The sequence below is a fragment of the Mycobacterium sp. shizuoka-1 genome (assembly GCF_002723835.1).
GTDB lineage: Bacteria > Actinomycetota > Actinomycetes > Mycobacteriales > Mycobacteriaceae > Mycobacterium.
Genome location: NZ_BEWG01000067.1, coordinates 5486 through 62045 on the forward strand (window position 1 = coordinate 5486; position 56560 = coordinate 62045).

50 protein-coding genes and 2 pseudogenes (1 of these 52 only partly in view) are annotated in these 56560 nt (G+C 68.2%); 26 read left to right on the top strand and 26 right to left on the bottom strand.

Features of this window, described 5'->3' with window-relative positions:
* From MSZK_RS19365 to MSZK_RS19375, 3 genes and pseudogenes are all read right to left on the bottom strand, one after another.
* Nucleotides 1–1077 (bottom strand): annotated as a pseudogene (locus tag MSZK_RS19365) (zinc-binding dehydrogenase); the annotation flags it as partial.
* 21 nt (nt 1078–1098) lie between these two features.
* The gene (locus MSZK_RS19370) at nt 1099–1821 is read right to left on the bottom strand and encodes an SHOCT domain-containing protein (protein ID WP_099250300.1); all 723 of its coding nucleotides are present in this window, start codon (nt 1819–1821) and stop codon (nt 1099–1101) included.
* Between the two features lie 14 nt (nt 1822–1835).
* Nucleotides 1836–2510 (bottom strand): TetR/AcrR family transcriptional regulator, encoded by a 675-nt coding sequence (locus tag MSZK_RS19375; RefSeq protein ID WP_099250301.1) that lies wholly within the window; start codon nt 2508–2510, stop codon nt 1836–1838.
* A gap of 65 nt (nt 2511–2575) precedes the next feature.
* On the opposite strand from MSZK_RS19375, the gene MSZK_RS19380 reads away from it, so the two are divergent.
* From MSZK_RS19380 to MSZK_RS19390, 3 genes are read left to right on the top strand one after another with little or no spacing between them, the layout of a single operon-like run.
* Nucleotides 2576–3523: an SDR family oxidoreductase gene (locus tag MSZK_RS19380; protein ID WP_099250302.1), complete on the top strand. Its 948-nt coding sequence runs from the start codon at nt 2576–2578 to the stop codon at nt 3521–3523.
* Between the two features lie 44 nt (nt 3524–3567).
* A complete protein-coding gene (locus MSZK_RS19385) occupies nt 3568–3807 on the top strand; it encodes a DUF1049 domain-containing protein (RefSeq protein WP_099250303.1) in 240 nt (79 codons plus the stop codon).
* 1 nt (nt 3808) lies between these two features.
* Nucleotides 3809–4885: an SAM-dependent methyltransferase gene (locus MSZK_RS19390; protein WP_099250304.1), complete on the top strand. Its 1077-nt coding sequence runs from the start codon at nt 3809–3811 to the stop codon at nt 4883–4885.
* Here MSZK_RS19390 and MSZK_RS19395 read toward each other — a convergent pair.
* The 7 genes from MSZK_RS19395 to crtI all read right to left on the bottom strand — a co-directional run bounded on the left by MSZK_RS19395 (nt 4877) and on the right by crtI (nt 13538).
* Nucleotides 4877–6610, bottom strand: coding sequence for an Hsp70 family protein (locus tag MSZK_RS19395; RefSeq protein WP_099250415.1), 1734 nt, complete (start codon nt 6608–6610; stop codon nt 4877–4879). The two genes, MSZK_RS19390 and MSZK_RS19395, sit on opposite strands and share 9 nt — an antisense overlap.
* A 94-nt stretch (nt 6611–6704) precedes the next feature.
* Nucleotides 6705–7775: a dihydrodipicolinate reductase gene (locus MSZK_RS19400; RefSeq protein ID WP_099250305.1), complete on the bottom strand. Its 1071-nt coding sequence runs from the start codon at nt 7773–7775 to the stop codon at nt 6705–6707.
* Nucleotides 7776–7819: 44 nt separating this feature from the next.
* The gene (locus MSZK_RS19405; protein WP_371411364.1) at nt 7820–8800 is read right to left on the bottom strand and encodes a DUF5914 domain-containing protein; all 981 of its coding nucleotides are present in this window, start codon (nt 8798–8800) and stop codon (nt 7820–7822) included.
* Between the two features lie 14 nt (nt 8801–8814).
* Complete coding sequence (locus tag MSZK_RS19410) at nt 8815–10350, bottom strand: FAD-dependent oxidoreductase (protein ID WP_099250307.1); 1536 nt, start codon at nt 10348–10350, stop codon at nt 8815–8817.
* A complete protein-coding gene (locus MSZK_RS19415; protein ID WP_371411365.1) occupies nt 10347–11081 on the bottom strand; it encodes a class I SAM-dependent methyltransferase in 735 nt (244 codons plus the stop codon). The genes MSZK_RS19410 and MSZK_RS19415 overlap by 4 nt, the downstream gene beginning before the upstream one ends.
* A 7-nt stretch (nt 11082–11088) precedes the next feature.
* The gene (locus MSZK_RS19420) at nt 11089–12021 is read right to left on the bottom strand and encodes a phytoene/squalene synthase family protein (protein WP_099250309.1); all 933 of its coding nucleotides are present in this window, start codon (nt 12019–12021) and stop codon (nt 11089–11091) included.
* Nucleotides 12022–12023: 2 nt separating this feature from the next.
* Nucleotides 12024–13538 carry a phytoene desaturase family protein gene (gene crtI / locus MSZK_RS19425; protein WP_099250310.1) on the bottom strand — a complete coding sequence of 505 codons (1515 nt, stop codon included), beginning with the start codon at nt 13536–13538 and terminating at the stop codon, nt 12024–12026.
* 169 nt (nt 13539–13707) lie between these two features.
* Here crtI and MSZK_RS19430 point away from each other — a divergent pair, with 169 nt between their 5' ends.
* The 6 genes from MSZK_RS19430 to MSZK_RS19455 are packed head-to-tail and all read left to right on the top strand — an operon-like array spanning nt 13708 to nt 19855.
* Nucleotides 13708–15234, top strand: a complete 1527-nt coding sequence (locus MSZK_RS19430) for an ABC transporter substrate-binding protein (RefSeq protein ID WP_099250311.1) — start codon at nt 13708–13710, stop codon at nt 15232–15234.
* Nucleotides 15231–16175 (top strand): ABC transporter permease, encoded by a 945-nt coding sequence (locus tag MSZK_RS19435; RefSeq protein ID WP_099250312.1) that lies wholly within the window; start codon nt 15231–15233, stop codon nt 16173–16175. Before MSZK_RS19430 ends, MSZK_RS19435 begins: the two co-directional genes overlap by 4 nt.
* A complete protein-coding gene (locus MSZK_RS19440; RefSeq protein WP_099250313.1) occupies nt 16172–17029 on the top strand; it encodes an ABC transporter permease in 858 nt (285 codons plus the stop codon). The genes MSZK_RS19435 and MSZK_RS19440 overlap by 4 nt, the downstream gene beginning before the upstream one ends.
* Complete coding sequence (locus tag MSZK_RS19445; RefSeq protein WP_099250314.1) at nt 17026–18618, top strand: ABC transporter ATP-binding protein; 1593 nt, start codon at nt 17026–17028, stop codon at nt 18616–18618. Before MSZK_RS19440 ends, MSZK_RS19445 begins: the two co-directional genes overlap by 4 nt.
* A 31-nt stretch (nt 18619–18649) precedes the next feature.
* Nucleotides 18650–19081, top strand: a complete 432-nt coding sequence (locus MSZK_RS19450) for a hypothetical protein (protein ID WP_099250416.1) — start codon at nt 18650–18652, stop codon at nt 19079–19081.
* Nucleotides 19082–19114: 33 nt separating this feature from the next.
* Nucleotides 19115–19855 (top strand): SDR family NAD(P)-dependent oxidoreductase, encoded by a 741-nt coding sequence (locus tag MSZK_RS19455; protein WP_099250315.1) that lies wholly within the window; start codon nt 19115–19117, stop codon nt 19853–19855.
* Between the two features lie 6 nt (nt 19856–19861).
* Here the strand turns inward: MSZK_RS19455 and MSZK_RS19460 are convergent, their stop codons facing one another.
* Nucleotides 19862–20317 (bottom strand): SRPBCC family protein, encoded by a 456-nt coding sequence (locus MSZK_RS19460; RefSeq protein ID WP_099250316.1) that lies wholly within the window; start codon nt 20315–20317, stop codon nt 19862–19864.
* 6 nt (nt 20318–20323) lie between these two features.
* Complete coding sequence (locus MSZK_RS19465; protein ID WP_199203402.1) at nt 20324–20662, bottom strand: DUF732 domain-containing protein; 339 nt, start codon at nt 20660–20662, stop codon at nt 20324–20326.
* 310 nt (nt 20663–20972) lie between these two features.
* Here MSZK_RS19465 and MSZK_RS19470 point away from each other — a divergent pair, with 310 nt between their 5' ends.
* From MSZK_RS19470 to MSZK_RS19480, 3 genes are all read left to right on the top strand, one after another.
* Entirely contained in the window at nt 20973–21404 is a 432-nt protein-coding gene (locus tag MSZK_RS19470; protein ID WP_099250318.1) for an MmpS family protein, read from the top strand.
* On the top strand, nt 21401–24286 hold the full coding sequence (locus tag MSZK_RS19475; RefSeq protein ID WP_099250319.1) for an RND family transporter: 2886 nt from the start codon (nt 21401–21403) through the stop codon (nt 24284–24286). The genes MSZK_RS19470 and MSZK_RS19475 overlap by 4 nt, the downstream gene beginning before the upstream one ends.
* Before the next feature lie 118 nt (nt 24287–24404).
* Nucleotides 24405–24692 (top strand): hypothetical protein, encoded by a 288-nt coding sequence (locus tag MSZK_RS19480; RefSeq protein WP_099250320.1) that lies wholly within the window; start codon nt 24405–24407, stop codon nt 24690–24692.
* Nucleotides 24693–24694: 2 nt separating this feature from the next.
* Here the strand turns inward: MSZK_RS19480 and MSZK_RS19485 are convergent, their stop codons facing one another.
* A complete protein-coding gene (locus tag MSZK_RS19485; RefSeq protein WP_099250321.1) occupies nt 24695–25819 on the bottom strand; it encodes a phosphotransferase family protein in 1125 nt (374 codons plus the stop codon).
* Nucleotides 25820–25910: 91 nt separating this feature from the next.
* On the opposite strand from MSZK_RS19485, the gene MSZK_RS19490 reads away from it, so the two are divergent.
* Nucleotides 25911–26384: an SRPBCC family protein gene (locus tag MSZK_RS19490; protein WP_099250322.1), complete on the top strand. Its 474-nt coding sequence runs from the start codon at nt 25911–25913 to the stop codon at nt 26382–26384.
* Here MSZK_RS19490 and MSZK_RS19495 read toward each other — a convergent pair.
* Complete coding sequence (locus MSZK_RS19495) at nt 26368–26643, bottom strand: hypothetical protein (protein ID WP_099250323.1); 276 nt, start codon at nt 26641–26643, stop codon at nt 26368–26370. The genes MSZK_RS19490 and MSZK_RS19495 overlap by 17 nt on opposite strands.
* A 305-nt stretch (nt 26644–26948) precedes the next feature.
* Between MSZK_RS19495 and MSZK_RS19500 the strand changes: the two genes are divergently transcribed.
* Nucleotides 26949–28640 (top strand): DUF4185 domain-containing protein, encoded by a 1692-nt coding sequence (locus tag MSZK_RS19500; RefSeq protein WP_099250324.1) that lies wholly within the window; start codon nt 26949–26951, stop codon nt 28638–28640.
* A gap of 37 nt (nt 28641–28677) precedes the next feature.
* Entirely contained in the window at nt 28678–29406 is a 729-nt protein-coding gene (locus tag MSZK_RS19505) for a TVP38/TMEM64 family protein (RefSeq protein WP_099250325.1), read from the top strand.
* Here the strand turns inward: MSZK_RS19505 and MSZK_RS19510 are convergent.
* Together MSZK_RS19510 and MSZK_RS19515 are read right to left on the bottom strand one after the other, a co-directional pair.
* Nucleotides 29403–30548: a hypothetical protein gene (locus tag MSZK_RS19510; protein ID WP_142389963.1), complete on the bottom strand. Its 1146-nt coding sequence runs from the start codon at nt 30546–30548 to the stop codon at nt 29403–29405. The two genes, MSZK_RS19505 and MSZK_RS19510, sit on opposite strands and share 4 nt — an antisense overlap.
* Nucleotides 30549–30673: 125 nt before the next feature.
* The gene (locus tag MSZK_RS19515; RefSeq protein ID WP_099250327.1) at nt 30674–33502 is read right to left on the bottom strand and encodes a LuxR family transcriptional regulator; all 2829 of its coding nucleotides are present in this window, start codon (nt 33500–33502) and stop codon (nt 30674–30676) included.
* On the opposite strand from MSZK_RS19515, the gene MSZK_RS19520 reads away from it, so the two are divergent.
* Nucleotides 33447–33833, top strand: coding sequence for a DUF2237 family protein (locus MSZK_RS19520; RefSeq protein WP_099250417.1), 387 nt, complete (start codon nt 33447–33449; stop codon nt 33831–33833). The genes MSZK_RS19515 and MSZK_RS19520 overlap by 56 nt on opposite strands.
* A 1-nt stretch (nt 33834) precedes the next feature.
* On the opposite strand, the gene MSZK_RS19525 is transcribed toward MSZK_RS19520, so the two are convergent.
* The 3 genes from MSZK_RS19525 to MSZK_RS19535 are packed head-to-tail and all read right to left on the bottom strand — an operon-like array spanning nt 33835 to nt 37432.
* A complete protein-coding gene (locus MSZK_RS19525; RefSeq protein ID WP_099250328.1) occupies nt 33835–35082 on the bottom strand; it encodes an acyl-CoA dehydrogenase family protein in 1248 nt (415 codons plus the stop codon).
* A 17-nt stretch (nt 35083–35099) separates the two neighbouring features.
* On the bottom strand, nt 35100–36116 hold the full coding sequence (locus MSZK_RS19530) for an LLM class flavin-dependent oxidoreductase (protein ID WP_099250329.1): 1017 nt from the start codon (nt 36114–36116) through the stop codon (nt 35100–35102).
* On the bottom strand, nt 36113–37432 hold the full coding sequence (locus MSZK_RS19535; RefSeq protein ID WP_099250330.1) for a glutamine synthetase family protein: 1320 nt from the start codon (nt 37430–37432) through the stop codon (nt 36113–36115). The genes MSZK_RS19530 and MSZK_RS19535 overlap by 4 nt, the downstream gene beginning before the upstream one ends.
* Nucleotides 37433–37592: 160 nt before the next feature.
* Between MSZK_RS19535 and MSZK_RS19540 the strand changes: the two genes are divergently transcribed.
* The 4 genes from MSZK_RS19540 (at nt 37593) to MSZK_RS19555 (ending at nt 43259) form a co-directional block, all read left to right on the top strand.
* Nucleotides 37593–38441 carry an ABC transporter permease gene (locus MSZK_RS19540; RefSeq protein WP_099250331.1) on the top strand — a complete coding sequence of 283 codons (849 nt, stop codon included), beginning with the start codon at nt 37593–37595 and terminating at the stop codon, nt 38439–38441.
* Complete coding sequence (locus tag MSZK_RS19545; protein WP_099250332.1) at nt 38438–39472, top strand: ABC transporter substrate-binding protein; 1035 nt, start codon at nt 38438–38440, stop codon at nt 39470–39472. The genes MSZK_RS19540 and MSZK_RS19545 overlap by 4 nt, the downstream gene beginning before the upstream one ends.
* A complete protein-coding gene (locus MSZK_RS19550) occupies nt 39456–40274 on the top strand; it encodes an ABC transporter ATP-binding protein (protein WP_099250333.1) in 819 nt (272 codons plus the stop codon). The genes MSZK_RS19545 and MSZK_RS19550 overlap by 17 nt, the downstream gene beginning before the upstream one ends.
* A gap of 123 nt (nt 40275–40397) precedes the next feature.
* Nucleotides 40398–43259, top strand: a complete 2862-nt coding sequence (locus MSZK_RS19555; protein ID WP_099250334.1) for an RND family transporter — start codon at nt 40398–40400, stop codon at nt 43257–43259.
* A 24-nt stretch (nt 43260–43283) separates the two neighbouring features.
* Here the strand turns inward: MSZK_RS19555 and MSZK_RS19560 are convergent, their stop codons facing one another.
* The 3 genes from MSZK_RS19560 to MSZK_RS19570 are packed head-to-tail and all read right to left on the bottom strand — an operon-like array spanning nt 43284 to nt 44543.
* Entirely contained in the window at nt 43284–43667 is a 384-nt protein-coding gene (locus tag MSZK_RS19560; RefSeq protein WP_099250335.1) for a type II toxin-antitoxin system VapC family toxin, read from the bottom strand.
* Complete coding sequence (locus tag MSZK_RS19565) at nt 43664–43879, bottom strand: antitoxin (protein WP_099250336.1); 216 nt, start codon at nt 43877–43879, stop codon at nt 43664–43666. Before MSZK_RS19565 ends, MSZK_RS19560 begins: the two co-directional genes overlap by 4 nt.
* A 25-nt stretch (nt 43880–43904) precedes the next feature.
* Nucleotides 43905–44543, bottom strand: coding sequence for a TetR/AcrR family transcriptional regulator (locus MSZK_RS19570; RefSeq protein ID WP_099250337.1), 639 nt, complete (start codon nt 44541–44543; stop codon nt 43905–43907).
* Between the two features lie 84 nt (nt 44544–44627).
* On the opposite strand from MSZK_RS19570, the gene MSZK_RS19575 reads away from it, so the two are divergent.
* The 5 genes from MSZK_RS19575 (at nt 44628) to MSZK_RS19595 (ending at nt 51949) form a co-directional block, all read left to right on the top strand.
* Nucleotides 44628–45068, top strand: coding sequence for a nitroreductase family deazaflavin-dependent oxidoreductase (locus tag MSZK_RS19575; RefSeq protein WP_099250338.1), 441 nt, complete (start codon nt 44628–44630; stop codon nt 45066–45068).
* A gap of 215 nt (nt 45069–45283) precedes the next feature.
* Entirely contained in the window at nt 45284–46756 is a 1473-nt protein-coding gene (locus MSZK_RS19580) for a DUF3375 domain-containing protein (RefSeq protein WP_099250339.1), read from the top strand.
* Nucleotides 46753–47457, top strand: coding sequence for a DUF4194 domain-containing protein (locus MSZK_RS19585; RefSeq protein WP_099250340.1), 705 nt, complete (start codon nt 46753–46755; stop codon nt 47455–47457). Before MSZK_RS19580 ends, MSZK_RS19585 begins: the two co-directional genes overlap by 4 nt.
* The gene (locus MSZK_RS19590) at nt 47450–50821 is read left to right on the top strand and encodes an ATP-binding protein (protein ID WP_099250418.1); all 3372 of its coding nucleotides are present in this window, start codon (nt 47450–47452) and stop codon (nt 50819–50821) included. The genes MSZK_RS19585 and MSZK_RS19590 overlap by 8 nt, the downstream gene beginning before the upstream one ends.
* A 159-nt stretch (nt 50822–50980) precedes the next feature.
* Entirely contained in the window at nt 50981–51949 is a 969-nt protein-coding gene (locus MSZK_RS19595; RefSeq protein ID WP_099250341.1) for an acyl-ACP desaturase, read from the top strand.
* 13 nt (nt 51950–51962) lie between these two features.
* Here MSZK_RS19595 and MSZK_RS19600 read toward each other — a convergent pair whose 3' ends face one another.
* Both MSZK_RS19600 and MSZK_RS19605 read right to left on the bottom strand, forming a co-directional pair.
* On the bottom strand, nt 51963–53333 hold the full coding sequence (locus tag MSZK_RS19600; protein WP_099250342.1) for a PE-PPE domain-containing protein: 1371 nt from the start codon (nt 53331–53333) through the stop codon (nt 51963–51965).
* A gap of 144 nt (nt 53334–53477) precedes the next feature.
* Nucleotides 53478–54131 (bottom strand): hypothetical protein, encoded by a 654-nt coding sequence (locus MSZK_RS19605; protein WP_099250343.1) that lies wholly within the window; start codon nt 54129–54131, stop codon nt 53478–53480.
* 141 nt (nt 54132–54272) lie between these two features.
* Here MSZK_RS19605 and MSZK_RS19610 point away from each other — a divergent pair, with 141 nt between their 5' ends.
* The gene (locus tag MSZK_RS19610; RefSeq protein WP_233211403.1) at nt 54273–54536 is read left to right on the top strand and encodes a hypothetical protein; all 264 of its coding nucleotides are present in this window, start codon (nt 54273–54275) and stop codon (nt 54534–54536) included.
* On the opposite strand, the gene MSZK_RS19615 is transcribed toward MSZK_RS19610, so the two are convergent.
* Complete coding sequence (locus MSZK_RS19615) at nt 54533–55672, bottom strand: zinc-binding dehydrogenase (protein WP_099250344.1); 1140 nt, start codon at nt 55670–55672, stop codon at nt 54533–54535. The two genes, MSZK_RS19610 and MSZK_RS19615, sit on opposite strands and share 4 nt — an antisense overlap.
* A gap of 581 nt (nt 55673–56253) precedes the next feature.
* A pseudogene (locus MSZK_RS19620) lies at nt 56254–56560 on the bottom strand (AMP-binding protein) (its annotated part continues 26 nt past the right edge of the window); the annotation flags it as partial.

The following is a 56560-nucleotide window of genomic DNA, read 5'->3' on the forward strand; positions in this document are numbered from 1 at the left end:
GGCCACACCGTCGAGTCCGACCTTGCCGGTGATCAACGCCGAGGCGTCGAGCTTTCCGTCGGCCAGCATGTGTAACGTGTCGCGGAATTCCAATGGCGTGTAACAGAACACGAACCGCAGGTCGATCTCTTTGCCGATCGCCACGGCGGGGCGCAGCTGGTCGGATCCCATGCAGACGCCGACGACGATCACCCGCGAACTCAGCGGCGCCGCCGCGGCGATGGCGTCGATCATTCCCGGCACGCCCACGCACTCGAAGATGATCGGCCGCTTGGGCCCGGCGGCGCCGAGGGCGTCGACCGCGCGATAGATATGCGACCAGCCGGGCAGCTTGCGCAGCTTCTCCATCGAGCCGATCCCGAGTTCGGCGAGTCCGGAGAACTCGGTGACCGTGCCCTTGCCCGCCGCCTTGTCATAGGGCGAATCGACCGCAGGGTCGACCACGACATCGGCGCCGCAGCGGGCCGCCAGTGCGCGCCGCCCCGGCGAGAAATCGCTGGCCACAATGGTTCCCACCCCCAGCGCCTTGAGCTGGCAGATGACTCCCAGCCCCACCGGCCCGCAGCCGACCACGATCGCGGTGTCGCGTTTGCGGATATCGCTGCGCCGCACGGCGTGCAGCGCGACCGCCATCGGTTCGGTGAGCGCGGCGATGTCCATCGACAGGCCGTTGGGGACGGCGAACGTCAGCGCCCCCTGCACCAGCACCTGCTCGGCGTAGCCGCCCGGCGCCAACGGCGACAGCCCGGTCATCTACGGGCCGCCGGCCATCCGGACCATCGGCAGCGACACCACCCGGGTGCCGACCTTGAATTCCTTCGGGACCTTGCGGCCCAGCTCGGCGACCACACCCGAGAACTCGTGACCCATCACCGTCGGGGTGGCCGCCCGCATGCCGTCTTTGTAACCGACCTCGTCGAACACCTCGGCCAACTCGTCGGCGTGGTCCTTGGCGTGCAGGTCCGACCCGCAGATGCCGCAGCTGGTGACATCGAGCACCAACTGACCGTCACCGGGTACCGGCGCCGGCAGATCGACGACGGACAACGTGCCATTGGTAGCGCTGACGGCCTTCACGACGGGCCAGTGTAGACCCGCCTAGCCGTTGAGAATGCGGCGCTTCTCCGCGTCGAACTCGGCCTGTGTCAGGGCGCCGGAATCCCGAAGGGCAGCCAGTGTTTTCAACTGCTCGAGGCGCACACCCTGATCGGTCGGCGTGTACGGGTCGCTCGGCGGGTAGGACTGTGCCGGCGGGCTCTCCAGCAGCACCGAAGCCCGGGTGCCGCCACCGATCCTGCGGAAGAACAGCGACATGATCAGGTCCAGCAGCCCCAGACCGAACACCCCGGCAAACACCCAGTGCAGATAGTCGTAGTCGCTCTCCCGGCCGAACGACAGCCGCGGGTTGATGTACCCGTTGACCTGACCGTCGGTGCGGATCTGGTAGGTCCCCGCCGCGGGGACCTCCGCGGTCCAGATTCGGACGTGCATGTCGCTGTTGACCGTCGTTGCAGCGCCATGGTTTTCGGTCAGCACCGGATCGGCGACGCCAGGCGGCGGGACGATGCTCAGCTTCAGGGCCGGCAGAGGAAAGCCGCTGGACGGCGAGCCGGTCACCGCGGTGTGGAAACTGATCTGCGCGGTCCCGGCGGGCAGCTGCACCTGACCCGATCCCGGGATCGGCACCTCCCCGTAGGCGTCGAATTCGTCGAGCACGAAGGCGTTCAGCACCATCACGATCACGAAGCCGACGCCTCCGATGACCATCATGACGATTCCCGAGATCGTCAGGATGCGCGCGACGGACTTGGTGCCTGCCATGGGCAGACAGTGTGTCACGACGGCGTTTGCGCCGCGGCTCCAATCAGCCATGTCGTCAGCCCGGTCCGCAGCCCGTCGACAAAACGGTCATGCGGATCGGGAAAGCCGAGCTCGCCCATCACCTGCCGAACCGGCTCGGTGGGCACCGAGAACGGGTACATGCCCGCCACCAGGCTCAGCGCGCCCTCGCCGAAGAACGCCACGAATCGCTCGGGCAGCCAGGGCAGCTGGCGGCCGACCAGTTCGGACAGCGCCGCGATACTGCCCATCGCCCGGACCTTGAAGTCGCGGGCGAACTCCCCGGAGATGTTGCGCTCCAGCACCGCGGCCATCGCGCCGAGCAGCTCGCACATCAGCCGGCGTTCCACCAAGGTCTCGGTGAGGATGCCGGCAAGCCGAACCTCGCCCGCGAATGCGGGCTTTCGGCCCTCCGGCGGCCCGAGGCGGTGTTCCAGCTCGGCCAGCCAGTCCCGGCATTCCTCGTCGAGGACCTCCAGGAAGATCGCCTCCCTGGTGTCGAAATAGCGCAACACGTTCGACTTCGCCAAGCCGACCCGCTCGCTGATGTCGCGCAGCGTGACCCCGTCGACGCCGCTGTCGGCCAGCGCGCCGCGGGCGGCGGCCAGGATCGCCGAGCGCCGGGCGGCCAGCTGTTCGGGACGCCGGGCGCGCTGAAAGGACGAGGTCACGGCGTTCAATTTAGCAGACCAGTGTTCTCTTGTTATCAGACCGTTGTTCTGTTAACGTCGCCGACATGACTGATCTCGTCCTCTCCGTTCCAGACCTCTCCGGAAAACACGCCGTCGTCACCGGGGCCAACAGCGGCCTGGGCCTCGGCGTCACCAAGCGACTGTCCGCGGCCGGCGCCGACGTGGTCATGGCGATCCGCAACCGCGCCAAGGGCGAAGCGGCGATCGCCGAGATCCGCGCCGACGTACCCGACGCGAAGCTGACGCTCAAGGACCTCGACCTGTCGTCGCTGGCCACCGTCGCCGCCCTCGGCCAGGAGCTCAACTCCGAGGGCCGCCCGATCGACATCCTGGTCAACAACGCGGGAGTCATGCAGCCGCCGCAGCGCGAGACCACCTCCGACGGCTTCGAGCTCCAGTTCGGCAGCAACCACCTCGGGCACTTCGCCCTGACCGCCCACCTGTTGCCGCTGTTACGCGCCGCCGACCATCCGCGCGTGGTGTCGCTGAGCAGCCTGGCCGCCCGATTCGGCCGGATCAACGTCGACGACCCTAATTTCGAGCGCAACTACTCGGCCAACCTGTCCTACGGCCAGTCCAAGATCGCCACCCTGATGTTCGCGCTCGAACTCGACCGGCTGTCCCGCCGGCACGGCTGGGGCCTGCTCTCCAACGCCGCCCACCCCGGCCTGTGCAAGACCAACCTGCAGATCAGCGGGCCGTCGCACGGCCGCGAGAAGCCCACGGCGCTGGCCCGCTTCTACCAGTTCAGCTGGCGCTATCTGCCCTTCATGTGGCAGGAGGTCGACGCCGGGATCATTCCGGTGCTGTATGCCGCGGTCGACCCGAAAGCTCGCGGAGCGCAGTTCTACGGCCCGCGCGGCTTCCAGGAATTGGCCGGCGGCGGGGTCACCGAAGCCACCATCCCCGGCCGGGCCGCCGATCCCGAGGCGGGCCGGCAGCTGTGGCAGTTGTCCGAGCAGCTCACCGGTGTCAGTTATCCGACGAACTAGCCGATAGCGACTAGCGTCAACCTCCTGACAGAACGGAGGTCGCCATGTCCCCTGCCGAAGTCTCCCAGCCCGCCGGCGGCGCGGTACGCCGGTTCGCCCTGCGCTACTGGCTGGCCATCACCCTGGTGGTACTGGCGGGCGTGTTCATCGCCCAGAACCGCGACCGTCAGCGGGTGCACGTGCTGTGGATCACCGTCGAATCCCCGATGTGGCTGCTGTTGACCGCGATGCTCGCAGTCGGCGTCGTGGTCGGACTGTTGTTGCACCGCCGTCGCCGGAACTGACGTGCGCGAGTCCAGCATCGTGGTGCGTCCACAGCCGATGGACAGCGCCACCTACACCGCGTCGTCGCGACTGCAGGCCGCCGGATTGCGGCCCGCGATAAGCCTTTTCGAAGAAGCAGCCCGCACCGTGCCGATCCCCCGGGCGCCGCAGCCGATCGCCATCGCCGATTACGGGGCGGCGACGGGATACAACTCGCTGTTGCCGATCAGCGCGGCGATCGCGATCATCCGCAAGCGCACCCGCTCCGATCACGCCATCCTCGTCGCGCACACCGACGTGGCCGGCAACGACTTCAGCGCCCTGTTCAACACCCTGGCCGACGATCCGGACAGCTACCTGAAGAAGGATTCCACCACCTATGCCTCGGCGGTGGGCCGCTCGTTCTACCACCAGATCCTGCCCTCGGACAGCATCGCACTGGGCTGGAGTTCATGGGCGGTGCACTGGCTGAGCCGGGTCCCGATGCCGATCCCCGATCACGTGCAGATCTCCTACAGCACCGACCAGAACGCCCGCCGGGCCTACACCCGGCAAGCCGCCGTGGACTGGCACGAATTCGTCGCGTTCCGTGGCCGCGAACTGGCACCGGGCGGTCGCCTGGTGGTGCTGACCGTCGGCCTCGAACCCGACGGCGGCTCGGGATTCAAGGCCGCGTTCGACGCGATCGTGACGGCATTGGACCGGTTCGTCGGCGATGGTCTGATCACCGCCGACGAGGCGCACCGGATGTCGATCCCGTCAGTCGGCCGCGACGAGAAGGACTTTCGGGCGCCGTTTGCTCCGTCCGGGCGATTCGAGGGCCTGTCGATCGAGCATCTGGAACTCTTCGACGGCGAAGACCGGTTCTGGTCGCAGTTCCAGCACGACAAGGACGCGCAGGCCTTCGGCGCCAATTGGGCGGATTTCCTTGCAGCATCGGTGTTTCCGACACTGGCCGCCGAACTCGATCCGGACCGCCGCGCTCCCTTCGCCGACCAGCTGCAGGCCGCGGTCGCCGCGCACCTGGCGTCTACGCCGGCGCCGATGTCGATCCCGCTGGCCAAGGTGGTGCTGGCCAAGCAGCGCCGGTCAGCCTGACGGCGGCGGCACGATGATGTGCGCCAGACCCGGGATCGGCGGGATCGTCGGGATGGGCGGGATGTAGAACGGCGGCTGCACGGGCTGCGTCGGCGCCGGCGACGGCGTCACGGTCGCGGTCTCGGTGACCGGCGGTGGGGTGGACACCTCCGTGCTGACGACGGTCGTCGTCTGCGTCTCGGTGACCGGCGGCGGTGCGTCGGCGGTGACCGGCGGCGGCGGGGGCGCCTGCACGATCTGGGTCTGGGTCACCGGCGCGGGTGCCTGCACCACTGTCCGCGGCTGCGGGACCTGGGTGGCCTGCTGGACCGCCTGGTTCTGCACCGGTGCGGCGCTCGGCTCGGCGCTGGGCGCGGCGGGGGCAGGCGCGGCCTGCGGGGTGGAGCTGATGCTCGGCGTGGGCGTCACCGGGGCCACCGGGCTGTTGTCGGCACTGAGCGCCACCGCCGTTCCCGCGCCCGCCCCGACGATCACCAGCAACGCGGCGGCCACCACTGGCATCGGCCGGCGGTACCACGGCAACGCAGCCTCCCCGGAGCCCGCCAGGTCGGGGGGTGCCGGCTCGAAGTCCAGCACCGGGCGGGCGACGGGCTGCGCTGGCGGCTCGACGGCCGAGGCCAGCTCCGGCACATCGGGCGCCTCGGACCAGGCCAGCGCGGCAGCGGCGGCAGGCACCGCCGGTTCGATCGGCGCGGCGGGTACCACCGGAGCCGGTGCCAGAGCGGTCGCGCTGTCGTCGGCCGGCCCCCGCGCGGCCCGCAGCGCCGCGCCGATCGCGCCGATCAGGCCGGGGCGGCCGGTGGTGATCACCGGCACTCGCAGATGCTCGGACAGTGTCGTGGTGATCGCCGGGATCGCCGCGGCGCCCCCGATCGAGGCCACCGCGGCCAGGTCGGCGGGCCGCACACCGGCTCTCGCCATGGTGTCCTGCAGCACGCAGACGAACTCGGCCAAGGCCCGGGTCACCGCGGCGTCGAGCTCGGTGCGGGTCAGCCGGACATCCCCGCGGAATCCGGGCAGGTCGGCGGGCAGCGCGGTCACCGTGGCGGTCGACAGCCGCTCCTTGGCCGCCCGGCATTGGGCGCGCAACTGGGTCAGCGACCCGATCGCCGAGGTGCCCGTGACGTCCAGCGTCGCGCCGGCCGACAGCTCGGCGATCACATGGACCAGCAAACCCTGGTCCACCAGGTCACCGGAGAAGTCGAGGTGGCGCAGGGTCGGCGCGACCGGGGCGCCGGAGCCGCCGTCGATGAGCGTGAGTGACGTGCCGCTGCCCCCGAAATCGCACACGGCGATCACGCCGCGGGTCGGCAGGCCCGGGTTGGTGGTCAGGGCGGTCAGCGCGGCGGCGACGTCCGGGATCAGCGCCGGCTCCTCGGCCGACCACTCCGGGATCCGCCGAATCGCCCGGCGCAGCGCCTCGACGGCAGCCGGCCGCCAGTGCGCCGGGTAGGTGATGGCCACCGCCGGAGGCAGGGGCCGGCCTTCGGTGGCGGCGTAGGAGAGCGCCCGCAGCGCGTCGGCGAGCAGCATCTCCGCGTGGTGCACCGAGCCGTCGGCGGCCACGATGCCGACCGGATCGCCGACCCGGTCCACGACATCGCTGACCACCAGGCCTGGCAGCGTGACCACCGGCGCGCGGGTGACGGAGCGCTGCTCGGTCACCGCGGCCAGCGTGGTGGCACCGACGGACAGGCCGAGTGCCGGCTTCGTTGGGTCTGTCATGTCGTCCAATCCGGGTCCCGCGGCATGCACGGGTCCCCCCAGCGCCGATCTTCGGATTCACCAAAGATGTCGGTCCGGACGCACGACGTGTTACTCAGCGAATGGTGCCGCGGCCCGGGATCAAGGGCAGGTCCAGCGGGGTGACCCAGCCCGGGGGCAGGTCGTTGACGGCGGGGACGGCGTTGAGCGCGCGCAGCCCGGTCGACAGGCAGCCCGCGGTCGCCGCGTCGCGTCCGGAACCGTCGGTGAACCGGAAAGCAGTCTCCTGGAAGATGCTGGGAGTGCCCTGGATGTCGACGCGGTACACGTCGTCCTGGGTGCCCGAGGGCCAGTCCGGTGCGGCGTCCTGGCCGATCCGGTTGACGTGTTCCAGCTGAATCCGGGTTTCCCCCTGATACACGCCGTTGATGGTGAATCGCACCGCCGCGACGTGGCCGGCCGGGATCACGCCCTTGACGGTCTTCCGCTCGGTCGGGGTCACCCACTTGTCCCAGGTGGTGGTGATCTCGTCGAGCTCGATGCCGGCGGCGTAGGCGATCATCGGCACCGTCGCGCCCCAGGCGAACACCAGAATGTCGGAGTTCTCCAGCAGAGGCTTGAACTCGGGCTCGCGGCCGATGCCCATCTCGAACTCGTAGTCGCCCTCGTAGTTGGTGTAGTCCAGCAGCTCCGAGGCTCGGACCAGACGGACCTGCGAGGTCAGGCCCATCAGGGTCATCGGGAACAGGTCGTTGGCGAAGCCGGGATCGATTCCGGTGGTGAAGCACGACGCCTGGCCTGCCTCGCAGGCCGCGGTGATCGGGTCGATCCAGTTCGGCGGGTTCAGGTGCATCTTCGGCCACACCCACGGCGTCATCGCCGTCGAGCACACGTCGACACCGGCTCGCAGGAAACGGGAGATCAGGTCGATGTTGGCGTCGGCGTGCGCGGCGGTCGGTCCGTAGTGCACCAGCGCGTCCGGCTTCAGCGCGATCAGCGCATCGACGTCGTCGGTGGCGGCCAGGCCGATCTCGCCGATGTCGCAGATCGTCCCGACGTCGACGCCGACTTTCGCCGGGTTGCTGACGCCGACCCCGACCAGCTCGAACTCCGGATGCGCCAGCACTTCCGGAATCACCATCCGGCCCACAAAACCGGTTCCCCAGATCACGATTCGCTTCGCCATTGCTGCAGCCTAGGCGCGACACCGGCCCGGTCAGGGCGGATGTCTCAGTGCGTGGGCCCGCCCGCGCGCAGTGCGTAGCGGCGCTCGGCATAAGCCAGGTCGTCGCGCCAGAGCCGGGTCGCCGCCAGCCGCATCAGCGGGGTGATCGCCGGCGCCGCGCGCAGCGAGTAGCGGAACCCGGTGCGATCGGATTGCGCGACGACGGCTTCGATCACCGCGGTCTGCGGGCGGCCGTCGAGTCCAGGCCCGATCGGGGTGGCATGCGTCTCGACGACGCTGCCGGTCCCCTCGCCGTCGACGATCCGCATGACGATGGTCCGGGGTTCCGGGGCGGTGAATTCGGCGATCACCGGGACCCCGAGCCGGCCCATCCGGAACGTGACCGCCACCAGGAACCGGTCGGTGTCGTCGGCGGCGTCGACCGGCGGCGCACTGAGCACCTCGAGTTGAGTGAACGAATACGGGTGGAACCAGGCCCCATGCCAGGGGTCGAGCCGGTTGGCGATGACGTCGGAGGGTTCGCACACCCCGATCAACCGGGTCACCGCGGCCAGCCGCGCGCCGGTGGGCCGCGCCGGGATCACCGGGGCGTCGAGCGCCGGCTCGCCGCCGGCGCGGTCGAGCCGGACCCACACCAGCACGCCGTCGTCGAAGGCGGGCAAGGGCTTCCAGCCGAACTCCCGTTCGCCGGCCAGGCGCAGACCGTGCCAGGGGCAGATCAACGCGCCGCACGCCACCTTCCCGGTCGCCAGATCGGCGCCCAGGTGCGGACAGGCCGCCGGGCCGACGTGCAACCCGCGCTGCTCATCTCGCCACGCCACGATCTCGACACCGGCCACCCGGGTCCCGAACGGCCGGTCGACGCGAACATCGGTACTGGCGGCGAAGACATACCAGTTGCCGCTGGGCCGCCCCTGGGCGCGCCGCAGGGCCGAGTCGATGAGCGCGGGCTGGGCATCGTGATAAGTCGGGCGTTGACGCGCCCAGTCGACCTTCGGAATGACTTGCAGTGGAACCGATTTCATTCGCTCCCGGAACCTCATGACGCGCGCGTCTCCCGCTCTGCGAGCCAGCGCAGCACCGGTGAGCGGCCCTGCACCGGAACGGTGTGCAGGGTGTGTCCGGCGATCCCCCAGCCTGCCAGCAGCCGGTTGGCAGCCGTCCATCCGGTGGTCGCGGCCCGCTCCATCAAGGCCACCGGCAGGTCGATGCGAATACCGTCGCCGGCCAGCATCAGACCCGCGACCGGGGTGTCCACCGTCGGGCGCTCGGCGAACGAGCCGGGGTTGAACAACGGACAGTCCGCCCGGATCAGCATCGTCTCGGCCACGATGCCTGCCGCGGCCGTCTCCGGGTACAGCTGGTGCAGGCGGGCCAGCATGCGCTCGCGCAGCTCATCGCGCTCCGAGCCGTCCACCACCGAATAGGAATGCACCTCGAGCACCGAACCACGATGTGCGCGTGCCCATTCCGCGGCCTGATCCTCGTAGTTGCTGACCACGCTGATGTTGTCGACCGGCTCCAGCCCTCCGGTGCCCAGGAACGCGGGCCGGCCCGGATCGACCGGACGGTCCAACCACAGCCGCTGCACCGCGAACCGGGGAGCCGTCTGCAGCGCCAGGACCCGGCCGCGCCAGCCGTCATCGCCCAGGGCGGGCGAATCGGCCACGATCCGCTGCAACGCGGTGACATCGGTGGCCAGTACCACGCCGTCGGCGTCGATCGTCGCCCCGGTCGAGTCGCGCACCTGTAGCGCCCTGGATCCGCCGACGCCGACCGATTCGGCACCCACCGACGTGCGTATCCGCACTCCGTGACCGATCAGATACTGCTCCAACGGTTCCCACAACGCGGTGTTGAAGTTCGACTCGGCCACGTCGAAGACCAGGCCCTCGCTGGATCCGAGGAAGTAGATGTGGAACATCGTGGCCAACTCGGCCGCCGAGAGCCGCTCGGGTCGGGCGAAGAAGCTGCGGGCGAACACCTCGAAGGCGAGGTGGCGAGCGGCGACCGGGAAGTTGATGTCGGTCAGGAACTGTCCGGCGTCGCGGTCGTCGAGCTGGTCGTAGATCTGGGGCACCGAAACCGCCGCCAACGGGGCCGCCGCACCGGCGTTGAGCCGCATCAGGTCCCGCATCCGGAAGGTGGGGCTACGCAGCGCGAAGGCCAGCGCGTTCCACGGTGGGGATTTGGGCAGACCCCGGAAGGTGTCCCGGCGGCCCTGACCGTCGACCAACGGGTAGTCCTCGACCGCCCGCAGTCGCCGGAGGTCGGGGTCGGTGCGGCGCAGCAACGTCCGCAGGTTGTAGTACTGCCGGAAGAACGCGTGGAAGCCACGGTTGTTGGCCACCTCGGTGCCGTCGGCCAGCCGCTCGGTCCACCCGCCGACCCGGCCGCCGAGGTACTGCTGGCGCTCCAGGACTTCCACGGAAACACCGCGTTCGGCGAGCCCGGTGGCCGCCGCCAGCCCGGCGATGCCGGCGCCCACGACCACTACGTGCGGGCGGCTCGGCAGCGCACCGGCGTGCGGAGCCCCGCCGGGCCCGGGGTGGGTGACACGACGCAGATCGCTCATTGCGGTGCGTCCGCCAGGAACGTGTGCACGATGTCGCGCTGCCAACCGGGCATCGTCTCGCTGTGCACACCGGTGAATCCCGCTGCCACCAGCCGCCGTTGGAAGGCCGCGGTCCCGTCGAACCGGTTCACACTGCGCCACAGGTGGCGGTAGAGCGCGGTGTCGCGGGTCTGGCGCCAGCCGGCCGGGATGATGATGCCCCAGCAGACCGCATTCCAGATCGCGGTGGCGGCCCGGGAATCACGCACCGAGTACTCATGCACGGCCAGCGTCCCGCCTGGACGCAGCAGCCGGCGGAACTCGCGCAGCTGGGCGTCGGGGTCGGCGAGATTGCGCAGCAGGTAAGCGGCCAGGATGCCGTCGAACGGCCCGTGCACCCCGGCGTCGGCGATGGCCTCGATCGGGCTGTGCACAAACCGGACCGTATCCGGCCAGGGCTTCGCCGCGGCCTCGGCCAGCATGCCCGCCGACGCGTCGACGGCGACGATCTGCGCATGCGGCGCGGCCTCCAGCAGCGCGGCGGTCGACGCGCCCGTCCCGCAGCCGGCGTCCAGCAGGCGCAGGCCTTCACCGCCGCGCGGAATTCGCATCCGCCGCGCCGATATTCGCAGGTGGTCGTGATAGCCGGGATTGGCTCCGACCAGCTTGTCGTACGCGTGCGCACCGACGTCGAAGGCGCCGGGAACGTCGGTCACCATCGCAGGCCACCCGGCACGATCGAGTTCTGCCATCCATCCATCAGGCCGCACCATACCTGCGGGCCCGGCGGGCGCGCAGCAGACCGGTGCCGAAAACCTGCAGCCGCCGGCCGAGCCGGACCGAGGCACGCCGGCTGAACACCGCGTAGTCGATGGCCTCGATCCGATCCAGGATCTCCGAGTACAGCGTGAATGCCGTTGCCACACAGGGCCTCGACTGCGGGGCCAGCAACGCGATGCCTTTGCGGGCCTCCCGGTACACCGTGCGGGTGATGTCGTGCTGGGCCGCCAGGGCACGGCGGACCCGGGGATCGGTTTCCCGGTGGCGGTGACACCACATCAGCAGCTCGCGGTCGACCCCGAACGCGGCGAGTTCGTCGGCGGGCAGGTAGACCCGGTTACGGTCGAGGTCCTCGTCGACGTCGCGCAGGAAATTCGTCAGCTGGAACGCCCGGCCGAGTGCCTCGGCGTACGGCGCCGCCTCGTCGGCGGGTCCCACCGTGCCGAGGATCGGCAGCATCTGCAGGCCGATGACGGCGGCCGAACCCCACATGTAGCGGTTCAGCGCTAGGCGGTCCGGGTAGTCGGTGACCGTCAGGTCCATCCGCATCGACGTCAGGAAGTCGTCGAACAGGTCCAGGGGGATGCGATAGGTCCGCGCGGTGTGCAGCACCGCCGCCAGCACCGGCTCCGTCTGGTCGGCGGTGCCGCCGAAGAACTTCGCCGACAACCGATCCAGGCGCTGCTCCCGTTCGGCGACGGTGGCACCGGCGGCCATGTCGTCGAGGATGTCGTCGGCGTATCGGGCGAAGCCGTACAGCGCGTGTACCGCCGGGCGCTGCGACGGGGCCAGCAAGCGGGTGGCCAAAAAATACGTCCGGCCGTGCTCGGCGTTCAGCCGCCGGCAGTACCGGTAGGACTCGCACAACCGGGAGTCGTCGATCCCGGCCGCGTGTAACTCGGTGTGGATCATCGCTACCTGCTTCCCGAGCTGACGATGGTGCGTGTGGCGAAACGGTCCCGGCCGGCACCGGTGACCCGGTCGGCGGCCAGCCGGCCGGACAGCAGCGCGGTGGGCATGCCCACGCCCGGCACGGTCGACCCGCCGGCCAGCACGGCGTTGTCGATGCCGCGCACCATGTTGGCGGGGCGGAAGGGGCCGGTCTGGGCGAACGTGTGGGACAGCGCGAACGGGGTGCCCGCCGCCATGCCCTGGCGCGCCCAGTCGGCGGGCGTGACGACGTCGAGGACCTCCGCGTCGAGCCCGGGCAGCAACCGGTCGGCGGCGGTGGCCACCACCTCGTGGGCGTAGGACTGCCCGATCGTGTCCCAGTCGAGGCGGCCCGCCCGCAGGTTGGGTGCCGGAGCCAGGAGGTAGAGCAGGTCACGCCCGGGCGGGGCGAGGCTCGGGTCGCCGGCCGTGGGCCGGGTGACCAGCAGCGACGGATCACTCATCAGCGCCCCGTCGCCGATGATCTCGTCGAAGGTGCGGGTCCACTGCTGGCCGAAGCTGATGTTGTGATGCCGGAGGCGGTCGCCCACCGCGGGTACCCCGGCGTGCACGACGACCGCCGACGGAGCCGGCCGCAGCGGCACAAGACGCCGCGGTGTGCGTCCGAGCAACTCGTAAGCCAGCGGCAGTTCTGTGGTGAGAATAACTGCGTCGCAGGCGATCCGGTCGTCCGCGGTGTGCACCGCGCGCACCCGTGAGCCCGTGCGCTCCAACGCGGTCACCGTCGCCCCGTACCGGAATTGCACCCCGGCCCCGGCCGCGACCGCCGCCATCGCCTCGGGCACCGCCCGCATCCCGCCGCGCGGAAAGTACACGCCGGCAACGGTGTCCATGTAGGCGATCACCGCGTAGGCGGCCAACGCGTGCCGCGGCGCCACCCCGGCGTACAGCGCCTGGAACGTGAAGATCCGCTGCACGCGTTCGTCGGTGATGAATCGGCTGACCATCCGCTGCCAGCCCCGGAAACCGCCGATCGCGGCCAGCCGGGCCAGCTGCGGGGTCAGCAGCGACAGCGGCGAGGAGAAGTTCGCGGCGATGAACCCGTCGAACTCCAGCCGGTAGAGCGTGGTCAGCCAGTCGCGCAGCCGCAGGTAGCCGGCGGCCTGAGCCGGGCCGGCGAAATCCTCGATCGCTGCGGCCATCGCCGCGGCGTCGGTGTGCACGTCCAGCGCGCTGCCGTCGGCGAAGGTTGCCCGGTAGGCGGGCTCGACGGGCGACAGCTCGAGGTGGTCGGCCATCGAGGCGCCGACGGCGGCGAACGCCTCGGCGATGATCTCCGGCATGGTCAGCACGGTGGGACCGGTGTCGATGCGGTAGCCGGCGAGGTCGGCCTGACCCATCCGCCCGCCCGGGTACCGATGGCGCTCGACGACGGTGACGCAGCGCCCCCGGCCGGCAAGATGCAGTGCTGCCGCCAGGCCCGAGAGGCCCGCGCCGACCACCACGACGTGGTCGGTGGCGCCCGGGACGCTACGCATCGCTGGCTCCTCTCCCCGCCGAGGGCTTGGTTCGCCCGGACCGAGCACGTGGAGGCCATACCCCGCCGGGCGCCCTTGCAATCACGCTGCGGCTGTCGGGTTGCCTGACGTGGGCAATTATCGCAGCTCGGGGTTTAGGACATCAGCGGTTCGGGCAACACGTTCGCCGATGAAACGACCAGCGGTGCTGACCGCTGTCCTCGTGGTGGCCGCTGCCCTGGTCGCCTGTTCGACCGGCCAGCGAGTGGACCTCGGCGGCCCGTCGGCCGGCAACCTCACCGCCGCGATCGCCGGCGAACCCGACCAGCTCGACCCGCAGAAGAGCACCGCCTATTTTTCCTTCGAAGTGCTGGAGAACGTCTTCGACACCCTGGTCGAGCCGGACGAGAACCTCGTGATGCAACCGGCGCTGGCGCAGTCCTGGCAGGTCTCCCCCGACCAGCTCACCTGGACCTTTCAGCTGCACCCCGGGATCACCTGGCACGACGGCTCACCGCTGCGCGCCTCCGATGTCGTCTACTCCTACCGCCGGATCATCGACCAGAAGCTGGCCAACGCCGACAAGCTCAGCGCGGTCCGCGACGTCAGCGCACCAGATCCAGGCACCGTCGTCGTCGCGCTGACCCGACCCACCCCGAACCTGCTGACCAATCTCGGCGGGTTCAAAGGCATGGCGATCGTTTTGCGCCGCAACGTCGAAAGCGGGCAGATCGCCACCCATCCGGTGGGAACCGGACCGTTCTCCTTCGCCGGCGCCACATCCGGTGACTCGATCACCCTGCGGGCCAATCCGAAGTACTGGAGAGGTCCGCCGAAGGTTCCCGGGATCACGTTCCGGTTCATCTCCGAGCCTTCGACCGCCTTGTCGGCGCTGCAGGCCGGCGAGATCGACTGGACGGATGCCATTCCCCCGCAGCGCGTCCGGCAGCTGGCCGACGACGACTCCCTGCACCTGGCCGTCACGCCGAGCAACGACTACTGGTACCTGGCCCTCAACCAGGCACGCCCGCCCTGGAACGATGTGCGGGTCCGCCAGGCCGTGGCCTACGGCATCGACCGGGACGCGATCGTTCAGGCCACCAGTTACGGCACGGCCACGGCGAATGAGCTTGCGATACCCCAGGGCAACCCCTGGTACACACCCTACGACCGATACCGCCACGACGTCGGCCGGGCACGAGACCTGATGCGCCAGGCCGGGGTGGACCGAGCGAATCTGGACCTGCTGGTCACCACCGAATACCCCGAGACCGTCACCGCGGCGCAGATCATCGCCGACAACCTTGCCGCGGTCGGCATCACGGTCGGCATCCGCACGGTGGACTTCGCTACCTGGCTCGACGAACAGAACAGCGGACATTTCGACATGCTGATGATGGGCTGGCTGGGCAACATCGACCCCGACGACTTCTACTACGCCCAGCACCACACCGGCGGGTCGAGCAACGCCCAGAAGTTCTCCGACCCCGAGGTCGACCGCCTGCTCGACGCCGCTCGCACCGAGACCAACCACGATGTGCGGCAACAGAATTACGCCGAGGCGGCGACCATCATCGCGGACAAGGTCAGCTACATCTACCTGTACAACCCCTCGGTGATCCAGGGCTGGACGACGAATATGAGCGGGTACGAGGCCCGCCGGGACGGCGCGGTGCGGTTCCGCACCGCGCAACTGAGGACTGGCGGCGCGCGATGATCCGGTTCCTGCTACGGCGCCTGCTGTACTCGGCGGTGGTGCTGCTCGGCGTGCTGGTCGTGGTCTTCGCGCTCGTCCATCTCGTGCCCGGTGACCCGGTCCGCATCGCGCTGGGTACCCGCTACACGCCCGAGGCCTACCAGGCGCTGCGCGCGGCCAGCGGGCTGGACCGGCCGTTGATCGAGCAGTTCTTCTCCTATGCCGGCTCGGCAGTGACCGGGGATCTGGGGGTGAGCTTCCGTAACGGTGACCCGGTCACCACCACGCTGCTGGAACGGCTGCCCGCGACGGTGTCGCTGGCAGTGGTGGGCATCCTGATCGCCTTGGCCATCGCCCTGCCCGCCGGGATCTTCTCGGCATTGCGGCGCGGCCGGTTGGGCGACGGGATCGTTCGCGTGACAAGTCAATTCGGCGTCTCGATCCCGGATTTCTGGATGGGCATCCTGCTGATCGGGGTGTTCTCCTCGACCCTGGGGTGGTTACCGACGTCGGGCTACCGTCCGCTGCTCAGCGATCCCGGGGGCTGGCTTCGCCACATCGTGTTGCCCGGGCTGACCGTCGGCCTGGTGGCGGGCGCGATCATGACGCGCTACGTCCGCTCGGCGGTGCTCGAGGTGGCCACCGCCGGGCACGTCCGCACCGCGCGGTCCAAAGGCCTTGCTCCCGCGGTCGTCACGTCGCGACACATCGTCCGCAACGCTCTCGTCCCGGTGCTGACCATCACCGGCATCCAGTTGGCGACGATCCTCGGCGGGGTGATCGTCGTCGAGGTGGTGTTCGCGTGGCCGGGCGTGGGCCGGCTCACCTACAACGCCGTCGCGGCCCGCGACTACCCGGTGATCCAGGGTGCAGTTCTGCTGATCGCCGCCCTGTTCCTGCTGATCAACCTGGTGGTGGACGTCCTGTATGCGGTGGTCGATCCGCGGATCCGGCTGTCATGAGGGTCTCGAATTGGCGTCTGCTGCTCGGTAATCCGGTCAGCGCCATCAGTGCCGTCCTGTTACTGGCCGTCATCGCCGCCGCCCTCGGTGCGCACTGGCTGGCGCCGTCGGGTGTCAACGACGTGGACGTGCCGAGCGCGCTGCGGCCGCCCAGCGGCGCGCATTGGTTCGGCACCGACGAGTTGGGCCGCGACATCGCCTCCCGGGTGCTGGTGGCCACCCGCGCCTCGCTGCAGGTGGCGGTGGTCAGCGTCGCCTTCGCACTGATCGTCGGGGTAAGCGTCGGGGTGATCGCCGGGTATCGGGGCGGCTGGCTGGACACCGTGGTGATGCGCTGCGTCGACGTGATGTTCGCCTTCCCGGTCCTGTTGCTGGCGCTGGCCATCGTGGCCGTCCTCGGGCCGGGGCTGACCACGACCATGCTGGCCATCGGGGTGGTCTACACGCCGATCTTCGCCCGGGTGGCCCGCGCCAGCACCCTGGGTGTGCGGGTCGAACCCTATGTCGCGGTGTCCCGCTCGATGGGCAGCCCGCACCGCTACATCCTGGTCCGCCATGTGGTGCCCAACATCGCCGGCCCGCTGATCGTGCAGACATCGCTGTCGCTGGCCTTCGCGATCCTGTCGGAGGCGGCGCTGTCGTTCCTGGGGTTGGGCCTGCAGCCGCCGCAACCGTCCCTGGGCCGGATGATCTTCGACTCGCAGGGCTTCGTCACGGTGGCCTGGTGGATGGCCGTGGTGCCCGGCGCGGCGATCTTCGTGATCGTGCTGGCGTTCAACCTGCTGGGCGATGGACTGCGCGACGTGCTGGATCCCAAGCAGCGCACCACCGCCGAAGCGGGGCGCACCCGATGACACCGGTACTGCGCGTGCGCGATCTGCGGGTGCGGATCGGTCGCGACGAGATCGTGCGCGGCGTCTCGTTCGACGTCGAGCCCGAGCAGACCCTGGGCATCGTCGGTGAATCGGGATCCGGCAAGACGATGACCGCGCTGGCGGCCACCGGTCTGCTCGACACCCCGGGCGCGGTGGTGACCGGCTCCAGTGCGCTTGCCGGCCAGGCAGATTCGGGAGCCACCCAGCTGATCGGTGCCACGTCCCGGGTACTGCGCAGTGTGCACGGCGGTCGGATCGGGTTCGTGTTCCAGGATCCCGGCACCTCACTCAATCCGCTGCTGACCCTCGATCGCCAGATCAGCGAAGCACTGCAGGCGCATCGCAACCTCACCCGCAGGCAGGCCAGGGAACGGGCCGGCGAGCTGTTGGCGGCGGTCGGGCTACCCGATCCGGGACGGCGCCTGGACAGCTACCCGCACCAATTGTCCGGTGGTCAGCGCCAGCGGGTGATGGTGGCGATCGCCTTGTCCTGCAACCCCGAATTGCTCGTCGCCGACGAACCGACGACCGCACTGGATGTCACCACGCAGGCCCAGATCGTCGCGCTCGTCACCGAGCTGCAACGCGACTTCGGAACCGCGGTGGTGTGGATCAGCCACGACCTCGGCCTGGTCGGGCAGGTGGCCGACACGGTCGCGGTCCTACGCGACGGCGTCGCGGTGGAACAGGCGCCGATCCTGGACATCGTCGACCGCCCGCGCGATCCCTACACCCGGGAACTGCTCGACGCCCGGCCGCTGCTCGGGTCGGGCGGACCGGACGAGCCGCCGGCCGACGCTCCGGTGCTGGTCGAGGTCGACGGGCTTGCGGTGGAGTTCGACGGGATCCCGGCGGTCAAGGATCTGACGTTCCGGATCCGCCGCGGCACCACGTTGGGCCTGGTCGGTGAGTCCGGCTCGGGCAAGTCGACGGTGGCCGGTGTGCTGACCGGGCTGGTGACCCCGAGCTCGGGGACGGCCACGCTGGCCGGGGCGAGCGTTCTCGGGGTGCGCGGCGCCGAGGAGAAGGCGCTGCGCCGCCGGATCAGCCTGGTCTTGCAGGACCCGTTCTCGGCACTCGACCCGCGCACCCGGATCGGTTCGACGATCGCTGAACCCCTTGTGGTACACCGGATTCGGCATGGCCGCCAGGCCCGCGCCGAGCGGGTGGCCGAGCTGCTGGAGCTGGTCGGCCTGCCTGCCGAGTTCGCCGCACGCTACCCGCACGAACTGTCCGGCGGGCAGCGTCAGCGGGTGAGCATCGCGCGTGCGCTGGCGCTCGAGCCGGAGCTGGTGATCCTCGACGAGGCGACGGCCTCCCTGGACGTCTCGGTGCAGGCTCGGGTGCTGGACCTGCTGACCGATCTGCAGCGCGAGCTGGGCCTGACCTATCTGTTCATCGCGCACGATCTGGCGGTGGTCGAGCGGATGAGTCACGAGGTGCTGGTGCTGCGCGACGGTGTCGCGGTCGAATACCGGCCGGCCGCCGAACTCCTCACCGCGCCGGCGCAGGACTACACCCGCACCTTGCTCGCCGCCGTACCACCGGCGCGACCGCGCACGAACTGACATGCTCGTGCATGTGAAAACTCTCGCCGTCATGAATCCACCCGAGTCGTCGACCGTGGCGGGTTCGGTCGCCACCGTCGACAGCGCGGTGGTCGCTGGATCGGTGTCCACTCTGCGCAGTGCGGTGGTCGCCGGCTCCATCGCCACCAGCGGCAGCGCGGCGGTCAACGCGTCGATTGCCACCGCCGGCAGCGCCGCTGTCGTCGGAGCGATTGCCACCGCGGGCAGCGCGCTCGTCGTCGGTTCCGTCGCCACCGCGGGCAGCGCCTTGATCTCGGGCAGCGTGCTGTCGGTGTTGTCCGCCCGGTTGGTCAAGTGCGTGGCGTGCCTGGCCTGTGTCGCGTGCCGCCGTTGTACGGCGTGTGTCGGCTGTGTGAGATGCGCCGACTGCGTGGGGTGTGTTGGGTGCTACAACTGCTCGGGACTGCGCAATGCAGTGGGGCTCCGCGACGTTCACGCCTAGGTGATTGCTCGCCCCCACGGAAAGGGTCGGGCCATGACACAGCTGGACGGGAAAGTCGCGTTGGTGACGGGGGCATCGTCGGGCCTCGGGGCGGCGACGGCGCAGCTGTTCGCCGAACGGGGTGCGACGGTGTTCGGCATCGCGCGCGACACCGAGCGGATGGCGACGGTGTTCGAATCGGTGCCCGGCGGCGGCTACGCCTCGGTCGACATCACCAGCGCACAGGCCTGCCGGGACGCGGTCGCGTTGTGCATCGAGCGGTTCGGCCGTCTCGATGTGCTGGTGAACGCGGCGGGGTTTCACCAGATGCGCAACACCACCTCGGTCACTGACGAGGACTGGGATTACGACCTCGCGGTCAACCTCAACGGACCGTTCTACTTGATCAGGGCGGCCCTGCCGCACCTGTTGGAGGTCGGCGGCAACATCGTCAATGTCGCCTCCATCGCCGGCATCGAGGGCGAGGTCTATTCGGCGGCCTACTGCGCGGCCAAGCACGGCCTGGTCGGGATGACCAAAGCGCTGGCGATCGAGTACACCAAGGAACAGCTGCGGGTGAACGTGATCTGCCCGGGCGGGATGCTCACGCCCCAGGTGACCGAATTCAAGACCCCCGACGATGCCGACTGGAACCTGATCATGCGGATCGCCGCGCCGCGCGGGATGATGGCGCCCGTCGACGTGGCGAAGGTGATCGCATTCCTGGCCAGCGACGACGCGGTCACCATCCATGGCGCCGTCTACAACGTCGACAACGGCAAGACGGCGGGCTAGGTGCAGCTAGGCGCGGCCCTCGAAGTGCCGCGAGATACCAGCGAGCATCTCGCGGTGCGCCGCCACCGCCTGGCGGACCGTCACACCCAGTAGCGGCCACGGCGCGGTGAACCGGATCCGTTCGGTCAGCCGGGTTCCCGTGGGAATGGGGTCGAACGTGACCACCGAGTCCAGCACCACGTTGGGAAACTGGCGGGCCTGGGTCAGCACCGGGCCGGTCGTCGGAACGTCGAGTCGAGCCGTGTAGGTGATCGGCAGGGTCAGCGGCCCGAGCGGGATCTTGTCGCGCACCCGGTACACCTGCACATAACCGGCCGTCGACGCGGTGTGCGAGAGGGTCTGCACCGACACCACCAGCGGGTGCACGTCGGCGATGTTGTTCAGATCGACGTAATGGTCCCGAACCTCATCGGGCGGCCCGGGAATGTCTTGGGCGACCACCCGTTCGACAGGGCCGGCCATCGGGAGTTACTGAACAGCCGCCCGCTGGAGCACGCCCACCTGATCCGGGCAGTAGGTGCTGATCGCAGCGCCGAGGAACTGCAGGGCCTGGCCCTGGGTGCTGCCCAGCGGCAGGTTGGTCAGGATGAACTTGGCCGACGCGTAGGTGTCCTGGTCCAGTCCGGTGGCCAGTCGCTTGCAGGTGATCTTGCCGATCCAGGCGTTGTAATCACGAGGCCCGTAGATGCCGTACGTGTGGAGCTGGTTGGCGAAATCCGTGTCGGGATCGGCGTGCGACGGCGCGGCCAGGACGATCGGCGCGGCGACGGCCGCGGCAGCGGCCATGGCAAGCCTCGTAACGTTCATGGCCAAGATTGTAGGGCAGCTAACCAGTGCGGTACGAGGCATCCCGCACAATTGCCCGTGTGCTGTCCGAATCTCAGTCCGGGGCATGATGTGACCTCGGGCACGAATGCCGAGGGGGGATCGATCGGCGGCGCTACCGGAGGGTATCGTCCGATCAGTTAAGTGAGCTAATCTCTTACGTTAAATCAGCTAAGCTGTCGCGACGCGAAGAAAATGGGGTTGAGATGGGACGGACGGCCGCGCTCACGAACGGCGCAGAAGGAGTCACCGCGCTGTCCGTGTCGGCCTCGTAGTCTCGTCGGGGAATCCTATGGTCAAGGCATTGAGGCGGGCATGGATCCCGCTGGTCATCGTGATCGTGGTGGCACTCGCCGGATTCGGCGTCTTCCGGCTGCACGGCGTGTTCGGCAAAACCGAGCTCACCCGGCCCGGCAGCGGCCTGGCCAATGACACCAAGCCGTTCAACCCCAAAGAAGTCACCTATCAGATCTTCGGCCCGGCCGGCGCGGTGGCGACCATCAACTACCTCGATCTCGACGCGCAGCCGCAGATCGTCCGCGACATCGCGCTGCCCTGGTCACTAACGCTGACCACGACCGCCCCGGCGGCCAGCGCCAACGTGGTCGCCCAGGGTGACACCGACACCATCGGCTGCCGCATCCTGGTCGACGGTGTGCTCAAGGACGAGAAGACCTCCACCGGTGTCAACGCCCAGACCTTCTGCCTGGTGAAGTCCGCATGACCGATCTCCAGACTCCACCGAAGAAGAACCCGCTCATCCCGCGGTTCGTCCGGGCGTTCTCGGTGCCGATCGTGCTGTTGTGGCTCGGGCTCGTCGTCGTCCTCAGCGTCGCCGTGCCCTCGCTGGAGCAGGTGAGCCAAGAACACACGGTGTCGTTGGCACCCGATGACGCGCCGTCGATGCAGGCCATGAAGAAGGTCGGCAAGGACTTTCAGGAGTTCGACTCCAACAGCAGCGCGATGGTGCTGCTGGAAAGCGACCAGCCCCTGGGGGCGGAGGCGCACCACTATTACGACAATCTGATCCAGAAGCTGCGCGCGGACACCAAGCACGTCGAACATGTCCAGGACTTCTGGGGCGACCCGCTGACCGCAGCGGGTGCCCAGAGCGCCGACGGCAAGGCCGCCTACGTCCAGCTCTATCTGGCCGGCAACCAGGGCGAGGCCCTGGCCAACGAGTCGATCGACGCGGTCACCAAGATCGTCAACGCCAATCCGCCGCCGCCCGGGATGAAGGTCTACGTCACCGGCCCGACGGCGCTGAGCCACGATCAGCACAACGCGGGCGACTCCGCGGTGAAGATCATCGAGGGCATCACCATAGCGGTCATCTTCGTGATGCTGCTCTTGGTCTACCGGTCCATCACGACCGTGATCCTCGTGCTGCTCATGGTGTTCACCGAACTCACCGCAGCCCGGGGCGTCATCGCCTTCCTGGGCAACTACGAGATCATCGGCCTGTCGACGTTCGCGGTGAACCTGCTGGCCACGTTGGCCATCGCCGCGGCGACCGACTACGCGATCTTCCTCATCGGCCGCTACCACGAGGCAAGGCTGGCCGGTGAAGACCGCGAGACGGCCTTCTACTCGATGTACCACGGCACCGCACACGTGATCCTGGGCTCCGGCCTGACGATCGCGGGTGCGACCTTCTGCCTGCACTTCACCCGGTTGCCGTACTTCAAGTCGCTGGGCTTCCCGCTGGCCATCGGCATGCTGGTGGTGGTCTTCGCTGCGCTGACGTTGGGTGCCGCCGTCATCGCGATCGGCGCCCGGTTCGGCTTGTTCGAGCCCAAGCGGAAGATGAACACCCGGATGTGGCGCCGGGTCGGCACTTCGGTGGTGCGCTGGCCGGGGCCGATTCTCGTCGCCTCGATTGCCCTGTCCCTGGTCGGGCTGTTGGCGTTGCCCTCGTACAAAACCAACTACAACGACCGCTACTACCTGCCCGCCGACATCCCCGCCAATCAGGGCTACGCGGCCGCCGACCGGCACTTCCCGCAAGCCCGGATGAATCCCGAGCTGTTGCTCATCGAGACCGACCACGATGTCCGGAACCCCGCCGACATGTTGGTCATCGATCGAATTGCCAAGTCGGTCTTCCACATCCCCGGCATCGGCCGCGTGCAAACCATCACCCGTCCGCTGGGCACCCCGATCGAGCACACCTCGATCCCGTTCATCATCAGCATGCAGGGCACCAACCAGACGATGAACATGTCCTATCTGCAGGACCGCATGAAGGACATGCTGAAGATGGGCGACGAGATGCAGGTCACCATCGACACGATGGAACGCATGCTCGCCCTGACCAAGGACATGGTGGGCATCACCCACAACATGGTGGCCAAGACCAAGCAGATGGTCGCCGACACCAACGAGATCCGGGACAACCTGGCCGATTTCGACGATTTCTTCCGGCCGATCCGCAACTACTTCTACTGGGAACCGCACTGCTTCGACATCCCGCTGTGCTGGTCCATGCGGTCGATCTTCGACTCACTCGACGGGATCGACACGCTCAGTGACGATCTCGCGTCCATGGTGGTCGACATGGACAAGCTCGACGTGCTGATGCCGAAGATGGTCGAGATCATGCCGCCGATGATCGCCACCATGAAGGCGATGAAGACCACGATGCTGACCATGCAGTCCACGATGGGTGGCCTGCAAGATCAGATGCAGGCCATGCAGGAGAACGCGACCGCACTGGGCGCGGCCTACGACGCGTCGAAGAACGACGACTCGTTCTACCTGCCGCCCGAGGTCTTCGACAACCCCGAGTTCAAGCGCGGCCTGAAGATGTTCGTCTCGCCAGACGGAAAAGCGGTGCGGTTCATCATCTCCCACGAAGGAGATCCCGCGACGCCGGAAGGCATCTCGCACATCGACAAGATCAAGAACGCCGCGTTCGAGGCCATCAAGGGCACCCCGATGGAAGGCTCTCGGGTCTACCTGGGTGGTACCGCATCGGTCTACAAGGACATGCAGCACGGTGCGAACTACGACCTGTTGATCGCCGGGATCGCCGCGCTGGCATTGATTTTCGTCATCATGCTGGTGATCACCCGAAGCGTGGTGGCGGCGGCGGTGATCGTAGGCACGGTACTGCTGTCCCTTGGTACGTCGTTCGGTCTCTCGGTGCTGCTGTGGCAGCACATCCTCGGCCAGCCGCTGCACTGGCTGGTGATCGCGATGGCGGTGATCATCCTGCTGGCGGTGGGTTCGGACTACAACCTGCTCTTGGTGGCCCGGTTCAAGGAAGAGATCCACGCCGGGCTCAACACCGGCATCATCCGGGCGATGGCAGGAAGCGGTTCGGTGGTCACGTCGGCCGGCTTGGTGTTCGCCTTCACCATGGCATCGATGTCAGTGAGCCCGCTGCGGGTCGGCGGCCAGGTGGGAACCACCATCGCACTGGGCCTGTTGTTCGACACGCTGGTGATCCGCTCGTTCATGACGCCGTCGATCGCCGCCCTGCTCGGCCGGTGGTTCTGGTGGCCACAGCGGGTCCGGCAGCGTCCGCTACCGCAACCATGGCCCGAACCGAAGCAGGCGACGGATCACCCATCGGTGGACGCGGGCGCCCCGCCGAAGACCTGACGGGTCGTCGGCTGTTGGCACCTGTTCAGCTGCCGTTCGCGCACTGGCAAGTCCGGCCATGACTTTGCTGTCATCCTTGACGACAGCCCCGTGAGCCGGCCGTCCAGGAAGGACCCTGATGTCGCTCGACCTGCGCTACGTCGCACCGTTGCTGATCGCCGTTGGCGCTTCGATTGCCTTGGCCCCGTTGGCCGTTGCCGATCCCCCGAGCATCCCCGAGCCCGGGTCGGAGTCGGCCGCCGCCACCATCCGTGACCTCGACGCCGCCGGCTATGACGTGCAATTGCAGTATGAGAACGGGGCTCCGCTTTCCCCACTGTCGCAGTGCACCGTGACGGATATCAACACAACGGGTTCGGCAGGTAGCCAAGGCCTCGCTTTCGTCACCATCAACTGCCCCAAGTAATCTCAGCGATTCAGTCGCAACGCGGCGACGGTGTCGAGTTCTTCCAGCGCCGTCACCGCACGCCGTAAGCCCTCCATGGCGATGGCGTCGTCCTGCATGCCGCCGAGGCCCGCCGTCGCCAGCCCCGAAATGTACGGGTGCACAACGGCTTGCCGGTAGCGCGTCCACAACTCGTCGTGATCCAGGAGCGGGCCGCCGCGGGCGGCCAGCGCGCTGCGGTAGGTGCCGAGGAGGTCACGTTCCACACGTGACCGGTCGCCGGAAGGCGTGCCGAGCACGATCGCATACGCCAGGTCGCGGGACGGGTGGCCACGGCGGACGACCTGCCAGTCGAGCAGACCGGCGCGCCCGTCGCGGAGGTAGGTGTTTCCCGGGTGACAGTCACCGTGCAGAACGGTATGCGGACCGCTGTCGATCGTGGCCAGGGCCGCTGGAAGGTCCGTCCAGATATCGCGGCCCGCAGCCACCGGTATCGACGTCGAGCGGGCCAGCCGGCGCGCCGACGCCCGGAGCACCGTGGGCGTCATCAGATTGGCCGGGTCCTCCGACGGCGCCAGCAGCCAGCCGAATTGCCCACCCTCGCCATGCTTTTGGGGCAACCGGCCCCAGAACGTGGCGTGCAGGCCCGCCAGCACCTCGACCAGTTGCGCCATCTGGTCGGCCGACAGGGGGTGCAGCGTGTCCGGGAACTGGCATGACGAGGTGGGCATGTCCTCGAGCACGATGACATAACGACCGGTCAGCGTGTCGAAGGCCGACCCGTACGAGAGGGGAACGCTCGCACCGAGTTCGGGGGCAAGCTCGCGGTAGAAGCGTGCCTCGGTCGCGCCGAGGCCGGCCAGTTCGCCCAGCATTCTGATGCCGGCCCCCGCGGCCGACATCTTCACGAACACCGAAGGGGGCACACCGTCTCCGCTGAGGCCCAGCCGGGCTCGGCTCGATGTCCCCGCCGCGCCGCCGAGGCGAGTCACCGAGTCGACCCGTCGGCCGAGGATGCCCGACAGGGTGCCGGGGGTCAGATCCGTGATCCGGCGCGGGAACGACCGCGCCGCCCCCAGCGCACCGTCCAGGGCGACGCGCCGCGCACCGCGGCCAACGTGGGCGCCGAAGCGCACAACCGAACGCACTGTCGGACCATACCGCCGCGTCAGCACTAAAGTTACAGATCGGCGTGAATGTGTAAACTGCCCGAGACAGCCGACCAGAAAGGCGACCCCCTTGGGCATCGTGACCACGAGTTCGGCGACGGCGTTGCGTCAGTCACCGGAGACGATCTACGACTTCGTCACCAATCCCGCGAACTGGACCAAGACGTACCCGGGAAGCAACTACGTGGGCAAGCTCGACGCCCTGCCGCTGACGGTCGGCGACACCTGGGAGGAAGGCGGCCCCGACTCCGACCGCATCTTCACCTGGCATCTGGCCATCGCCGAGCGGCCGAAGCTGTGGGTGTTCACCTCCGTCGGCCGGCTCGGCCACGACCGAGCGGGCAACGGCGGCATGGACGGCCGGATCACCGTCGAGTACCGCTTCAGCCGGCCAGGTGAGGATGTCACCCTCTTCACCCGCACGATGACCATCGAGGCGCCCAAGGATGCCCCGATGCCCGACGAGTTCTTCCGAATCGTCAACCCGGCCAACATCGATCGCTATCACGCCGCGATCGCCCGGGAGCTCAGCCGATCCCGTTGAGACCGTGGTGGTGGTTCCCACCCGATTCGGTCGGCGCCGGCGGGGCGATCACCGTCGGGCTGAATTTGTTGGGGTTGGAGGGATTGAGCACCTTCTCGGTGGGAGTGGCCGACGGACTGGTCGGCGTCGTCGTCGACGTGGTGCTGGTCGGCGCCGGATTCTCGCTCGTACCGCACGAGGCGACCAGCGAGGCCATGGCAATGAGTGCGGCGCCGCCGGCGACGGCGGCAAGACGAGCGGCAACAGAGGGCGAATTCATACGATTCCTGTTCCAGAAGTGGCGAACTCGCCCTCGCCGGGGGCCTTAGATAGGCCTGAATGCCTGTTCGAGAACGGGATCTTTCCAGAAATTGACGCTCCTGGCAACCCCTGGAGTTTCCTCGGTCCCGCGTCACAGTCGCGTCACGATTCGCCGACGACCGCCCTCCCGCGTCGTGATCCTATCGCCGCGCAGGCTTCTCGTAATCGCTTGACCGGGGAATTTGTTTGCGCGTTCGTGGTCAGAGTGAGCCATGAGGTTTGCCAGATGCGGTACCGTCTGTGCTCAGAGCAAGGGGAGATGTGATGGGTCCTACGAAGAATGCAGCGGCGTACGTAGGTCGTCTCGGCGGCCTGGCAGTGGCTCTGGGTATCGGCACGGCGATTCTCAGTGGAGCCGGAATGGCCTGGGCCGCACCGTCCGACAGCGGCGGCTCGGACTCGTCGAGCACCGGGTCCTCAGCCCCGAAGGCCAGTAAGACCTCGTCGTCGACCGGGTCTTCGCCGCGGGCCTCGAACAAGACCACCGCGCGCAGCACGACGAGCGCGCCCGCCACCGCCCGCTCCGCCCGCACCCCGCAGACGGTGACGGTGAAGGCGACCGCCCGGGCCCTGGCCGCGGTCGGAGTCGGCCCGGGCGGCAACGGCGACGCCCCGGACTCCCCCGTCGCCGCCGCCCTGGCCGGACTCGCGACTTCCGGCCGGCGTGACCGAGTCGCGTCCTCCGCCACGCCCGCCGCCGCGTCGGTGTCGACGGCCGCGCCGGCTCCGACGGCCGCCGTGGCGACCTCGCCGCGCAGTCTGTCGTCGGCACCGGTCGGTTGGGTGACCGGTCAGTCGAACACCGCCTACCCCGGGATCGGATGGCCACAGACCAACAACACCAAGGTCTTCGGGATCTACGGCACCGATCTCGGCATCATGTGGGAGAACGGGCTGACCGGCAAGATCCAGCTGGCGTTCGGAGACACCTTCAGCGGGCCGAACATGACCGGGGACTGGCGCTCCAACGTCCTGTTGCTCAGCATCGACAAGAACCTGACCAACGGCCTCACCCTGGATCAGTCCGGGTACGCCTACCAGTTCATCCCAAGCGCACCCAGCGCGTTGTTCCCCATCTTCGGCTCCGAGGTGACAATCATCCCCACCTCGGCGATCTCGCTGAACAACGAGCAGTACGTCAACTACATGTCGGTCAAGTCGTGGGACACCCCGGGCCGGTGGACCACCAACTACTCGGCGATCTCGATGTACAACCAGGACACCGACAAGTGGGTGCTGGTGCCCTCGACCATCCGCTCGGCCAGCTGGTTCGGCTCCTCGAAGCCCTACGTCCCGGGCAACCAGAACTTCCAGCAGGCCGCCTACGTGCTGCAGCCCGCCGACCAGGTCGGCGAGGGTGAGACCCAATACCTGTACGCGTTCGGCACGCCGTCGGGGCGGGCCGGCTCGGCCTATCTGTCCCGGGTCGCCGTCGACGACGTCAACAACCTGGCCAAGTACCAGTACTGGAACGGCAAGGACTGGGTGACCGGCAAGCCCGTCGCCGCCACCCCGATCATCGGCGATTCCACTCGCTCGGCCGGCCTTTTCGGACCCATCCTGGACTGGGCCAACAATCCCAAGGTGTTCGGCGGGATGCTCGGCGGCCTGTTCGGCGCCAAGACCGGCGGCAATGTCAGCGAGATGTCGGTCCAGTACAACGATTACCTGGGCAAGTACGTGATGATGTACGCCGACGGCAAGAACAACATCCAGCTGCGTTATGCCGACGAGCCCAACGGCCAGTGGTCGGCGCCGATCACCGTGGCCACCTCGGCGACCTATCCAGGGCTGTACGCGCCGATGATCCATCCGTGGTCGGGCACCGGAAAGCTGGTCGACAACAACGGCAATCCCGATGACAGCACCCTGTACTGGAACATGTCGCTGTGGGGCAACTACAACGTCGTGCTGATGAAGACCAACCTGACCCCGTTGAAGGACACCCTGGTCTGATTCGGCTTCGGCTCGCCCGGTCCACTACAAAGGCTGCATGGCCGACACGCTAGATCCGCCGCCGGTTCGCCGATGGCCCCATGTTCTGCGGCTCGCCGTGTTCGTCGCGTTCCTGCTGGGGCTGTTCTATCTGGTGGCGGTGTCCCGGATCATCGACGTCGCACAGATCCGTGACGCGGTGGCGGCCAGCGGACCGGTCGCTCCCCTGATCTATCTTGCGGTGTCCGCGGCGCTGGCCGCGGTGTTCGTCCCCGGCCCGCTGCTGGCCGCCGGCAGCGGGGTGTTGTTCGGACCGCTGCTCGGCACGTTCGTGACCCTCGGGTCGACGGTGACGACCGCGGTGATCGCCGCCTTACTGGGTCGGCGGGCCGGCCGCGACAGCGCCCGGGTGCTGCTCGGTGCGCAGTGGTCGGCGCGGATCGACGCTGCGATCCGCCGTCGCGGCTTGTGGGCGGTCGTCGGTCAGCGATTCGTGCCCGGTATCTCCGATGCGCTGGCGTCCTATGCCTTCGGCGCCTTCGGAATGCCGTTGTGGCAGATGGCGATCGGGGCGTTCATCGGATCGGCACCGCGAGCCTTCGTCTATACCGCGCTGGGAGCGTCGATTTCGGATCTGTCCTCGCCGCTGGCCTACGTCGCGGTCGGGGTGTGGTGCGTCACCGCGATCATCGGGGCATTCGCCGCTCATCGCGGCTACCGCGGGTGGCGTGGGCGCCGCGAGCGTGGGCCCCTCCCCGGGGGTGAGGAGGGGCCCACTGCCGGTTAGCGGCCGCTGTGCCCGCGACCGCCGGACTTGTGGGGGCTCTTCGTCCCGCCGGCAGAGCCGGATTTGCCGTCGCCGCCTTTGACCGCGGTCGTAGACAGCCGGTGCCGCAACGGCTTTGCCGCAGCCTTGGGCGCAACCGGCGCAGCCGACGCGTCGTCGTCGACCTTGGCAGGTGTCTCGGCCACCGCCGGCGTGTCGGAGGTCGCCGGAGTCTCGGCACTGACCGCCGCCGGGTGTGCCGTGAGGTGAAGCGCCGCGGTGACGGCCGCGGGCGGCTTGATCGCCTGGGCAATCTGGTGGGCCAGCGTCTGCAAGGTCGAAATGGGGCCTGCGGAATTGAGGATGATCCCGCCGTCGGGCCCGATGGAGATGTTGCTCGACGAGAAGATCCCGCCGGCCAGCACGGTCAGACCCGGACCCACGAGCGGCCCGAGGTCGGGGCCGTACCCGCCGTTGAGCACACCGTCGAGGACCGTCGCCGGGCCGGTGAGGATCGCGTTGACCACCTGCTGCGGGTCGCCCGCACGGACCGCGTCGATGACGTTCTGCATCGCGGTGCCGGTGGCGCCCAGGCCGCTGATGACCGGCCCGAGCAGACCCACGGCGTAAATGGCGTCCTGCAGCGGATCGCGAAACACCCCTGCGACGTTGATCAGGTTCTGCAACGGCTGGGTGGCGAACTTCTCGATGGCGGGCACCAGGTTGATCAGCGGCAGCGCGACCACCAGCGGAACCGTGAGCAGGGCGTTGTTCGCTGCTTCCACATCGCCTGCGGCAAGCGACGTCAGCACCGTCCTCAGCAGCTCAGGCGTGGTCGCGGTCAGCGCCGTGAAGGTGTCCTTGCCCGCCGTGTTCAGCGCGCCGCCGAGCGCGGTGAAACTCGCGACCTGGTTGGCGACGATCTGCTTGAGCACCTCACCGGGATCGGCCGCGTCGACCAGGGCCGTGATGTCGGCCATCGTGGTCGCGAAGACCTGCTTGTAGGCGTCGAGCGGGCTGACCGCCGCCGCGAGGGCTGCGTCGACGTGGATCGCCGGGAGGTGGAGGTCCGGCATCGGGGGCGCGATCGGCGAGGCGGCGATGACGCCGGCGCCGAGGAACGCCACGCCCGCCGTGACGGAGGAACGAACAGCACGTTGCATGAGAGATCCCGAGATGTTGAGGTTTGTACTGACAATCGCAGAACCTACTGTTGAGTAAGTTCGGCTGACCATCGCACGAATTGATGAGGTCCGGCCCGGCCCCGACCTGCGCCACAGCTTCGGAATCAGCGGTGCCGGGACGTCCTGGCACTCAACGCGTTGGCGAGCTGCACCCGGGAACGCACGCCCATCTTGCGGTACACCGCACGTAGATGGGTGTTGACGGTGTGCACCGACACCCCTAGCGCGGAGGCTACGGATTGGTTGGTGTGGCCCTCACTCACCAGCTCCGCGACCCGCTGCTCGGCCTTGGTCAGGGCATCCCCGGCATCGGCCGGTGCGGCCGCCCGGGCCAGATCGCGTTGCACGCCGTGCAGATAGAAGTTCGCACCGAGGCCCGCAAACATCTCGGCGGCCTCTGAGAGCACCGTGACGCCGGTGTGCCGGTCGCCCGTGTCCACCAGCGCGGCGCCGTAGTCCGCCAGCGCGCCGGCCAGCAGCAGCGGTCGCGGCGACTCCCGAAGAATCTTGACCGCGCTGCGCAAGATCGCCGCGTCGCGGGTGACGAATCCCTCGACCTGCAGCGCCACCCCCTCGAAGCTGGCCACCCCGGGATTACGGTCGGCCGCCAGCCGGGCGCGTTCGATGGTCTGCGTGGCGAATTCGTGATCGCCGGCGCCGACTGCGATGCCGGCCTGCACGCGCAGCAGCTCGGGGTTACGCGGCCACCACGACCGGGACTGCGCCAATGCGGCCATCAGCGGCTTGAGGATGCGCACACTGTCGTCGAACCGGCCTTCGGCGCCGGCGATCCGGCCCTTGATCAACAGCATCGGCGGTCGGCGCACGGCGTCGTCGGCCGGCCCGGCCTCCTCGGCCGACTGCAGCCGTTCGCGGGCCAGCGCCAGATCACCTCGGATGACCGCGACGATGCCCGCCGTCAGCCACGCCTCGAATTTGTGGACGTAGGTGCCGGTCTCGTCGCACAGCCGGATCATCGTCAGCGCGCCGGTCTCGGCCTGCGGCAGGCGGCCGAGTTTGAAGTCCTGCAGGAGTTGGGCGAACACCAGCGACGGCAGGTCGTGGTCGCCGGGGGTGCCGTGCTCCGTGTGCCGGGCCCGGGCCAGCAGCTCGTCGGCTTCCGCGAACCGGTCCAGTTGCTGCAGGGCCAGGATCTCCCCGGCGAGGTAGGTCGTGCCGCCGAGGGCACGCAGCGCTCGGTAGTGCCCGCGGGCCGTGGCGTGCCGGCCTTCGGCGGTGCCTGCTTCGGCCAGGGTCTGCAAGGCCAGCAGCTGGGTGCGTTCGTCGCCCAGGGCCCGGCCGTGCGCCAGCGCCGCCTCGGCGGCCGCGATGGCGTCGTGTGCGGTGGCGGTGCGCGTCATCACCAGGGCGTCGACGGCCGCAAGCCGGGCGAGCAACCTCGGGGACACCGCAGGCCGCGCCCGTGCCTCGACCACCCGGCGGTCGATCTCGTCGAGTTGACCGGTCAACCACAACGCTTGGGCGGCAAGCGATTGCAGGTGAGCGCGGGCGTCCGTGTCGGCCGTGGCGGCCAGCAGCGCGTCGATCACGGCGACGGCCTCGTGGCCGCGCTGGGCACGGATCAGGATGTCGGCACATTGCTCGCCGAGTTCGGGGCGCCGGCTGTCGTCGGGGCCGAGCAGGCCGAACGCCTCGACGATCATCGGTGCGGCGACGGCGGGCATCGTCAACGAGATCTCAGCGGCCGCACCGCGCAGGATCTCGACCACCTCGAGATCGCCGAACCGCGCCCCGGCGCGGGCGTGCGGCGCCGCGGCCACCACACCCTTGCCGGAAGCCACCAGGTATTTGGCAGAGCGCAGGTGCAGCTCACGGCGAGCGGCGGTGGGCACGGACTGGTAGACCGCGTCGCGAATCAGGTCGTGGGCGAAGACGATGTGGTCGCGATCCTGCGCCAGCAGACCGCGCGCGTGCGCTTCGGCCTGGCGCGCCCTGATCGCCGCAACCGGAGCCCGCTCGAGCAGCTCGGCGGCGTCGGACAGGTCCAGCGGCCGGCCCCAGACCGCGGCGAACTCGACCAGCTCGGCGGTCGCCGGGCTCAGCGCCCGCAGCCGCGTGCCGATTGCGGCGGTGAACGAGCTCGGGATGTCCTCGGCGTTCGTTCCCGCCTCGCGTGCCGCCGCCACCCCGGCCAACAGCTGGACAGCCAGGAACGGGTTGCCGCCGAGGGCGTGCAGTCGTCGGTGCGCGACACCGTCGGCCGGGCCGCCCAGATGGTCGCGGGCCAGCGCGTCCAAGTCGGCGTCGCTCAGCGGGCCCAGCTCCAGCCGGTGCCGTGCCACGTTGTCGGCCGGGTGGGCGGTCCGGTCGGCGAGCTCACGGCTCGCGACCAGCCATACCACCGGCGCTCCGGTCAGCCTGCCCGGCAATGTGTCCAGGGCGAACCGGGTCACCGGATCGGCCCACTGGGCGTCGTCGATGACGATCAGGACCGGGCGGCGCGCGGCGAGGTCGGCCAGGGCGGTGGCAATCCGGTCGACGAGCCACAGCGGCTGGTGGTGCACCGGCGCCAGCCCTGCGAAGGTCTCGGCGTCCAGCAGCGGGGTGGGGCCGGACCGAAGGGCGACCAGCAGCGGCGCGCCCGCCGCGATCTGATGTAACTCCTCGGCCTTGCCAACGCCCACGGCAAATCCGCCTGACGCCGCATCGGCGGCGATCGACTGCACCAGAGCGGTTTTGCCGATGCCGGCCTCACCGCGCAGGCAGATGACCGCGCCTGCGCGGCTGTCGGCGGCCTGTCGCAGCAGTGTCGCCACAGCCGCCAACTCGCGATCCCGGCCTCTCAGGACGTGCACCATTGTCGTTAACAACCCGTGACGAGCCACATCGCTTCCCTGGGCACGGGATACTGACACGATGGCTGAGCGCAACGTACTGGGCGGTCCGCTGGAACCGTGTGGAACCGACCCCATGACGGGGTTCTTTCGCGATGGCTGTTGTTCGACCGGGCCGGAGGACGCCGGGCGGCACACGATCTGCGCGGTGGTGACCGCCGACTTCCTCGAGCATCAACGCTCGATCGGCAACGACCTGTCCACCCCGATGCCGCAATATCGCTTTCCGGGCCTGACACCCGGCGATCGATGGTGCGTGACCGCGCTGAACTGGTTGCGTGCGCATGCCGACGGACATGCCGCCCCCGTGGTGCTGGCCTGCACCCATGAACGGACCCTGGAAGTCGTCCCGCTGGAGGCGTTGCAGGAATACGCCGTCGACGTGCCCGACGACCTCGGGAGCCTGTGACCTAGAAGTAGCCGTTGGCCGGTGGCCGCACCCCGTTGACCACGTAGTTGCCCGCCGCGTGGGCCTTGTAGGCCAGCGGGTTGTGGGTGGCGACCGTGCGGACGTTGCGCCAGTGCCGGTCGAGGTTGAGCGCGCGGGCGGTGGCCGACGCCCCGCCGGTGTCGAAAAGCCGCTCCGCCGCGGCCAGGGTCAGCCGCTCGGCGATCAGTTGCGCCTCGGCCACGACGATCGCCACTCGGGCCAGCTCGTCGGCGTCGTCGATGCGGCCGCTGTCCACCACCGCGTCGAGCGCGTCGGCGGCGCTGAGCACCAGCGCCTCGGCCGCCGAGGCGTGCGCGGCGATCTCCCCCACCGCGTGCAGGGTGAAGGGATCACCGGCGGCGGTGTCGGCCAGTGAATGCGCGGCCGGCCGCGCTTTGTTCTGCACGTACCAGACGGCGTCGTCGCGCACGGCGGCGGCGATACCCGCGGCGACCGCGGCGAGGTACAACTGCAGGAACGCGGTGCTGTGACCGAGGTGCTTGCCGTCGGAGACGGTGGTCACCTCGTGCGGGTGCACCTCGACATCGGTGAACCGGGTGCCGCCGCTGGCGGTGGTGCGCTGCCCGAAACCCTCCCAGTCGTCGAACAGCTCGACCCCGGCACGGTCGACCGGCACGATCGCCTGGAGATCGCGCCCCTGCGCGTCGCTGGCCGAGACGGCGATCAGGTCGGCGAAAAGTGTTCCGGTGGAATAGAACTTGTAGCCGTTGAGACGCAGCACACCCTGCCCGTCGGCCAGCAGCGTGGTGTCGGCGCCGGCCGGTGTCTTGCCTTTCGCGTCGGTGATCGCGTTGCCCACGATCACACCGGCATTGACCCGGGGGAACCATTCCTCGCGTTCAGCCTCGGTGGCACGGTTGCTCAGCAGCCGCTCGGCGAAGCCGAAGTGCGGCCGAAGCGCCTGGGCCACATTGGAACTGCCGCGGGCGATCCGGATCACCGCGGTCAGCACGTCACGCACCGATCCGCCCGGTCCGCCATAGCGGGCCGGCACCCGCAGGGTCAGCACCCCGGTGCGGCGGATCGCCTCGACGGCGTCGTACTGCAGCACCCGGTCCCGCTCGGCGGCCGGATCGGTGGACCGCAGGCCGTCGACCACCTCGTCGAGGCGATCGAGTCGCTCGGCGGGGCTACCGGCCAAGGGGTCGCTGGTGAAACCTGGGCGCGGCGCGGCGCGGCGGGGAGCTTGCGAAGTCGATGCGGTCATGCGGTGGTGATTGCCCTTCAGCGGTAGTGGCCGATGATGTGGTCGGCGAAACGATCCAGTTCGGACTCGATCGGCTGGAACTGCAACATGAACAACTCGATGCCGGCGGCGTGGAAGGCGTCGATGCGGTCGATCACCTGCTCGTAGCTGCCGACCAGACCGGCCAGGGTGCCGCCGTTCGAGCCGATGCGACGGGTGCCGGCCAGCACCTGATACATCGCGGTGTTGGGGTCGGTGCCGCTGGAGATCTCCGGCCGTGATTCGGCGTCGATCAACGACTGCAGATGGGCCTGCTCGGCCTTGGCCTCGGCCTCGGTCGGGCGCGCGATCACGAAGGCCGACAAGCCGAATCGCAGCGGCCCGCGATCGCGTGGCCGGGCCCGCAGGTCCTCGATCAGCGCCGTCGTGTCGGCCAGCGGCCTGCCGTTGATGAAGTACACGTCGCCGCGCGATGCGCCCAGCTCGCGACCGGGTTCGGATTCGCCGCCGACGTAGACCGGCGGGACGTGCTTGGGCACGGGACGCACCAGCGCCTGCTGCCCGCCGCGCTCGCCGATCGCGACGTGCTTGCCGCTCCACAGATCGGTGACGGTGTCCAACCAGTCCCGGGTATAGGCGTAGCGGTCGTCGTGGGCCAGCGGGTCGATGCCCAGCGCTTCGAGTTCGGGCAGGAACCAGCCGGTCACCACATTGATCGACAGCCGGCCGCCGGAGATGTCGGCGATGTTGGCGGCGATCTTGGCGAACACCAGCGGGTTGAACAGCAGCGGCTTGATGGCGCCGATCAACTCGATCCGATCGGTGGCCTCGGCCAGTCCGGCCAGCGTCGACCACGTTTCCAGGACGTCGTTTTCGGTGTCACTGGGATGAATGACGTGCTGGGCGACCAAAGTGGCGTCATAGCCGCGACTCTCGGCGTGCACCAGCAGATCGCGGGTGCGCCGGTAGCCGGCATCCGGAAGATCCTCGGGGTGCAGCCGGGCACCGTGATTGCCGTACACCGGCGCCCATACCCCGAACCGTGGGCCGCTCATGAGGTGGTCAGGTAGCGTTGCCGCTCCCAGTCACTGACATGGCCGGTGTAGGCCTGCCATTCGCTGCGGGCGATCGAGATGAAATCAGCCACCGAGTCCGGGCCGAGGATCTCGAGGATCGTCTCGTCCTGCGCGGTCAGCGCCAGCGCGGTGCCCAGTGAATCCGGCAGTGGCGAGCCCCTGCCGTAGAGGTTGCCCGAGCCGGGGGCACCCGGCGGCCGGCCGGCCTCCAGCCCGGCGACCACCGCGGCCAGCGCCGAGGCGATCAGCCAGTACGGGTTGGCATCCGATGCGCCCGAACGCAATTCGATGCGCGAAGCGCCCGGCGCTTCCTCGACCAGCGACCGGATGGCGGCACTGCGGTTGTCGCGGCTCCAGTTCACGGTGTCGGGGGCGAAGGAATCCGGGGTATAGCGCCGGTAGGCGTTGACCGAGTGCGCTCCGAACAGGGTGATCGACGGAAGATGCTCGAGCAGACCGGCGATGGCCAGCAGTGTCAGCTCACCCTCTTGACCGTCGACCGGGGCGAACGCCGGCTCGTCGCCGCGCCACAGCGAGATGTGCAGGTGCGCTGAGCTTCCGGAGTGCTCGGAGAACGGCTTGGGCATGAAGCTGGCCACCTTGCCGTGCTTGCGGGCGACCTCCTTGGCGGCGTACTTCAGCCGCGCACCGTCGTCGGCGGCTGCCAGCGCATCGGTGTACACCAGGTTGGTCTCCACCTGGCCGGGTCCGTATTCGGTCTGCACCCCCTCGAGCCGGATGAACGCGCCGAGGGTCTCGTGCAGGTCGGAGAGCACTGGGTCCAGCCCGTTGGCGTTCTCCAAAGAGTAGGCGTGAATATCGTTCTGGATCGGGGAGCCATCGGGCTCGAGCAGGTAGAACTCGAACTCCACACCCACTTTCGCGGTGAAGCCGAGCGACCCCAGCCGCGCGATCACCCGGCGCAGCACTCCGCGCGGGTCGAGCAGCGACGGTGTGCCGTCGGGCCGGACGATGTCGGAGATGACGTGGCCGACACCGGCTCGCCACGGCAGCGCCTTGTAGGTGGAGAAATCGGGGATGGCGTGGACGTCGGGGTACCCGTCGCCCCAGTTCGTCAGCCGCAGTCCGTCGATCACGGTGCCGTCGGTGTTCCAGCCCAGCGCCGCCTCGCAGAACGCGAACCCGTGCTTGGCGCGGTCGATGAACTGGCCTGCGGGAATGCGTTTACCGGCGGCGTGGCCGAACGGGTCGCTCCAGGCCACCTCGATCTCGGTCAGCGAGCCGTCGTGCAAGCGCCGGAGCAACTCGGACTCGGCATCGTGCACCTGCGTCACAGGGCCTCCTTGGACACGGCAAATGGGGACAGGCGGGCATCACCCTCCCCCGCGGGCCCGGACGAGAAAAGGGTTAGCGTCGGCGTGAGCGCAACTGGAGTTTGATTCGCGCTGAGCGTAGACATTCACAGCTGGTTGACGCCCGCGCAAAGGTGTCCGGGTGTCTGTATTCGTCGACGTCGCGGCTGCCGACGCCACCGGTACCCCTGCCGGGGGCCGGTGGCCGAGCTGGCTGACCCGTGCCGGGTTGCCGCTGCTGTCGCTGCTGGTGTTCTTTCTTCTCTGGCAGGGTGCCGCGGCGAGCGGCATCTGGAATCAGACCTTCGTGCCGTACCCCAGCACCGTCTGGCATGCCTTCGTCGACGTGTCGACCACGCATGACGGTGTTCGCGGCTACGCCGGTTACCTGCTGGCCGAACACCTCTACATGACGCTGCGCCGAGTGTTCGTCGGGGTGGTGATCGGGGTGGCGGTCGGCGTCGCGCTCGGTCTGGTGATGGGTTCGATCCCCTGGGTGCGCAGCGTGCTGGAACCGTGGCTGACCTTCCTGCGGGCACTGCCGCCACTGGCGTACTTCTTCCTTCTGGTGATCTGGCTCGGCATCGACGAAGCGCCGAAGGTGACGTTGCTGGCGCTGGCCGCGTTGCCGCCCGCGGCGGTCGCCACCACCGCGGCTGTGGTGGCCGTCCCGGTCAGCCTGGTCGAGGCGGCCCGGGCACTGGGTGCATCGCGTCGTGATGTGGTGCGCGACATCGTGATTCCCTCCGCGCTTCCGGAGACGTTCACCGGTATCCGGCTGGCCGTCGGCATGGCCTATTCCTCGGTGGTTGCCGCCGAGTTGTTCAACGGCATTCCCGGCATCGGCGGCCTGGTCAAGGACGCCAGCAATTACAACAACACCCCCGTGGTGCTGGTCGGCATCTTCGCGATCGGCATCTCGGGATTGGTGATCGACGGTCTGTTGCGCGCTGTCGAGCGTCGCGCCGTCCCATGGAGAGGAAAAGTATGAAACTGCGCAAGCTCGTCGCCGTGGCCGTCGCCGCCGTCACCATGATCGGGATGGCCGGCTGCTCGGTCGACCGCGGCAAGAACGACGCGGGCAAACCGACGCTGCGCATCGGATACCAGACCTTCCCCAGCGGCGATCTGATCGTGAAGAACAACCGGTGGCTGGAAGATGCGTTGCCTGACTACAACATCAAGTGGATCAAGTTCGACTCCGGGGCCGACGTCAACACGGCCTTCATCGCCAAGGAACTCGACTTCGGCGCGCTGGGCTCCAGCCCGGTCGCCCGCGGCCTGTCGGCGCCGCTGAACATTCCGTACAGCGTGGCGTTCGTGCTCGACGTCGCCGGCGACAACGAGGCGCTCGTCGCCCGTAACGGCAGCGGCATCAACTCGATCGCGGACCTCAAGGGCAAGCGGGTGGCCACCCCGTTCGCCTCGACCGCGCACTACAGTCTGCTCGCCGCGCTGGCTCAGAACGGGTTGTCGCCCAGCGATGTTCAGCTCATCGACCTGCAGCCGCAGGCTATCCTGGCAGCCTGGGAGCGCGGTGACATCGCCGCCGCCTACACTTGGCTGCCGACCCTCGACCAGCTCCGCAAAACCGGCAAGGACCTGATCACCAGCCGCCAGCTGGCCACCGACGGCAAGCCCACCCTGGATCTGGCCGCGGTGTCGAACGCGTTCGCCAAGGATCATCCCGAGGTCGTCGACGTCTGGCGCAAGCAGCAGGCCAGGGCGCTGACCGTCATCCACAGCGATCCGGCCGCGGCGGCCAAGGCGATCGCCGCCGAGATCGGTCTGTCGCCGGCCGACGTGGAGGGCCAACTCAATCAGGGGGTGTACCTCACCCCGCAGGAGGTGGCCTCGCCACAATGGCTGGGCACCCAGGGCAATCCCGGCAATATCGCGGTCAACCTGCAGAGCGCGTCGCAATTCCTCGCCGACCAGAAGCAGATCCCGGCGGCGTCACCGCTGAAGACATTCCAGGATGCGATCTACACGCAGGGATTACCCGATGTCATCACCCAGTGAGGCAGCCGCGTCGGTTTCGGCGTCGGCGGCCCACTCCGACGGCGGTATCCGGATCCGCGGCGTCGAACACCGCTACGGCACGACGACCGCACTGGGGCCGGTGGATCTCGACGTGGAACCAGGCTCCTTCCTGGTCCTGGTCGGGGCCTCGGGCTGCGGAAAGAGCACCTTGCTGCGCCTGATCGCCGGGTTCGAATCACCCAGCAGCGGCGAGATCACGGTGTCCGGCCGGCGGCCGGTGCCCGGCCAGACCGCAGGGGTGGTGTTCCAGCAGCCGCGGCTGTTCCCGTGGCGGTCGGTCGGCGGCAACGTCGAGCTGGCGCTGAAGTACGCCGGCACCGCTCGGGACCGCCGGGCGGCGCGGCGAGACGAGTTGCTGCACCGGGTCGGCCTCGACGATGTTGCGCACCGCAAGATCTGGGAGATCAGCGGCGGTCAGCAGCAGCGGGTCGCGATCGCGCGGGCGTTGGCGTCCGAGGGGCCCGAGACCTCGCTGCTGCTGCTCGACGAGCCGTTTGCCGCTCTGGATGCCCTGACCAGGGAGCGCCTGCAGGAAGACGTCCGCGAGGTCAGCGCCGAATCCGGGCGGACCACCGTGTTCGTCACCCACAGCGCCGACGAGGCAGCGTTTCTGGGCTCGCGCATCGTGGTGCTGACCAGTCGCCCCGGCCAGGTCGCACTGGACCTGACCGTCGACCTGCCCCGCAGCGGGGTCGACGCCGACGAACTTCGGCGCAGCGCCGAATACGCGCGGCTGCGCCAGGAGGTCAGCCGCGCCGTCAAGGCGGCCGCGATCGGATAGAACGGCGTTACCGACCTCACACGGACAGCCCGGCGTCTGGTATGACTATCTAAGTAAATCGCCGCAGTGTGCGCAGTGTGCCCTGTTGCCGTGTGGCCGAGAACGTGAGGATTTTCGGGCCTGGTGAGCACCCCGACCGTAGAACGCGTGGTCCCCGCCGAGCAGCCGCATCGACCGGCCTTGGCGAAGTGGATCCGCCGGCTGGCGGTGCCGATCATCCTCGGCTGGGTCGCCCTGATCGTCGTCCTGAACGTGTCGGTGCCGCAGCTGGAGGAAGTCGGCAAGCTGCGTGCGGTGTCGATGTCGCCCAAGGAGGCGCCGTCGGTCATCGCGATGATGCGGTCGGGCCAGGTGTTCGAGGAGTCCGACTCCGACAGCTCGGCCATGATCGTCCTGGAGGGCGACGAGCCCCTCGGCGACGCGGCGCAGCAGTTCTACAAAGAGATGATCGCCAAGCTGCGGGCCGACACCACGCACGTGCAGCACATCCAGGACTTCTGGGGCGATCCGCTCACCGAGGCCGGGGCGCTGAGCGCCGACTCCAAGGCCGTGTACGTGCAGGTCGCCCTGGCCGGCAACATGGGCGAGACGCTGGGCAACGAGTCGGTCGAAGCCGTCCAGAAGATCGTCAACGGCTTGTCGCCGCCGCCCGGCGTCAAGGTGTACGTCACCGGTGGCCCGGCTTTGCAGGCCGACCAGCAGATCGCCGGTGACCGAAGCATCCGGATCATCGAGCTGACCACCATCGGCGTGATCATCGTGATGCTGCTGTTCTTCTACCGGTCGTTCATCACGGTCGGCCTCGTGTTGGTGATGCTGATCCTGGGTCTGACCGTCACCCGCGGCGCGGTCGCGTTCCTGGGCTATCACAACCTGATCGGCTTGTCGCCGTTCGCGACCCAGCTGTTGGTGACACTGGCGATCGCCGCGACCACCGATTACGCGATCTTCTTGATCGGGCGGTATCAGGAGGCCCGCTCGATCGGGCAGAGCCGCGAAGACGCCTACTACACGATGTATCACGGCACCGCGCACGTGGTGCTGGGCTCGGGTATGACGATCGCCGGGGCGACGTTCTGCCTGTCCTTCACCCGGCTGCCGTATTTCAAGTCTCTCGGCGTGCCGCTGGCCGTCGGCATGGTGGTCGCGGTGGTGTCGGCGTTGACGCTGGGTGCCGCGATCGTGACGGTGGCCAGCCGTTTCGGGCTGCTCGAACCCAAGCGGGCCATGCGAATCCGGTTCTGGCGGCGCCTGGGCGCGGCGGTGGTGCGCTGGCCCGGGGGCATCCTGTTCGCGACGATCATGATCGCCCTTGTCGGGCTGGTGACGTTGCCGGGTTACCAGGCCAACTACAACGACCGCAAGTACCTGCCGGCTGATCTGCCTGCCAACGAGGGATTCGCGGCCGCCGAGCGGCACTTCCCCATCGCCCGGATGAACCCCGAGCTGGTGTTGCTCGAGACCGACCAGGATCTGCGTAACTCGGCGGACTTCCTGGTGATCGAACGGATCAGCAAGGCCATCTCCAAGGTTCCGGGCATCGGCCGGGTGCAGTCGATCACCCGCCCTGCCGGAAAACCGTTGAAGTACAGCACGATTCCGGCTCAGATCAGCATGGGCGGCACCAACCAGACGATGAACCGCTCCTACCTGCAAGACCGCATGGCCGACATGTTGGTCCAGGGCGAGCAGATGCAAGACACCATCAACACGATGACCCAGATGATCAACCTGATGGAACGGATGAGCACCACCATGCACGGCATGGTGACCCAGATGGACCAGACGTATGTCGACATAGCCGACCTGCGCAATCACATCGCCGACTTCGACGATTTCTTCCGCCCCATCCGCAGTTACCTCTACTGGGAACCGCACTGCTTCACGATCCCGCTGTGCTGGTCGATGCGGTCGGTGTTCGACACCCTGGACGGGGTCGACACCATGGTCGACGACATCCAGAACCTGCTGCCGGACATGCATGCCCTCGATGCGCTGATGCCGCAGATGGTTCCGCTGATGCGCTCCTCGATCGAGTCGATGAAGCGGATGCGGATCATGATGCTGACCCAGCAGGCCACTCAGGCCGGCATGCAGGATCAGCAGGCCGCGTTGAGCGAGAACCAGGCGGCGATGGGTGCCGCGTTCAACGATTCACTCAACGACGACACGTTCTACCTGCCGCCGGAGATCTTCGACAACGACGAATTCAAGCGCGGCATCAAGAATTTCATCTCCCCCAACGGCCACGCCGCGCGGTTCATCGTCTCCCATGAAGAGGACCCGCTGTCGGCCGACGGGATCAACCGCATCGACGCGATCAAGGCCGCCGTCTTCGAAGCGATCAAGGGCACACCGCTGGAGGGCTCGAAGGTCTACGTCGGTGGCACCGCCTCGGCGTTCAAGGACATGCAGGAAGGCAACAAGTACGACCTGCTGATCGCCGGTGTGGCCGCGCTGTCGCTGATCTTCATCATCATGTTGCTGATCACCCGCGCGATCGTGGCGGCCGCGGTGATCGTGGGCACCGTGGTGCTCTCCCTCGGGGCGTCGTTCGGCCTGTCGGTGCTGCTGTGGCAACACATCCTGGGCATGGAGCTGCAGTTCATGGTGATGGCGATGGCGGTCATCATCCTGTTGGCGGTGGGCGCCGACTACAACCTGCTGCTGGTCGCCCGGATGAAAGAGGAGATCCCGGCCGGCATCAACACCGGCATCATCCGCGCGATGGGCGGCAGCGGCTCGGTGGTGACGGCAGCCGGTCTGGTGTTCGCGTTCACGATGATCTCGATGTCGGTGAGCGCCATGGTGGTGGTGGCCCAGGTGGGCACGACGATCGGCCTGGGCCTGTTGTTCGACACCCTGGTGGTGCGCGCGTTCATGACACCGGCGATCGCCGCGCTGATGGGGCCGTGGTTCTGGTGGCCGCAGATCGTGCGGCCCAAGCCGATGTCCACCCGCCCGCACGGCGCACTGCTGCGGTAGGTGCTCGGCGCGAGTGTGCTGCACTCAGCGCGGAACGACCGTGATGACACACCGCGGCCCGTTCGCCCCGGACAGCCGCGTATCCGCCGTCACGAGTGCACACTCCAGGTTCTCGGCGAGAGCGACATACATCGCGTCGTACGCCGTAACACTGGATCGAAGCTCCCAAACACGTTCCAGGAGAGGCAAAGCGGCATAGCGAATCAGCCCGAGGCTGGTCCACACATCCAGGGCTCGGCGTGCTGCGCCCGGCGCCAACAGGCCGACCATGACCTGTCGACGCAGCACGCTGACCACCTCCGCATCCACCACGTGGGGCGCGTGTAGAGATCCGGCCGCGATGACGCGCCGGGCCGGACCGTCATTCAACAGCGCCGACACCGCGGCCGACGCGTCGACGACAATCATCTGCGTTCGGATTCCAGCTGTTCGACGATCGTCTCGGTCGGAATGCTCAGATCAGGCAGGGTAGCCAGCAACGCGGCGTTGTCGACGCGACGGGTCGCGGCATCGAGCTCCCGGATCGCGACGGCGGTCACCGACGTATTCGCTGCGCGCGCCATGCGTTCGAGCCGGTTCATGACCTCGTCAGGCACGTTGCGTAGATGCAGAGTTCGCACAAACTGAAGTGTACGCAACGCGCTTTCACCTAGCTTGCAATGTGCTAGCACCGGTTGCTTCAACGTCGCCCGCTACGGTTGCGCGAGCGTTCTCTGCGAGCGTCGCGCGGATCAGCGTTCCAAGATGACGCCCCGCCCCCTGCAGCGGGAGCGGCGAGCGAGCCGCCATCGAGAGGATCACCGCTCCTTCGACAGTCGCGACGATCGTGGTCGCCAGGTCCTGCGCGCCGCCGTGGCTGATGCCGGCCTGCTCCAGAGGCGCGGCGATGAGTCGCACCCACTGCGCGAACGCGTGGGCGGCAGCCTCGGCTGCGGCAGGCGCCTCTGAGCTGCCCAGCGTGGCGGCCACCATCGGGCAGCCGGCACCGTAGTCGCTGTCGGCCAGCGCGGCTTCCCACGCCCGCACGAACGCCTCGACGGAGGCGACCGGATCACCTACCACAACAAATTCCCGCAGCATCGACGCGAATCCTTCGGCAGCGGATTCGGTTGCTGCGGCAAGTAATTCGGGCTTGCCATTCGGAAAGTTCAGGTACAACGTCCGGCGCGCAAGACCGCTGTCCTCGAGGATCTGCGAGACACTCGCGCTGCCCACTCCGCGCCGGCGCACAAGCGCGATCGTCGTGTCGATCAAGCGTTGCCGAGCGGACACCGCGACCTCCATCCGTTGCACTAGACCGTTCAGTCTACTATCGTGCAAGACGAGTAGACCAATTGGTCTACCGATTTCTGAAAAAGAGAGGTTTGGATGAGCACGGCCGATCAGGCACGACGAAAATTCCGCCGTGAGCGACTCATCGGGCGCTACATCGCCAATCCGGCAGTGACGCTGCTGCAGCGCCTCGGTGTTCGCACCACGTTCGCGACGGAACTACAGACGATGGGCCGCAAGACGCGCCGCTGGCGGTCGGTGCCCGTTTCCGCGCGGTTCGACGCGACCGGCGCATGGGTGATCTCCCAGCACGGACGCCGCTCGGGGTGGGCGCTCAACGTTGCCGACGACCCGAATGTCCGCATCCGGCAAGGCGATCACTGGCGAAACGGCAGTGCCCATTTCGTCCCCGACGACGACCCGGCGGCACGGGCACGAAGCTTTGCGACGTCACGGTGGCTGCAACCGCTCGTCACAGCCACCTTCAAGGCGCTGCAATCCGATCCCATCAGCGTCCGGATCGACTTCGTTCCGTAGTCCGCGAGCGTGCGTGTCGACCTCGCGACACGCCGTCCCAGAGGTATCCGCGCGCACCCTCGCCGCGGGATCTGTGTGACTCCAGCCCACTCCTGCGACGCCTGTGACGGACCTTTTCCAACACGCCCCCGACACCCGCCCGCGGGGCCCTGCGATGTCCGCGCGGTGGCCTATCTTGGAGCGTCCGACCAACTACATCGAGGAGGGGAAGCCGGGTGGACGACGACGCCAGCCTGTCGGCCGCCGAGCTCCTCGACATCAACCGCGACATCCAAGGCTCCCCCACGATCCGGCTGCTGGCCACGCTCAACCTGGGCGGGTACGCCACCCTGATGGAGCGTCACCTCAGCTCGGGGGTGATCAGCGAAACCGAGCTCGTGGTGCGGCTCGAGCGCGACCTCGACGAGCTCGGCAAGCCGCTGGGTGATCAGTCCGGCCTCGGATTGATCAAGAGCTGGGCCAGCCAGGGCTGGCTGCACCGGGTGGCCGACCAGCGCGGTGTCGAACGCAACCTGTGTTACCTGACCCAGGACGCCCGCCGCGCGCTGGACTTCCTGCGCGGGCTGCGCCGCCAGGACACCATCGCGACCGGCGGATCGATCAACGGCATCGCCTCCCGGCTCAAGCAGATCGCGCTGCGGGTCGGCAACGACCCGGTCCGCATCCGAGCCGGCATCCAGGCCGAGATCGCCGCGCTACAGGCCGAACTCGATGCGCTCGAGCGCGGCGAGGATCTCGACCGCGCCGGCGATGTCGACATGACCGACATGTACGACGAGGCCCACGCCATCGCCCTGCAGATGGAACGGCTGATCACCGACATCGGCCAGTACGGCACGATGATCGAGCGGGCGACCGCAGCCCTGGACGAACCGATCGACAGCAACCTGGCCTACCGCGACCGTCAGCGGCAGATGTACGCCGACTACCAGGCCGCGTGGGACTCGCAGGGCCGCGACAGTCACCGTGCCTTCCTGCGGATGATCAACGATCCTGACCAGCGCGCCGAGTTCGAGGCCGATGTCGCCGCCGTGGCCCATGCGCTGCCCGCGCTGGACCCGGCGCTGCGCAAGGTGATGGCCGGGTTCTTCGAGCTGGTCGGCCAGCAGATCGACGAGGTGGAGCGCATCCAGCAGCGTTGCGCCCAGCGGGTCAAGCGGTTCACCGCGTTCGGCACGCTGGAACAGAGCCGCGGGGTGGCCCGGCAGCTCGGTGACGCGATCGGCGCCGCTCGTGCCCTGCTCAAGAGCTCGCTGATCGACTCGCGCCTGGACATCGAACTGCCCCTGGCCCGCCACGCCATCAGTTCGGTTGGGGCGCTGAGCTTTCGGATCGGCGACCTGTCGTCGCCCAAGCCGGCTCAAGCTTCTGAAGGCGAGCTCGATCTGTCCAGCTTCGCGGCTCTCACCACCCAGGTCGACGCGCCGGCGATGTCGGAGATGATCAACACCGCGCTCGACGCCGGCGGCGAACTGTCCCTGCCTCAGGCGGTGGAGATGCTCGACGCGGCCTATCTGGGTCATGTCATCGTGTTGTGGTCCTGGGCCCTCAAACAGCCGGGTGCGGCCCAAGACGCCGAGTCGGTCACCGTGCGGTTCCAGTCGCTGGACGGACGGGACCGCGAGATGGAGGTTCCTCACCTGGTGTTCACCGAACCGATCTCCAGCCTGTTGGGAGCCGGCGCATGACGGAAATCTCCGATGTCGACATCACCGCGTTCAGTTCACTGCCCCAGGTGGACCAGACCGCCCGCACCCCGCATCAGCGCCGCCCCCGGTTCGACGGCGACGTCAGCGAGCTGCCCGACCGCGCATGCTGGGCCCTGCAGCAGCTGTTGACCCGCCGCTACATCAGCGCCGAGACCGACGCCGACCTGTACAGCTGGGTGCTGGAGTACCGCGCGCAACTGTCGGTGCGATTGAGTGAACTCGACCTGCTGCTGCGCATCGCCGACGGCACCGACATCGCATTCATCGAGCAGGCCCGTTACGAATCGGCCAGGGGTGCCAAGCTTTTGCGTCGCGAGCCGCTGGGCACCTACGACTCCATCCTGGCGCTGCACCTGGCCCAGATGTCACGGGCCGCCGGCGGCCAGGCCGTGCTGATCAGCCGCGAGGAGGTGCACGGGCTGTTCTCCGGGGTGCCGGGCGGCGTCGACCGCGACACCGTCACCTTCACCGCCCGCATCGACGCGGCGATCGCGCGGCTGGCCGGGCTGGAGATCCTGCGCAAAACCCGCGACGACGAAGACAGCTACACGATCAGCCCGGTGATCAACGCCGTGATGACGGCATCGGTGATCGCCGAGCTGCAGCAGCAGTTCGAACTGCTGCTGTCCGGTGGCGCCGCACCGGGGCGCGATGAACAGGAGACCCCGCTTGATTCCTGAACAGTTCCACTTGTCGCGGCTGCAGGTCATCAACTGGGGCGTGTTCGACGGGTATCACGACATCCCGTTCAGCGAGGGCGGCGCGCTGATCGCCGGCGCCTCCGGAAGTGGCAAATCCTCACTGCTGGATGCGATCTCGCTTGGCTTCCTGCCGTTCAACCGGCGTAACTTCAACGCCTCCGGCGACAATTCGGCGGCCGGCTCCAACGCGGGGCGACGCACCGTCGACAAATATGTCCGCGGTGCGTGGGGGCAGCGCAGCGACGCCGGCGCCAGCAAGGTGATGTACCTGCGCGGCGAGGGCACTGCGTGGTCGGCGGTCGCGGTGAGCTATCGCAGCAACACCGGGCGGACGGTGACCGGGCTGGTGCTCAAGTGGCTGACCGGCGAGTCGCGCTCGGACTCGTCGAGCCGATTCGTGCTGGCCGACGGCGACCGCGACATCGAGGACGTCTGCAACCGCTGGGCGGCAGGGCGATTCGACTCGAGCGTGTTCAAGGACGACGAGTGGCGGTTCTCCACCAAGGTGGAGTCGCAGTATCTCGCCCAGCTGTACGCCACCATCGGCATCCGCGCCTCCGACGCCGCTCAGCAGCTGCTCGGCAAGGCCAAGTCGCTGAAAAGCGTTGGCGGTCTTGAACAGTTCGTTCGCGAGTTCATGCTCGACGAACCGAGCAGTCTGACCAGATTGCCCGAGGCGCTCAAGCAGATCGATCCGCTGGTGGAGGCGCGCGAGCTGCTGGCCGTTGCACAGCGCAAGCGCAAGATCCTCGGCGACATCGAGAAGATCCAGCAGCGCTACGCCTCGGAGTCCTCCGACCTGGGCATCATCGACCTGGTCGACCCGCCGATGGTCCGCGCCTACACCGACCATGTCCGGCTGGCTCAGTGCGGACCCCAGATCGAGTCGCTGGACACCACCATCGACCAGCTGGGCAACGAGTACGAGGACGTCACCCGTCAGCTCAATCTGGCCAAGGCCGAGGGCGATTCGCTCAACGCACAGATCAGCGGTTCCAGCGCCAACCTGGGACCGCTGCAGTCACAGGTGGCCGGTGCCGAGGCGCAGGCCGAACAGGTGTCGCGGCGGCGCGCCGCCTACGAGGCGATGTTGGGCGCCCAGGACATCAAGGTGCCGAACAGCGCCGACGACTTCTGGAATCTGCGCGAAGAACTCACCGCCCAGGTCACCGAACTGCTGGCCAAACTGGACCGCGGCCGCGAGGCATCCACCGACGCCGAGTACGCACAGAAGGCGGCGCGGATCGCCCGCGACGAGGCTGCCAAGGAACTCAAGCGCGTCGAGCACGTCGGCTCGGCGCTACCGGAGTTCGCGATCACGATGCGCGAACACATCTGTGCCGCAGTCGGTGCCGACCCCAGCGAGCTGCCCTACATCGCAGAGCTGATGGATCTGCGGCCCGACCAGAGCCGCTGGCGCGTAGCGGTGGAGAAGGTGCTGCGCGGCGTCGGCCTGCGACTGCTGGTTCCCGACGACCGCTATTCGGCGGTGCTGCGGTTCGTCAACGAGACCAACATGGGCGGACGCCTGCAGCTGCACCACGTGCGGGCCGCACTCGTCGGCGCTGAGCCGGTCGAAGCCGAGCCGAACACGTTGGCCGGCAAACTGTTCGTCGTCGACCCGACGCACCCGTGTGCCGCCGAGGCCGCCGACGTCATCGCCGCGGCGGGTGACCACATCTGTGTGGACACCCCGGATGTGTTCTCCCGCTTCCGGCGTGCGGTCACCGACGCCGGGTTGTACAAGGACTCCGAGCGGCTGGCCATCAAGGACGACCGTCGGCCACTGCGCCAGGCCGACTACATCTATCAGGGTGAGCTGGCCGCCAAGATCGACGCGCTGACCGTCGACCTCGCCAACGCCGAAGAGGCCTACCAGCAGGCCCGCCGGGCCGCCGATGAGATTGCCGCACAGCGCCAGCAGTGGCGGGACCGGTCGGCCGCCTGCAAAGCGATCTGCGACCAGTTCCCGCAGTGGAGCCAGGTCGACGTCGAGACCGCCGACGGGCACGCCGACCGGCTGCGCGAGCAGTACGAGCTGCTGCTGGCCGACAATCCCGATATCGAGGCCCTCAACGCCCGCGCCGACGAGGTGTGGGAGGACATCCAGACCTTGATGACGCGCCGCGGCGCCATCCAGACCCGTCGCGACGATCTGGACGGCCGGCGCACCCAGCTGCTCGAACTGCAGGACCGGCTGTCCCCCCCGTTCGTGTCGGAGCCGCTGACCGAGCTGCTGAACCGTTACGCCGCCGACGTGCCGGTGCCGTTGGAGGTGCTCAATCCCGAGCCGCACCGCGAAGCGGTGTTCAACGCCATCCGCCGGGAACGCGAGCAGCTCCGGGAAAGCCGTCGACGCTCCTACGACGAGCTGGCCCGAATCCTGAACACGTTCGACACCGCGTTCCCCGATGCGATTCCGAATGACAGCGACGTGTTCGACGAGCGGGTGCACGACTACGTGGCGCTGTGCCGGCATATCGACGAGCGCGAGTTGCCGGAGGCCTACGAGCGGATGATGCGGCTGGTCACCGAGCAGGCGCCGGACGCGATCCTCACGCTGCACCGGGTGGCCGAGCAGGAGACCCGGCGGATCAGTGAGCAGATCGACCGGGTGAACACGGGCCTTGGCGCGGTGGAGTTCAACAAGGGCACCCGGCTGACGCTGCGCGCGACGCCCCGCAGCCTGACCGCGGTGGCCGAGTTGACCGAGATCGTCCGCGCGATCTCCCGGCGCATCGCCGAGGTGGGCCTGGGCGACAAGCAGGCGATCCTGGATCAGTACGCCGACATTCTGCGGTTGCGCAATCGGCTGGCGTCGACCGCTCCGGAGGACAAGGCGTGGACCCGCGACGCGTTGGACGTCCGCAACCGGTTCACCTTCGACTGCGCCGAATGGGATGTGCACACCGAGGAGTTGATCCGCACGCACAGCAACGCCGGCGACAACTCCGGCGGCGAACAGGAGAAGCTGATGGCCTTCTGCCTCGCCGGCGCACTGAGCTTCAACCTGGCCAACCCCGAGAGTGCCGACAACAAGCCGGTTTTCGCGCAGTTGATGCTCGACGAGGCGTTCTCCAAGTCGGATCCGCAGTTCGCCCAGCAGGCGCTTCAAGCGTTCCGCAAGTTCGGCTTCCAGCTCGTCATCGTCGCGACCGTGCAGAACGCCACCACGATTCAGCCCTACATCGACAGCGTGATCATGGTGTCGAAAACCGAGGCCACCAGCCGCAACGCCCGCCCGGTGGCCACGGTTGCGGCCAAGACGATCTCCGATTTCACCACGCTGCGTGCGGAGATGCGCAGTTCGGCCGCGCGGGAACGGGTGCCGGCGACGGTGTGACGTCGCGCACACCGAGGCATTCCGCACGACCCTTTGCCGTGGCGTCACGGCGGCGCGGGTTACGGCTGATAGTGTCGACGAATTCCCGACGGAACCGCCGGTGGGACGATAACTGTGCCATGCGGGCGAAGCGCCCCCAGCTGGTCGGAGCGGGGAGCGATGTCGCGACGGTTGACCGACGCTGAACTACTGAACGATCTCGAGCAGATTGCCGAGAAAGAGGTGAACCGGCATTTGTCGGCGAGCACCGAATGGCATCCGCACGATTACGTGCCGTGGGATCGAGGCCGCAACTTCGCGGCGATGGGTGGCGACGACTGGGCGCCCGAGCAGTCGCAGCTCAGTGACGTCGCCAAGGCGGCCATGATCACGAATCTGCTGACCGAGGACAATCTGCCCTCATACCACCGCGAAGCGGCCGAACATTTTTCGCGCGACAGCGTGTGGGGCACGTGGGTGGGGCGCTGGACCGCCGAGGAAGCTCGACACAGCATCGTCATCCGTGACTATCTCGTCATCACCCGCGGCGTCGATCCGGTCGCGTTGGAGCGGGCCCGGATGACCCACATGACGAACGGGTTCGGCGCCACCGCCGAGGAAGAAGCCCGGCACCAGACGGACTTCCTGCTATCGGTCGCCTACGTGGCATTTCAGGAGCTCGCCACCCGGGTCAGCCACCGAAACACCGGCAAGGTCTGCAACGATCCGGTCGCCGACCGCATGCTGGCCCGGGTCGCCGCCGACGAGAACCTGCACATGATCTTCTATCGCAACGTGTGCGGCGCGGCACTGGACCTGGCGCCAGACCAGGCCTTGGAAGCCGTTGCCGATGTGGTCGAGAATTTTCGAATGCCAGGCCGGGGAATGCCCGACTTCCGCCGCAACGGCGTGTTGATGGCCAAACACGGTATCTACGACCCGCGCCAGCACCTCGAGGAGGTGGTGACCCCGACGTTGCGCAAGTGGCAGATCTTCGAACGCACGGACTTCAGTGCCGCCGGCGAGGAGCGCCGCGAACAACTGGCGAGGTACTTGACGAAGCTGCAGTCCGAGGTCGCGAAGTTCGAAGAACAGCGTGACCGACTGCTGGCCCGCGATGCGCGGCGCAGGGAACTGCAGGAAACCTGAAGCCGATTCGGCGCTAGGCACGCGCTCCACGCGGATGGGTGCGAACCACACCGCGCTGTGAATGACCCGTTGTGGACCCTGCGTGTGGCGGGGCCGGCTGCACAGCAACGGATTTCTGCGCAACTCGGTGACGGACCGCGATCGCGGGTCGCAGAGAAGCCCTGTCCCGCAGATTCGAGGCGGCTACCAAGACCGGTCGCCGCGCGGGCGTGTATGGGGTGGGCGGACCATACGGATCTACCGCGCCGGTGTCGACCGGTGGGCCGCCGACCCCGTAGGTCCCCTGCGGTGTCGTGTGGAACGGACGGTTCGCCGGGTTGCCGGTCAGCACGGCGATTCCGTTGTCCCAGCCAGTCGGGATCGCCACCACGAAATTGATCGCCGTCTTGATCGGGTCCGGGAAGTACAGGTATTTGGCCGGCGTCGGCTGTCCGGGGTTGATGGTGCGGTCGTAGCCCGCCTCGACCAGGACTCGCAACGGCGGGTCGAGGGTTGCCGCGATCGGCGGGCCGATGAGCGGGATCTGCTCGATCGGTATGAGCAGCGGCAGGGTCCTGGCCGGCGCCAGGTAGTACGTGGTGTCTTGGTATTGCCCCTGCAGCTCAACGGTATTCACCGCGAAGTAGGCGGTCTCGGGGTGAAAGTAGACAAAGCCGATGGCCACGTTGAGGTCGGCGAGCAGATTGAGCGGATTGGTCGGGAAGTCGGAGACCGGGTCGTATTGATGGGCGATGTCGACGGTGGTCAGCGGCGTCGGTTGGGGCGAGTTGGTGGTCATCGCCCCGTCGAAGCTCACCCCGAGGAAGGGCAGGTAAGCGCCGACGAAGCGTTCGAGAATTCCGCCGTTGGGTCGGTTCGGGTTCGAGGTCAGGACGAAGCTGACCGTCGCGCCCGGCGGCGGGTGGGCGATCAGGTCGTATTTCTCCTTGGCGGCGATCGTGGCGCTCTGCGAGTAGCCGTACACCACATAGGCGGTGTCGGTCAGCGTTTGCGGGCCGGTGGTGGTGAACGGTGGTGCGGTGACCGTGCAGGGTGCATTACGCAGGCAGGCGTCGAGATTCGCCAGCCCGATCGCGACGGACTCGTCGAACGGCATGGCCTGCCACCCGGTCGCGATGGGGAACTGTTCGGGACCGTAGACCGCGACCTGAGCGCAGCCGGGGTTGCCGCCGGTACACAGGCCCGAGGGCGCGACGTACGTGCCGTCGGCAGCGGCCACGTAGTTCGCGATGTACTGCCCGGTGTCCTGCGGAATGCTCAGCGAATGACCGGTGCCTCCCATGAACAGTGCAGTGGCCCCCAACGCGGTGATCGGGGTGATCACCACGAGAAGGACCACGCCGAGCGCCGCGGTCAGAACGAGGGACAATCTGACGTTACGCATGGCGGCCCCTTTGCCCCCGGGCGTGGCCGCTGTCTGGAACCACGACGTTCCAGACCAACACTGGTCCGCGCCGATACCGGCGACTACAGCCTTTGGTCACCGGCGGCGCGGACCAACGTCAGGGCACGGTCGGCCGTGCGAGGTCTACTTCAGGTCGGGCAGGGCCGACTCGATCGCCGCGACCTGGGCCTTGCCGACAGCCTCGGTGTAGTCCTGCGGGACCGGGTTGAGGTCGCCGGGCGCACTGCCGAACACCATCACCACGACGGTCCGGTCCACCGTGAACAGCAGTGCGGCCATCGCCGACTTGCCGTCCGGTGACGTGCCGATCGTGACGGTCGCGTCCGGCGTGACACCCGGAAGCGGCGTCGGCGTACCCGTCACCTGGGACGGAACGCTGTTCGCGGCACCGGTCAGTGCCGTCGCGGCCTGGGCGGCGTCGTCGGCGATGATGATCGACACGTTGATGGCGTTGGTCCCGGACGAGAAGGTCTGGGTGACGTCCGGCGGCGCGGGCTCCAGGGTGGTCTTCGGCTGATCACCGACCCAGGGCGCATCCCCTACCGGCGGGATGTCCGCGGCCTTGATCAGCAACGACTCGTAGTCAGGAGCCGCTGCGTTCGGCGAGGCCTCGGCACTGGTGGTCGCCGCTGCCGAGCTGGTGGTGGTTGACGTGGCCGTGCTGGTCGACGACTCGGAGGACTTGCTGTCGTCCTTGCTGCAGCCGGCGACAACCAGTCCGAGCGCGACGGCAGCTGCCGTGACTCGAACAAGTGCTCGTGTGCGTACAGGTTCCATATCGGCGTGCTCCTATTCTGGCCACACCCCGACTGGATGGCCGAAGTGAGCGTAGAACGACCAGGTCGCGGGACCGGGTCCTTTCACAGATTCGGCGCGAACCGGCTCCGACCTGCGAGGGGACCACATAGCATCCGCACCGTGCAGAAGTTGATCGCGACCCTGGCGTGGATCGGGATCGGGGTCCTTTTCAGTCCGGTCGCGAACGCCAGTCCCGATCCGCGTGAGCAAGGTTCCAACTGCGATACCAACTACTCTGGCGCCTGCGTTCCGATCGCGAGTGATGTTGATTGCGCGGGTGGCAGCGGAAATGGGCCCGCCTATGTTCAGGGGCCCGTGACGGTGGTGGGACGCGATATCTACGACCTGGACCGCGACGGTGACGGGGTCGGGTGCGACCGCTAGGCGGGTGCCTGCGGTGTCACCAAGAACTTCTCGCCGGTGGCCCGCTTGACGTATTCGGTGAACGCGTCGGGGCGCAACATCGCGGCCAGCGAGACCTCTCGGGTGTAACTGCTCGCGAACGTGGTGGTGAGCTCATCGGCCACCCGGGCGCGCAGCCGGCCCAAGGTTTCGGACCCGGCGCCGGCCAGGAACGGGGTCAGCAGCCAACCACCGACCCCCCAGGCGAGGCCGAAGTTGCGGGTGAGGATCGTCGGGCTGGTGTCGAGTGCGCCGTAGATGTACAGCTGCTTGTGCACGCTGGAGCCGTAGCGGGAGTACTCCGATGCGGTCGCGCTCGCCGCCTGCTCCATGGCGTTGAGGATCTGACTCGCCAGCGTCCCGCCGCCGATCGCGTCGAACGCCAGCGTCGCCGAGGTTGCGGTGATCGCCTCGACCAGATCGGTATGGAAGGTCGGCGACGTCGAGTTGAGGACGTGTGTCGCGCCGAGGTTCTTCAGGAGCTGCTCCTGCTCGGGTTTGCGGATGATGTTGACCAGCGGGATGCCATCCTTGGCACAAAGCTTGACCAGCATCTGCCCGAGGTTCGACGCGGCCGCGGTGTGCACCAGAGCTGAATGTCTTTCGCGGCGCATCGTTTCGGTCATTCCGAGCGCGGTCAGCGGGTTGACGAAAGAGGATGCGCCGTCACGGGCGGTGGCGCCGTCGGGCAGGACCAAACAGGCCGAGGCGTCGACCACGCGGTACTGCGAGTACATCGCGCCTGCGGCGATGCCCACGGTCTTCCCGAGGAGGGCCTGGGCGGCCTCTGACGACCCGGCGGCCACCACCGTGCCGGCACCCTCGTTGCCGACCGGGAGCGACATGTCGAGCCTGGCTCGCAGCGCTGGCGTCACCTCGATCGGGGCGGTCACGACGGGACGGTCGTTCGTGCCGGCGACCTCGGCTGCGGACATGTCGGCGCTGGCGACCAGCAGACCGAGGTCGGACGGGTTGATCGGCGAGGCCTCCACCCGCACCAGAACCTCGCTGGGGCCGGGCCGCGGGACCGGGACCTCGTGCAGCGAGAGTTCCAGCGTGCCGGCTGACGTCACCAGGGAACGCAGCTCCAGGGCGGTGTCCGGCAGTTCTTCGGTCATGGGCGGCGCCTCGTTCCTGTGTGTGGATGCCTCCCACGATAGGAACTCCTGACACCCGACGGAATGTTCCGCAGCTGGGCGGGGCGGTGAACCCACAGTCCCGCTCCTTCTTGACGCAGCCGCGACCGCTGGAGAATCCACCTGAGCGGTCACCGGTGCAGCCAACCAGTGGCACCGCCTGTCCATCCGAGTGTCCATTCCACGCGGAATCAAACAATCCGGCTTCGACGGCGCGAATCGCGCTGTCAGCCGCACAGACCTTGGGTCAGTGTTGGCGGTTGACCTGGGTGACGCGGTGGATGCGGATACACCTTGCGGCCGAACCGTTTTGGCAGATCAGCGTGTCTGTCGCGCCGGCCTCGGGGAGACCGAGTTGGCGATGGGCCAATTGGAGCAGACGCCGTGGATCGCCCGTAGCGTCGGCGCAGCCGCACCACGGCGCAACACTCTCGGGAATGTCAGGGGTGATGTCCGACCGAAAACGCCGGGTCAGGTGACCAGGGAGAGCGCGTGGTTACGACGCAACTTCCCCGACGGCGTCTTGGGGATGTCTCCCGGCACCAACACCACAACCTTGCGGGGGCTTTGGCCTCGATCATGGTGATGACCGTGGTGGTCTCCTCGGCCCAGCGTCCTAGATCGGTCCGAGGAGTGGGTTGGTGCAACATGGTGACGCTGGCGCCCCGCATCCAGATGCCTTGCGCAGTCGCGGCGATATCGACGGCGGCCCCGGCGAGGACCGCGACGGCGTCGCCGTGGCCGACACCGGCCGAGGCCAGTCCGCCGGCGATGCGGGCAGCGCGTTCGTGCACCTCCGCCCAGCTGTGCCGTACCGGATCGTCCGGTTCGCCGGTCACCATGCCCTTCATGGTCCAGCGAGCGTTACCG

What these genes read in the sequence shown, in the direction of transcription:
- MSZK_RS19370 (WP_099250300.1), bottom strand. Translation starts at nt 1,821, where the DNA reads ATGGCAGGCACCAAGTCCGTCGCGCGCATCCTGACGATCTCGGGAATC.
- MSZK_RS19380 (WP_099250302.1), top strand. Translation starts at nt 2,576, where the DNA reads ATGACTGATCTCGTCCTCTCCGTTCCAGACCTCTCCGGAAAACACGCC.
- MSZK_RS19385 (WP_099250303.1), top strand. Translation starts at nt 3,568, where the DNA reads ATGTCCCCTGCCGAAGTCTCCCAGCCCGCCGGCGGCGCGGTACGCCGG.
- MSZK_RS19395 (WP_099250415.1), bottom strand. Translation starts at nt 6,610, where the DNA reads ATGACAGACCCAACGAAGCCGGCACTCGGCCTGTCCGTCGGTGCCACC.
- MSZK_RS19400 (WP_099250305.1), bottom strand. Translation starts at nt 7,775, where the DNA reads ATGGCGAAGCGAATCGTGATCTGGGGAACCGGTTTTGTGGGCCGGATG.
- MSZK_RS19405 (WP_371411364.1), bottom strand. Translation starts at nt 8,800, where the DNA reads ATGAAATCGGTTCCACTGCAAGTCATTCCGAAGGTCGACTGGGCGCGT.
- MSZK_RS19410 (WP_099250307.1), bottom strand. Translation starts at nt 10,350, where the DNA reads ATGAGCGATCTGCGTCGTGTCACCCACCCCGGGCCCGGCGGGGCTCCG.
- MSZK_RS19415 (WP_371411365.1), bottom strand. Translation starts at nt 11,081, where the DNA reads ATGGCAGAACTCGATCGTGCCGGGTGGCCTGCGATGGTGACCGACGTT.
- MSZK_RS19420 (WP_099250309.1), bottom strand. Translation starts at nt 12,021, where the DNA reads ATGATCCACACCGAGTTACACGCGGCCGGGATCGACGACTCCCGGTTG.
- crtI (WP_099250310.1), bottom strand. Translation starts at nt 13,538, where the DNA reads ATGCGTAGCGTCCCGGGCGCCACCGACCACGTCGTGGTGGTCGGCGCG.
- MSZK_RS19430 (WP_099250311.1), top strand. Translation starts at nt 13,708, where the DNA reads ATGAAACGACCAGCGGTGCTGACCGCTGTCCTCGTGGTGGCCGCTGCC.
- MSZK_RS19435 (WP_099250312.1), top strand. Translation starts at nt 15,231, where the DNA reads ATGATCCGGTTCCTGCTACGGCGCCTGCTGTACTCGGCGGTGGTGCTG.
- MSZK_RS19440 (WP_099250313.1), top strand. Translation starts at nt 16,172, where the DNA reads ATGAGGGTCTCGAATTGGCGTCTGCTGCTCGGTAATCCGGTCAGCGCC.
- MSZK_RS19445 (WP_099250314.1), top strand. Translation starts at nt 17,026, where the DNA reads ATGACACCGGTACTGCGCGTGCGCGATCTGCGGGTGCGGATCGGTCGC.
- MSZK_RS19450 (WP_099250416.1), top strand. Translation starts at nt 18,650, where the DNA reads ATGAATCCACCCGAGTCGTCGACCGTGGCGGGTTCGGTCGCCACCGTC.
- MSZK_RS19455 (WP_099250315.1), top strand. Translation starts at nt 19,115, where the DNA reads ATGACACAGCTGGACGGGAAAGTCGCGTTGGTGACGGGGGCATCGTCG.
- MSZK_RS19460 (WP_099250316.1), bottom strand. Translation starts at nt 20,317, where the DNA reads ATGGCCGGCCCTGTCGAACGGGTGGTCGCCCAAGACATTCCCGGGCCG.
- MSZK_RS19465 (WP_199203402.1), bottom strand. Translation starts at nt 20,662, where the DNA reads ATGAACGTTACGAGGCTTGCCATGGCCGCTGCCGCGGCCGTCGCCGCG.
- MSZK_RS19470 (WP_099250318.1), top strand. Translation starts at nt 20,973, where the DNA reads ATGGTCAAGGCATTGAGGCGGGCATGGATCCCGCTGGTCATCGTGATC.
- MSZK_RS19475 (WP_099250319.1), top strand. Translation starts at nt 21,401, where the DNA reads ATGACCGATCTCCAGACTCCACCGAAGAAGAACCCGCTCATCCCGCGG.
- MSZK_RS19480 (WP_099250320.1), top strand. Translation starts at nt 24,405, where the DNA reads ATGTCGCTCGACCTGCGCTACGTCGCACCGTTGCTGATCGCCGTTGGC.
- MSZK_RS19495 (WP_099250323.1), bottom strand. Translation starts at nt 26,643, where the DNA reads ATGAATTCGCCCTCTGTTGCCGCTCGTCTTGCCGCCGTCGCCGGCGGC.
- MSZK_RS19500 (WP_099250324.1), top strand. Translation starts at nt 26,949, where the DNA reads ATGGGTCCTACGAAGAATGCAGCGGCGTACGTAGGTCGTCTCGGCGGC.
- MSZK_RS19505 (WP_099250325.1), top strand. Translation starts at nt 28,678, where the DNA reads ATGGCCGACACGCTAGATCCGCCGCCGGTTCGCCGATGGCCCCATGTT.
- MSZK_RS19510 (WP_142389963.1), bottom strand. Translation starts at nt 30,548, where the DNA reads ATGCAACGTGCTGTTCGTTCCTCCGTCACGGCGGGCGTGGCGTTCCTC.
- MSZK_RS19520 (WP_099250417.1), top strand. Translation starts at nt 33,447, where the DNA reads ATGGCTGAGCGCAACGTACTGGGCGGTCCGCTGGAACCGTGTGGAACC.
- MSZK_RS19515 (WP_099250327.1), bottom strand. Translation starts at nt 33,502, where the DNA reads ATGGGGTCGGTTCCACACGGTTCCAGCGGACCGCCCAGTACGTTGCGC.
- MSZK_RS19525 (WP_099250328.1), bottom strand. Translation starts at nt 35,082, where the DNA reads ATGACCGCATCGACTTCGCAAGCTCCCCGCCGCGCCGCGCCGCGCCCA.
- MSZK_RS19530 (WP_099250329.1), bottom strand. Translation starts at nt 36,116, where the DNA reads ATGAGCGGCCCACGGTTCGGGGTATGGGCGCCGGTGTACGGCAATCAC.
- MSZK_RS19545 (WP_099250332.1), top strand. Translation starts at nt 38,438, where the DNA reads ATGAAACTGCGCAAGCTCGTCGCCGTGGCCGTCGCCGCCGTCACCATG.
- MSZK_RS19550 (WP_099250333.1), top strand. Translation starts at nt 39,456, where the DNA reads ATGTCATCACCCAGTGAGGCAGCCGCGTCGGTTTCGGCGTCGGCGGCC.
- MSZK_RS19560 (WP_099250335.1), bottom strand. Translation starts at nt 43,667, where the DNA reads ATGATTGTCGTCGACGCGTCGGCCGCGGTGTCGGCGCTGTTGAATGAC.
- MSZK_RS19570 (WP_099250337.1), bottom strand. Translation starts at nt 44,543, where the DNA reads ATGGAGGTCGCGGTGTCCGCTCGGCAACGCTTGATCGACACGACGATC.
- MSZK_RS19575 (WP_099250338.1), top strand. Translation starts at nt 44,628, where the DNA reads ATGAGCACGGCCGATCAGGCACGACGAAAATTCCGCCGTGAGCGACTC.
- MSZK_RS19585 (WP_099250340.1), top strand. Translation starts at nt 46,753, where the DNA reads ATGACGGAAATCTCCGATGTCGACATCACCGCGTTCAGTTCACTGCCC.
- MSZK_RS19595 (WP_099250341.1), top strand. Translation starts at nt 50,981, where the DNA reads ATGTCGCGACGGTTGACCGACGCTGAACTACTGAACGATCTCGAGCAG.
- MSZK_RS19600 (WP_099250342.1), bottom strand. Translation starts at nt 53,333, where the DNA reads ATGCGTAACGTCAGATTGTCCCTCGTTCTGACCGCGGCGCTCGGCGTG.
- MSZK_RS19605 (WP_099250343.1), bottom strand. Translation starts at nt 54,131, where the DNA reads ATGGAACCTGTACGCACACGAGCACTTGTTCGAGTCACGGCAGCTGCC.
- MSZK_RS19615 (WP_099250344.1), bottom strand. Translation starts at nt 55,672, where the DNA reads ATGACCGAAGAACTGCCGGACACCGCCCTGGAGCTGCGTTCCCTGGTG.